Raw genomic sequence first — 57671 nt, 5'->3', positions numbered from 1 at the left:
GAGTGCGTTGAGTTCGCGCTCCTGCCGGTCGCTATGCATGATGACGCGCCGGGTTTCGCGCACCAGCCGACGAAACCGGGTAATGAGCGTACCCAGTGCATCGCGATAGCTCTTGGCATCGAGCGATTCCAGGGCATGCGTGTCTGCGGCAGCACGCAGCGCCAGTTCTTCGGCTTCAAAGAGATCGTGCTCGCCCATCACTCGGAAGTTGGCAAGTCACGGAATTCGAGCGCACTGAAATCGTCACGCAACTCACTGCCGAAGTCCGCGATGGTGTCGTCCTCCGGGTCGTAATGCCAGTTCAGCACGACATGCACGCCACGTTCGGCCGCACTGTTCAGTGCATCGAAGAAAGCGAACAGCATCTTGGTGCTGGAGCTGTTGAAGTAGATCAGCGCAACGTTCACCGAGATCGTGGTGCCTTCGTCGCAGCTGGCCAGATAGTCATGCAGCTGCTTGATGATGCTGCCATAGAACGCAGCGGCGTTCTCCGGATACGACTCGCCCTTCAGGGTGAGTTCGTTCGTATCGAAGCGAAAGTCGACCTCGGGGGAGTCCGCCGTTGCCGCAAGGTACAGATTTTCCATCGTTGCATTGCTCATGTCAGACAGTCACTTTTAGATAGAAAATCATGTCATCGTGATTTTCGAGGGGTGCGAACTCGAATTCCAGCGGCTTGCTGGCATCGCGTGCGACCGTGAGGAACCCGAGGCCCGCCCCTTTGCTCCCCTCCGGCTGCTCCGCGCGCAGCGTGTCCTGGTAGGCGCGCTTGATCTCTTCCAGCGTCATGGTCTTGAGCGGTTCGAGCTTTTCACGCAACGGTCCGATGTCATGGGCGGCCACGCGATTGGAACACATCAGGTAGAAGCGATCCTCGGTTTGGCCGATGCAGACCGAACCCTGGCGGACTTCAGCATCGTCCTGCGTCACCGGAGTGAGCGCCTCGGACGAATAGTGAATGATGTTCTGGGCCATCTCCACAAAACACGAAAAAAGCTTGCGCTTGACCGCGGCGGTGGTGTCCGCCTGCTTCATGCTCAACTTGATCGTTTCAGCCATGGCGGAAACGATGGTCTGGGAGAAGTAGCCGTAGTAGTAGAAGACGATCTTTCGCTCTTTGACAAAGTCCGAAAATATGCGGTACTCGGAATGGTTCATGTGGTTTCTCAGGGTACTCGCAGGCAGATAAGGGAAACGTCGTCACGACGTCGATGTTGCCCCTGATACTCGACATGCGCCTGCATGATCGCGGCTGCCTGTGCAGGCGCCGGCATGTCACGGCCATCGTGCAGCAGCTGGCGCAGGCGACGCTTGCCGAAGCTTATGTTTCGGGGGCCGCCGATCTGGTCGGTCAGGCCATCAGTGGCTGCATACAACAGGTCGCCCTGCTGCAGCGGCAATGTGCGGTTCATCCAACGATGGTCGATAGGCGTGGCGACGTAACCGACGCCGACCCGATCCGTTTCGTGCGTGGCGGCCGTCGCCGCCCCCGCCGAAAGCACATGCAGTGGCATGCGTGCACCCGCATAGGTCACCAGGCGGTCCCTGAGATTGACCCACATGAACAAGGCATCCAGTCCATCGTCGGATTGTTCGCCCACAGTCCGCGAGCCGATCTGTCCAAGTGATTGCTTGATCTTGTGGTTAAGCGTGCCGAGCAACTGAGCGGGATCGGCCGGCCCGTCGCGCTCCAGCGCCTGGGCCAGCCACGACGAGGAGATCAGCGTCATGAAGGCGCCGGGCACGCCATGCCCGGTGCAGTCCGCCATCGCAATGAAGACACCATGGTCGAATTTGGCACACTGGAAAAAATCCCCGCCGACCGTATCTCGCGGCTGCCACACAATCGCCGAATCCGGCAGCTCCGCCTTCAGGACTTCCTGCGAGGTCTGCAGCATCGCGCGCTGAATGACGCTCGCGTAGTCGATGCTTTGCATGATCTGGCGATTCTTGGCCTCCTGCAGGTCGGCGACCCTGCCCATGAGGTCCAGGCCGAAGCCGATGCCGAGGAATTCGTTGTCGCGTACCACGAGGAATCCGTCGGCGAGCGCATTTGTCTGGCTGTCGGCTACCAGTTTTGCCGTGCGCTCAATCGATGTATCCGCTTCGATGATCAGCGGCTGCAGGTCCATGAAGGCCACGCAGCTCTTGTGTTCATGCAGCTCCTGCCGGAATGGCTTGGCCATTTCGGACTGGAACGTGTGCCGCTTGATAAGCCCGCGCACGCGCGTGCCATCGACCACCGGGAGGCTGATCAACTCCCGATGCTGGTCGAACAGGTCGCGTACGGTCGCGTTGGTGTCCGACGAGGCGACCGTGGGTACCGGGCGGCAGAGGATTGCGGCGCACTGCATCTCAGCTGGCCCGTAACCCCGAATGATCGGAGTGATGTGTGATGAAGTCGCCATTCCGCCCCCTTGCTGCAAATAGCATCAAAAGGTTTGATGACGAATTGATGACAGGCCGCGCAGCGCGATGCTGGCTGAAAAGCGCAACACGGCAAGAAGCAGCCTGCTATAGCTGGATAATGCCGCGCCTTACTGCGGTCACCACGGCGTGGGTGCGGTCGCTGGCGTCCAGCTTGGAGAGGATGCTCTTCATGTGCGACTTGATGGTGTCTTCGCTCACACCCAGCTCGGTACCAATCTTCTTGTTGCTCAAGCCTTGAGCCACGCGAGTCAGGACCTGCAGTTCCCGTTCGGAGAGCATGTCCCCGCCCATGTACTCGACCAGGTCCGACGCCGCAGCGGGAGACATGACGCGGCGCCCTGCCCTGACTGCCCTGATGGCATCGCGCAATTCCTTTCTCAGCGAAGCCTTGAGCAGAAATCCGCTGGCACCCTGCCTGATGGCATTGGTGACCTGAACGTCGCCCCGGTAAGTCGTCAAAACAAGAATGCATGCACCCGGAAATTCCGCGCGGATCGCACACATGGCGTCGATGCCACTCATGTCAGGCAATTGCAGATCCATCAGGGTGACGTCAGGGCGATGCTCGCGAAAGGCATCAATGGCCGACCGGCCATCGGCGGCATTCGCAACAATGCGCATGTCCGTCTCCCCGGACAGCGCAAAGGCCACGCCGTCGCGCAACAGCGGGTGATCGTCGACCACGAGCACGGTGATCACGCCTGGGTTGCCGAGCGGCTTTGACACGTCATGCCTCATCGCGGTCAAGTGAACGTACCCGGCGGCCGGTGAACATCATACCCACGAGTTCGCGCCATCGACGCCATGGCCCTGGTGCATCACGAAAGGCGATGTCTGCCGGCACCAGCAGCTCAACCGCGGTGCCGATGCCCGGCCGACTGGAAAAGGTAAGGCGTGCACGGAGGGTCGTGGCGCGCTCATGCATGCCTTGCAAGCCCCAGTGCCCCACGGGGCTGCTTCCTGAAAGCATATCGACATCGAAACCCGTTCCGTCGTCGACCACGCTGAGCGTCAGGTGCCGCCGCCCGTAGGTCACGTTCACGTCGATGTGACTGGCGCGCGCATGGGCAAAGGCATTGGCGATGGCCTCCTTCGACAGACGCAGGATTTCCTCTCTCACCGCTCGGTCCAGCGGGCGACGGGCACCCTCCACGGTCAGCCGGAACGCCGTAGCGGTGTCGCGTGCCCCATCCTCGCCGGCCTGGCGGATGGCGTCTTCCAGGTTGGCGGCCTTGGGCTCTCCCATCCGCAGCGTGGTGACGCGGTCGCGGCCCTCGATGATGACTTCATCGGCGTGGTCGAGGGCCTGCTCCATCAGTTCGCGCGCCGGTTCCGTCGGCGGTATGCGCTCCATGGCGGACTGGAATCGCAACATCAGGCCCTGCACCGCCTGCAGGAAGGTGTCGTGCAATTCGCGCGCAATACGTTCGCGTTCGGCATGCCGCTCATCGAACAGGGTGCGCATCTGCGTCTTGACGTGCACGAGGCGCCAGGCGAACAGCATCCATAGCGACAGGGCCATCAGCGCCACGACCAGCAGCATGAAAAGACTGGTCTGGTAGAACGCCGGCTTCACGGTGAACGCCAGTGGCGCAGCCTCTTCCCATGCATGGCCATCGAGGCTGGCCGCCACGCGGAAACGGTAGGCGCCCGGCGGTAGATCCGTATAGAAGGCCTGGCGTCGCTGGCCGGCATCGATCCACGTTTTTTCGCGCCCATCGAGGCGATAGCGGAAGCGAACGTGCTGGGGCACGGCAAGGGCGGTTGCCGTGTAATCCAGCTGCACGTCGTGCGTGAGTGGTGGAAGCGACAGACCCTCGGCCAGCGGATAGTGATTCCTGTCCGCTACGAGACCTTCCACATGGACGGGCAGCGAGGCGCTCGTCGCGCTGGCTGCATGGGGTTCGAACGATTGCAGCGCGACGCCATTGGCAAGCCACAGCGAGCCATCGGGTGCACGGGCCATCTTCTTCTGGAACGGCGCCGCACCAGGATGCATACCATCGAGTACGTCGATCACGTTCGCACTCACCGCATGCGTCGGATGATGCAGCGCATCCCCGATATCCGCGAGCCCGACCCTGACCAGGCCGCACGGCATCGCCAGCCACAGCGCCCCATCCTCGCCGTCGACCACGCCATGGATGGCATCGCAAGGCAGGCCGTCCTTGGCCGAAAGCACGCGCAACAAGCCATCCTTGAAAACGATCAGGCCCTTTGCCGTGCCTCCCGCGACCAGGCCGTCCTTTGCCACGGCGATGTCGAACACAGTGGTGTTCAAGCCCGTCGTCACGCGAGGCCCTGTCGCACCCAGTTGTACCAGGTCGCCGTGCTGCAGGCCCAGCCAGATGTGGCCCGCTGCATCCGACGCCATCGAGCGTGCCGAGGGAAACTCAGGTGGCGCCAGGGACTGCACCGCCTGGCCATCATGGATGCGAACGACCCTGGATGGATGTCCGCGCATCACCGCCCACACGTCACCATCGCCATCTTGCGCCATCGCGAAGGCCATGCCCTTGAGCGGCTTTCCACCCCCATCGGTGACAGCAGTAAATTTTCCGTCCGCGTAAATCCAGAGCCCTTCGTCGATGCCAACCCACACGCGTTGCGCGCTGTCCTCAAAGAGCGCCGTGACTTGTGTGCCCGGCAATTCCTTGCCTGAACGAAGCGAATGAATTTCCCCATGATCGAGCACGTCCAGGCTACTGGCTGTGCCGGCCCAGATCCTGCCATCCCGGGTGGCGAGCACGGAGTCCACCTCGTCCACGCCCAGCCCCTCGCGTGTCGTGTAGGTCCAGACCTTAAAGTCGCGGAACCGATCGATGCCTGCCGACGTACTGACCCACATGTTCCCTTCCCGATCCTCGAAGAAGGAATAGATGCTGTCGCTGGTGAGGCCATCCTTGGTGGCGAAGTGATCCACGTGGCCGGAGGCGATTCGGTAGATGCCGCGATCGATGGTGCCCACCCACAATGCGCCCGAGCGATCGCGGTACATGGATTGCACGGCCAGATCGCTTCCCGACAACGCGGAAGCCTGGAACGACCGCCACTGTTCGCCCACCAGTTGTTGCAGACCCAGGCCGGGACCCGTCATGGGCAGGCCGGCCCAAATTTCTCCGGTTGGCTCACGCGCCAGGATCAGGCTGCCCGGGGTGCCCGCCTTGATCTTCGCCTCGATGGGATAGGTTTTGGACTGTGCATGTTCGCGCCATTGGACCAGCGCTGTATCGGTGCCCATCCAGAAGGTGCCCTTGCCGTCGGTGATCATGCGATCACAACAGATGCCCGCGGCATTGAGCCCATCCTGTTTGCCATGGCAGATCACGCCCGCACCGGCAACCTCGCATAGCGGCTTGGCTTCCTTGCTGAGCGTAAGCAGCCAGACCCTGCCGTCATCACCCTGCGCAAGCGACAGCACCGGGGTGTCGATGCCGGCATAGTCAGTGAGCTTTCCATCCTTCCAGCGACTCAGTCCCGCCTGCGTGCCGATCCAGAGGCTGCCATCCCTCGCGGCGAGCAGCGCCACGACGAAGGGGCTGGCCAACCGGCTCTCGGTCAACGTATCCAATGGTACGAAGCGCGCGCCGTCGTATCGCACCACGCCTGCCTGCGTGCCTATCCATAGATAGCCGTCCGCCGTCTGCGTCATGGGATAGGCGGGTGCGGGAAGTTCGCCGTCCTGCAAACGCCAGCCGGTGTGCCCGTACTGGGAAAGCAGCCGGCCGGCATCCACCGCGTGTGTGATGCTGGCAGCGCCAAGCCACGCGAATAGAACAAGCGCAACCATCCAGCACAACCCGCTGGATCGGCGGAGATGCAAGCGTGAAGTGCTTGCCTCGCGATACACCACTGTCTTCGCCTCCCATTTGCCTGTGACGTGCGATCTTCGCCGACCGCGGGCCAATTGCAACCACTCAGGTGGTTACTGCCTGATGGACGCCCGTATGTCATGCCACTAATGAGTGAGTCGCCCTCGCTCCGCTTGGGGATGTCGGACATGCGCGGCGCGTCTACGCTGATCACATGCAGCGTCTTTTTTCCATGTTTCCTGTCGGCCTGCCAGGCATCGGCCTGTTGTGCCTGCGCCTCACGGCGGCGTTCGCGTTGTGCCTGGCAACGCAGTCCGCACGCTCTCGGTTTCCGGCGATGGCCTGGTTGCTGGAGGCGCTCTGCTTCTCATTGATCATCGGATTGGCCACGCCGGTGATTGCAGCTTGCTGCGCCCTGGCGGGTGCGTATGCCTTGATCCACAGCGGTGGCGCAGCGTGGTCGTGCGCGGGCATTTCCATTCCGGTGGCCTTGGCGCTCGCCCTGCTTGGGCCGGGCGCGTACTCCGCCGACGCACGACTGTTCGGCCGCAAGAGTGTCGTGCTCAACGACCCCGAGGCATCCAGCGGACGCAGAGAGCCGCCGTAATCCCGCCAGCAGGCAGTGCCGCCGCACCCAATCAACCACCTTCAGCAAGGCAGGAGCCGCCATGAAACGCACAACCCTAGGCTTGATGGCAGGAACGGTGTTGATGACAGCCATGCTGGCCGGCGTCGCCTTCGCCGTGTCGACGCAGGACAAGTACGCCTTGAAGGTTCCGGGCGGCCTCGCCTTCTCTGAATTCAAGGGCTATGAGAGTTGGCAGGTGGTCTCCGTCAGTGAGGACGGTGGCCTGCTTGCCGTGGTGGTGGCCAACCCCACCATGATCGAAGCCTTCCGCTCGGGCATTCCCGGCAATGGCAAACCGTTCCCCGACGGCTCCAGGATGGCCAAGGTGCATTGGGACACCAAGAAGCTTGAAACCTTCCCCGCTGCCACCGTGCCCGCCACGCAGCACGACGTCGACTTCATGGTGAAGGACAGCAAGCGGTTTGCGGACAGCGGCGGCTGGGGCTACGCCGTGTTCGATCGCGACAAGGCTTCCGACACATTCTCGCCCGGCACGCAGGCCAGCAACCCGCCCCAAGGAAACGATGCGCAGTGCGGTTACGCCTGCCACACCATCGTGAAGGGACGCGACTACGTTTTTACCGAATTCGCCAAGCGGTAACCGGTGGCGTACACGCCAGCGCCGTTACGGCATGCATTGCCCTTTTCTCGCCTTCCTATCGGAGACCTGCTCATGCACGTTACATCCAAGTTCTCGGCTCGCGGCCTGTTGCGCACGGCACTGGGCGTTGCGCTGACCCTTCCGCTGGGATTGTCGGCGCTTCCGGCACCGGCAGATCCCTGGGGCTCCCTCAAGCATGTGCACGCAGGCGTGCTCGACGTGGCCTACGCGGAGATGGGCCCCGCCAATGGTCCCGTAGTGATCCTGCTGCACGGCTGGCCGTATGACATCCATAGCTACGAGAAGGTGGCTCCGGCGCTGGCAGCGAAGGGGTATCGCGTGCTCGTTCCCTATGCACGCGGCTACGGCGACACCCATTTCCTTTCGGCGAACACGATGCGCAACGCCGAACCGGCCGCACTTGCGCAGGACGTCGTCGACTTCATGGATGCACTGCATGTGCAACGTGCCGTGTTCGGAGGTTTCGACTGGGGTGCGCGTTCGGCCGACATCGTGGCGGCGTTGTGGCCTGAGCGCGTCAAGGCGCTTGTCAGCGTAAGCGGCTACCTGATCGGCACGCAGGCAGCCGGCCAGGCGCCACTGCCACCCAAGGCCGAGTACCAGTGGTGGTATCAGTTCTATTTCGCGACCGAGCGTGGCCAGCAGGGCTACGAAAAGAATCATCGTGATTTTGCCAAGCTGATCTGGCAGCTGGCATCACCCAAGTGGAATTTCGACGACGCCACGTTCGATCGCAGCGCCGCGGCCTTCGACAACCCGGACCATGTCGCCATCACCATCCACAACTATCGCTGGCGGCTTGATCTTGCCAAGGGCGAGGACCGCTACGCGCCACTGGAAGCGCGCCTTGCGCAGCTTCCGCCGATCACCGTGCCAACCATCACCATGGAAGGCGATGCCAACGGCGCACCGCATCCGGCACCGGAGGCGTATGCCAAGCAGTTCACTGGCAAGTACGAATTCCGCCTGATCAGTGGCGGCATCGGCCACAACCTGCCGCAGGAAGCACCGGAAGCGTTTACCAAGGCTGTCATCGACGCGAACCACCTTTGAACGGGTGCCCATCCATGAGCCAGGCGTGTGTCGCTCTGATTGCGGTCACGGGTGTAGCCGTGGCTATGGGCTCCATGGCATTCGCCGCACAGGCGAACAACCAGGCTCCTGTGTCACCGATCTATGGCGTCACGCTGCCGCAGGGTTATCGGGAATGGACGGTGATCGCACCGGCACAGGAAGCCGCCCCGCTCGATGAACTGCGCGTGGTGGTCGGCAATGCCGTCGCGGTGAAGGCCTATCGCGACGGCACGCTGCCGTTTCCGGACGGCGCAGTGCTGGTCAAGCTGGCCTGGAAGCGCGTGCCGTCCTCCGAGTTTGCGCCGGCATCCATTCCCGGCGCCGCCACCACGGTGCAGGTGATGGTCAAGGATTCTCACCGATACGCCAGCACCGGCGGCTGGGGTTTCGGCCGGTTTATCAACGGCACGCCAGCCGACGAAGCACAGCACCGCACCTGCCATGCCTGCCATCAGTCCGCCGTGAAAGATCACGACCTGGTTTTCACGCGCTACGCACCGTAAACCCCGCACGAGGAGATTCGGCGATGACACAACGCTGGTTGATCACCGGCTGCTCGCGCGGCCTGGGCCGTGCACTGGCCGAAGCTGTATTGCAGGCGGGGCATTGCCTGGTGGCGACCGCTCGCGATCCGTCGCAACTGGACGACCTTGTACGCCAGCACGGCGATCGAGTTCGCGCCGTACCGCTCGATGTCGTCGACGCCATGGAGGCAGCGGAAGCCATCCAAACCGCTGTGGACGCCTTCGGTGGGCTCGATGTACTCGTCAACAATGCCGGCTACGGCAACATCAATGCGATTGAAGACACCAGCATCGAGGAATTCCGGCAGCAGATCGACACCAATCTGTTCGGCACGATCATCGTCACCAAGGCCGCCATTTCGCTCATGCGAGAACAACGCAGCGGGCACATCATCCAGTTTTCGTCGGTCGGCGGGCGCGTGGGTGCACCGGGTCGCGCGCCCTATTCCGCAGCGAAATGGGCGGTGGAGGGTTTCTCCGAAGTACTGGCCCGCGAGATGGTGCTTGTTGGCGTGAAAGTCACGGTGATCGAGCCAGGTGGCTTTCGCACGGATTTTGCCGGCGCCTCGACCGTCCTTGAGGAAGGCCGCGTCGAGTACGACGCCGTCGTGGGCGCTGCAGCGCGCATGCAACGCGATTACAACGGACGCCAGCCTGGCGATCCTGAACGCGCAGCGCAAGTCGTACTGAAAGTGGCCGCCATGGAACAACCGCCACTACGTTTGGCCTTGGGCAGCGATGCGGTGGCAGCCATCGGTCACGCGGACCGTGCGCGCCTGGCCGAACTCGAACGCTGGCGCGAGCTGAGCATCTCTACAGATTTCCCCGTCTAGCGGCGCGCTGCGCATGCGCAGCGTTCCATTGTCGACAGCCCTTCCCCACCCAAAAACCAAGGAGAGATGAAATGAGGAAAGCCCTGGCCGCTTTCATGTTCGGCATGACGGCGATGCTGGCCATGAACGCATCCGCGCAGTCACCGGATGCCGTCATGTCAAAACCGTCCACCAAGCCCTTCATCGTGCTCGTGCACGGCGCCTTCGCCGATGCATCCAGCTGGAATGGCGTAGCAAAAATCCTGCAGAAGGACGGCTACTTTGTCATCGCCGCCGCCAATCCCTTGCGCGGCGCCAAGAGTGATGGCGCCTACATCGGCAGTCTGGTCGGAGACCTCAAAGGTCCGGTGGTGCTGGTGGGGCATTCGTACGGCGGCAACGTGATTACGGAGGCGGCCAATTGGCACGCCAACGTGAAGGCGCTGGTGTACGTCAGTGCGTTCGCACCCGAGACGGGCGAGACGCTGGGCGAGCTGACGGGCAAATTCCCCGGCAGCACGCTGGGCCAGGCGCTGGCGCCGCCGGCCGATCTCGCCGATGGCGGGAAGGACCTTTATATCGTCCAGAACAAGTTCCACGCGCAGTTCGCGGCTGACGTGCCCGCCGCCGATGCCGCCTTGATGGCCATCACGCAGCGACCGTTGTCGCAGTCGGCTCTCGATGAAAAGGCCGGCGCCGCCGCCTGGAAGAACCTGCCCTCCTGGTGGGTCTACGGCGACGCGGACAAGAACATCCCGCCGGCAGCCATGGCCTTCATGGCCAAGCGCGCAGCCGCCAAGGATGTTGTTGTGGTCAAGGGCGCTTCGCACGTCGTCATGGTCTCGCACCCGGACGTGGTGGCGCGCATGATCGAGAAGGCTGCCACTGCTAAATAAGTGGGCGGCTATAGCCGCCCTTTCGTTCCAACCTGCTGCCCTGGTGATACCAAGGCAGCAGGGCGCTGACGCTGTCAGCAGTGCCGATCATCCGCTCGGTACCGCCTAGTTCGCTCCGACCTGGCTATTGGCACGAATCGTTGCTTCATTGATCGCACGCACCTGCGACTCAACCACTTTCTCGACCTTGCGATCGTAGGTGTACAGGCCGTTGTGCTCCCCTTCGACGTCGGTGATCTGCGTGTACACGCTGCCCGACATGCCGACAGCGGGCCCCTTGTCGCGCAGCACGGCGGTGTTGGCCACGTAGCCGGCGTTCAGGGCGTCGCGATCCTTGACGGCGCCATACGGGTTGATGGGCGTGTTAGGCCAGACGTGACCGGGAACGCCCAGGGTCAGTCCGCCATGCTCGCCATCCATCGAAGCGCGTTCCGCATCGGGGCTGGGCAAACCCGGGCCCTGGTAGTCATGGATGTCATAGACATCGCCAGCATGCGGATCACCCTTGGTATCGCAGCAGTTGGCGCCGCTGCGTGCGTCAACGATGCGCGAGGGGTCCTGCTGCTTGATCTGCGCGGCAAGCTCGGCGGCGGCGGGAATGCTCCACTGGCCCCAGCCTTCGTTGAATGGAATCCAGCCGATGATCGAGGTCACCCCCGAAAGCTGACCGACAATGGACGTCACATCCGCGCGGAACGTGGCCTTGTCGGCATCACTGAGCTTGTCGTTGTGGCCGTTCGGCAAGGCAGGCATGTCTTGCCACACCATCAGGCCAATACGGTCTGCCCAGTAGTACCAGCGCGCCGGCTCCACCTTGATGTGCTTGCGGATGGTGTTGAAGCCCAGATCCTTGGTTTTCTGGATGTCGAACTTCAGGGCTTCATCGGTGGGTGCCGTGTAGATGCCGTCTGGCCAGTAGCCCTGGTCCAGCGTGGCCAGCAGGAAAGTTGGCTTGTTGTTCAGCACGATGCGATTGCGGCCGTTCACCTTCTTGATGGCCACGGTGCGCAAGCCGGCATAACTGGTGACCTCATCGCTCTGCTTGCCTTGCGTGAGCGTCGCCTTGAACGTGTACAGGAAGGGGTCCTGTGGACTCCACGGATGCGGATGCGCGATAGCCAGGCGCAGCGGTTTGCCGGGCGCGCCCTTGGCCTCGCCGACCGGCTTGCCGTCTGCATAGGCTGTCACTTGCAGCGTGGCGCCATCGTCCGAACCATCCGTCCTCGAGGTAACGGTGAAGGCATCCAGGCTCTGCGTCGGAGTGAAATTCAACTGCGCAAGGCTGCTCGCAGGCACAGGCTCCAGCCACACCGTCTGCCAGATGCCCGATGCCGCCGTGTAGAAACTGCCGTCCGGCTTCAATCGCTGCTTGCCGACCATCACATTGGCGCCATCCACCGGCGCATGCACGGCAACCACGATTTCCTGTGCGCCGCTCGCCCGCAACGCGGAGGTGATGTCGGTACTGAAAGACGTATAGCCGCCCGTATGATTGACCACCTGTTTGCCGTTGACGTACACGGTGGCGTCCTGGCCTACCCCGCCAAAGTTCAGCCGCACATGCTGGCCGTGCGCTGTGAAGTCAGCCGGAACGTCCACCATTCGACGGTAGAACATGAAGTCGGCGTGCTTCTGCACACCCGACAGCACCGACTCGATCGGGTAAGGCACCAACACCTGGTCCTTCAACACCTGACCGAACGGCGGCGCACCCTTCCCGTCACTCGACGCGAATTGCCACAGCCCGTTAAGGCTCATCCATCGCGGATGCTCCAGCGACGGGCGTGCCAACTGCGGGCGCGGGTATTCGGGCAACGCGTTGCCGGGTGACACCTCGCTGGTCCATGGCGTCGACAGGGGCGCCTCCTTGCCGTTCCATGTCGTCGACGGATCGGAAGCCATTGCTGCCGACGCGAAGCCCATGGTGATGAACGCACTCACCAGGGTGCTGTAACCGACCGCCCTACGCCTTGCTGTCATCACTTTTCCTTTTCGAACGAGTTGACGCTTGCTGCTTTACGGCGTTGCCAGGATTACTGCTTGACGGCCGACATCGACGGCGGCGCATCGTGCGGGCTTGCACCCCAGGCCTTGTTCGGCTCCGGCCCCATGGTGAGCACCAGCGTGGCACCGTTGGCAATGTCCGCATGACTGAACCAGGGCTTGGTCCAAGGCTTGCCGTTGAGCGTGGCGGACTGGATGTACATGTTCTGTGCGGAATTGTTGCGCGCAACAATCTCGAACGTCTTGCCGTTGTCCATGTGCAGCTGGACGCGATCAAACAGTGGGCTGCCGATGATGTAGTCGGGACTGGACGGATCGACGGGATAGAAACCCATCGCGCTCAGCGTGTACCACGACGAGGTCGAACCCTGGTCGTCCATGCCGGGGTAGCCGTAGCCCGTCGCATCGCTGCCGTACATGTCGGAAAGAATGCGGCGTGTCAGTGCCTGGGTCTTCCAGGGCTGGCCACTCCAGGCGTAGAGGTAAGCTGCCTGCTGATCGGGTTGATTGCCCTGCACGTACTGGCCGATCAAGCCGGTGCAGTCGCGACAGATGCCCTTGGCCGTATACGGCGTGGAGAAGAACGCATCGAGCTTGGCGTTGAACGCATCGCGCCCGCCAAGCAGATCGGCCAGACCCTGCACATCGTGCGGAACAAGCCATAGCGTGGACCAGCCCGATGCTTCCTTCATCATGAAGTTGTAGTACGGCTCGCCCGGATCGAAGGGTGAAATCCATTTCCCGTCTTCCGTGCGCCCGCGAACGAATCCCACGGAAGGATCGAACACGTTGCGGTAGTTCGCCGCGCGGTGCAGGAACATCTGCGCATCGTCCGTCTTGCCCAGTCGCTGAGCCACGTCGGCCAGCGCGTGGTCGTCCCACGCGTATTCCAGCGTGGTGGCGGCGCCCGCCTTTCCACCGGCATACGGCGGACTGGGATTGCCGGTCGGCACGATGTCGGAAATCCAGCCGTTCTTCATGTATTCGGCGAGATAGCCACGCGGGCCCTTCGGATCGGTCGCGTTCTTGCGCAGGTACACGTAGGCGGCGGCATAGTCGAACGGAATGCCGCGTTGCCATGCACCGTCGTAGAGAAACACGGCATGGTCGCCGTGGAACGAGGTATCCATGTAGCCGCGCTCACGTGCGCGGTCCAGCTCGGAACGCATGATGTCCTGCACCACGCGCGGCTCCAGCAGCATCAGCAAGGTGATCTGGTTGCGGCCGGTGTCCCAGAACGGCACCGGACCGTAGCGATCATAGTTGGCGACCTGCACCTTGCCGTCTTCACCGGTGTAGTGATCGCCCTTGCGCGCGACCAGTCGCGGACTGGCGAAGGAATGGTAGAGCGTGGAATAGAACAGCATGCGTTGCTTCGGCGTGCCGCCGGTGACTTGAACACGGTCGAACAGCTTCGCCCAGGCAGCGCGCGCCTGTGCGTGCACGCGGTCGAAATTGCCGTCGGGATCTTCGTCGTGAAGACGCTGTTCGGCCTCCGCGGCACTGTGGCCGTGGGCGATCTTCACCAGCACCTGGTCGCCCTGCTTCGTGTCGAACGTGACGTAAGCACCGGCGTAGCTGCCGGATATGGCGCGTCGATTGCCCTGCACGTCCGCATCGCCAATCCCGTAGCCTTCATGCTCGTGGTCCGCACGGAAGGTGCCAAAGCTGGCAAACGGACGCGAGAACTCGGCAACGAACCACGGGCCCTCTGAATCGCTATCCGGGCGGCCGCCGGTGGCGACACCACGAACAGTGCGATCGCCAACCACTTCGACATCGCCGCCAGGGCGGCGCAGGTTGATCACCACGTTCGAACGATGACTGGATGGAAAGGTGAAGCGCATCAGACTGGTGCGCTGCGTTGCCGTCAGCTCGGCGCGCGTATGGAACGTGGCGAGATCCACGGCGTAATAGCCCGGTGATGCTTTCTCGCTCGCCTTGTCGTAGTACGACTCCGTGTAGTTGGGCGGCACGGTCCAGTCGCCCACCACCGGCATGATCATGGGCGCCGCGCGCCCACCGTACGTCGAGCCGCCACCCGTGAAGCCGATCATCGTCGGATTGCTGTAGTAGTACGACATGGCAACGCCCGCGGGATAACTGAGATCCACATTGACGTTGACGGGAGTCGCCTCGGTGGCGCTCTGCGGCAGGCTCGCACCCGGCGACGTCATGCCCGAATACAGCGGCTCGCCCGGCGGAGGCGAGTTGCCGATCAGCTCCTGGCGATCCAGTGGCGCAGTGCCCACGAGCGGGTTGGCTTCATCGACGGACGATGTCGACGTTGATGCATGGTCGTCCTTGGCATAGCACGCGCCGATGCTTGCGGTGGCGCACATCGCCAGCAGGAGCAACCTGCCGGTACGTCGATTGAAAACAAACGAAGCGCGACGCTGAAGGCGTGCGAGAGGCGAATTCATGGATCGTTTCCCGTGCGGAATGAAGGCGCGGCCGCCGGATCGCGGACGCCCATCGGCCTCCTCGCCAGGAACGGCCAGGAGATGAGCAAAAGGACCTCGGTTGTGGGGCCGGGCTAGTGCCCGGCCCCAGCCTTCCTTAGCCACCGTCTCCGAACTTGTACGTCAGACCCACGTAGTACTGGCGACCGGCGTATTCCAGCTGATACAGGCGAGCCGTGGTGTCGCTGCCCAGATACTCGCGCGGCGTCGAACGGGTCAGGTTGATCACCGAAGCGGTCACCATGAAGTGCTTGGTGAACTCGTAGTCGCCGTTCAAGTCGATCTGGTTGTACGGCGACGTGTAGATCGGCAGGCCGGACGACAGGCCCTGCATGGTGCGGCCCGTCCAGTTGCTGGTCGCGCGCAGCAGCAGGCCGTTCTTTTCATAGAACAGCGAGATGTTGGCGGCGTACTTGGCGCTACCGATCAGCTCCGACTTGCCCACCTGCGTATCGCCCAGCGAGACCGGCGTTTCGTTGGTCTTGTTGAGCGTGTAGTTGGCGATGTAGCCAAAGCCCATGTCGAAGGTGTGCTGCGTGTACAGCTCCACGCCCTTGGACGTACCGGAACGGCCGTTGGCATTGGTGCTGTACTGCATGAACTCCGTCGGCGTGCCATTCACGTCTACCGTCATGTTGTTGACGGTCACCGGCACCACGAAGTTCTTCACCTTCTTCTGGAACAAGTCCACGCCCACCACGGACTCCGGCGCGTAGTACCACTCGGTGGCCAGATCGAACTGCGTGGCGGTAAACGGCTTCAGGTCCGGGTTGGCACCGCTGCCGTACCAGCCCGGCAGCGGTGCGCCGAACTGCTTGCGGTCGTCGTAGTAGGCCTGCGTGTTGTTGGTCAGGCTGCCCAGCTGCGCCAGATCGGTGTAGTTCGCACGAGCCATGGCCTGCGAACCGGCCGCACGCATCACGAAGTCGTCAGCAAACGTCCATGCGATGTTGAAGCTCGGCAGCAGCTTGTTGTAGCGCGTGGAAGTGGACGCGTTGGAGAACGTCTGGATCACCGACTGCTCGCGCGGCAGGTACTGGAAGTCGCCCGGTGCGCAGGCGCCGCCCGCCACGTTCTGACCCGATGCCGGGCAGATCAGGATGTTGCCGCCTGCATCGTGGTAGTACACCGCGTTGTTGGTGGTGATCTCGTCGGCCACCGTCAGATCCTGCTTGGTGCTGACAAAGCGGAGGCCGAAGTTGCCGCGCAGCGAATCCGTGGCGAAATTGGCCTGCGCGTAGATGGCCGAGATCTGCTCCTGGATCGACGACTTGTCTTCCGGATGGTTGAACAGCACCCGGTCGTAGGTGTTGTTGAGATAGTTGTAGTACGCCGGGAAATTGATCGCCGGGAAGACATTGTCGCTGTAGGCCGGGTTGCTCGAATCCAGATAGCCGGACTGCAGGAAGCCCGCCGGCAACTGGCCTGCATTGGGATCGCAGGTCTGGAACTGCAGCTGCGTGCCCTTGCAGTACCAGCGCAGCTCGTTGTTCTGCTGCTCGGCATGGTTGTCGCGGTACTTGGCGCCGAACTGCAGCGACTGCACCCAGCTATTGTCGAAGGCCCAGGTGAAATCCGCCTGCGCGAAGTTCTGCGAGGTGCTGGTGTTGACCATGTTCGAACCCGTCGAACCCAGGTCGACCTGGCCTTCACCGGCCAGCATGTTCTGCAGCACGCTAGGCGAAGCGTTGATGGTCGGCTTGCCGTTGAGGGTCCATGACGCGCCGTCGCTGCCATCCACCCACTGGCCGTTGACGAAGTTGCGCGGCTTGGCGGCCATGCTCAGCTCAACCGAGGGACCGCCGGTGGCCCAAGTCCGACCAACATTGAACGTGCCACTGAGGTTGCCGCCGTTATCCCATTCGCCTTCCAGGTTGATGGTCTGCGAGGTCGCCTTTTCCACCGAGTAGTTGCCGGTGACCCACGGAATTTCCGTGGAGCACACGTCGACCGGCTGACGCGCTGCGCCGGTTACCGGATTGGTCAGCGAGTTACAGCCGGTGCCCGCCGCCGGCAGCACGTAGTTCGCGCCCGTGACAACCGTGTGCGAGGGATCGAACGTCAGGCCATTGGGTGCCAGCAACCTGCCCTGCTGGTTGGCGTAGGTATCGGTAGGCAGGCCCCACTCGGGCACTTCCAGCGTGTTGGTGATCTGGGTCTGCTGGCGCTCAAAGCGGAAGTAGTTGCCCGTCATCAGGAAGTGATCGGAGGGCTTGAACTGCATGGTCAGCTGCGCAGCCTTGTTCGTCAGGTCCAGCTGATTGCGGCTGGTGGCGAACTGCTGCGGCATCCAGTAACCGGAATAGCTCTTGCCCGACTGGTCGGTGACACCACCGCCCGGCCACAGCGCGAGGTTCGGTGCGACGTCCGCACCGTACTGATGACCATGCACGTCGGTCGGCGGAGCGGTACAGGTGGAGTAGTCGGTGCAATCGTTGGACCACCAATGCCAGCTCGAGGCGTTGGACTGGTAATCCACGTCGCGGCGCTTCTGGTAAGAACCGGCCACGAGCACGCCGAAGGTTTCGTCCTTGTTCTTCCACGAATACAGACCCGAGCCCTGCGGCGTGGTCTTGCTGCTGTTGTCCGAACCTGCCGCATTGAGGGAAACGAAACCGTCGTTCGCCTTCATTTCCAGCGGACGGCGTGTGCGCAGATCCACATTGCCGCCGATGCCGCCTTCGTCCAGGCGCGCCTCAAGGCTCTTGTAGAGCTTGATGTCCGAGAACATGTTGGCGGGCATCAGCGTGTAGTTGAACGAACGCGACAGCCCGGCCGACGTATCGGCAGAGGCCACGTAGTTGCCGTTCAACTCGGTCAGCGTCAGTTCCGGCGCAAGGCCGCGGATGCTCACCGTCTTGCCTTCGCCGGATTCGCGCGTAATGACCACGCCCGGCACATGCGCCAGTGCGTCGGCGATGTTCTTCGCGGGGAACTGCGCAATGTTCTGCGCATTGATCACCTCCACGATGGAGTTGGAGTCGCGCTTGTCCTGCATGTTCTGGTCAACCGACTGGCGGAAGCTCGTGACCACCACCGCATCAAGTGTCTTGGCGTCCTCGCCCTTCTCCTTGTCGGTTTTCTTGTCGTCTTTCTTTGCCGTGCCGTCGGAAGACGGAGCCGGAGCTTGCGCCTGCGGCGATGCAGCCGGAGCGGCGGCAGGCGCAGCGGACTGCGCAAAAGCCGTTGCGGGTGTGCCCAGATAGCTGCCCAACGACAACGTCGCCATGGTGAGTGCGACGTACAACGGCTTGCGCGTAAAAAGGTATGGCCGGTAATTCATTGTCTCTCCCCGTACACAAATGCGCCCTTGAAAGGAGTCGGCGCGGTGATCCCCCGTTTGATCACTGCAAATGCGCGATTTATTGCGACATGCGTTCTCCTTCCCTCGAAATTGAATCGATCTAAAACAGCGGCGAAAAAAACGACGTCCGGCTTTTCAGCGAGAAGCTTCAAAGCCCTGTTGCGCTGATGCGAAGGCTTGGGTGTGGCGGCCTAGAGCGGCATGTCGCCGTTGGGCTCGGTGCGCCGGGCGCCGGCTGGTTCCATGGCGTCGCCATGTCGACAGCGTGGACGGAAAGACGGCAAGGCACGGAAACGCGTGGCCGATCCTCGGCCACTGGCTACTGTGCCTGCGTGCGCGCTGATGGCACGCAACGATGTCACGACGGAAATACGGGCGGTATTTGGTGCCATGTGACGGTATCTCGCTCCCTCAATCGTCTGGTGGGTAGCAAGAAACAAGGCCGCATGACATGCATGCGCCCGATCCCTCACCCTCCCGGCCAAGCCCAAGTCGCTCAGATCCTCCGCTCCCACGGAACTGCCTGAATCATTGACAACTTGGATCGATCCAATCCCCTGTGGAGCGCATTAAGACGCCGAACGCGCAAGCTGTCACGCTGCGCCGCAAAAACGCGGCGCAGGGTCGTTGGATTTCACGTTATTTCCACGAACGAACGCCGGGACCAAAGCGCCTGAACGCAGCGCCATGTCGCCATTCGCCACGCATGAAGACCTACTCAAGCGTCTGGCAAACCTTGAACAACAGTTCGCGAACCCAGCGATGCCCACGATCGCGATGCGTCCGCTCATGCCAGGCGGCTGTCTTGGTGAAACCGGGTATGTCGAGCGGTGGATCGAACACGGCCAGGCCTTTGGTGCCTCTTACCAGTCGCTCGGGAACCACGGCGACCAGATCGCTGTGGGCAAGGATGCGGGGCAGCACAAGAAAGCTGGTCACGGACAATGTCACACGACGCGCGTGCCCCAGTGCTGCCAACGCATCGTCAGTGACGCCGCGGAAGCTGCCTCCGGTGTAGGACACCAAGGCATGATCGAGTGCGCAGAAGCGCTTCATCGAAAGACGCCGTGCCCCAGCGTCGGGATGGTTGTGCCGCATGACGCACACGTATCGCTCATCGAACAGCCGACGCGCATGCAGATCCGGCGGCGTGCTTTCAGGCGTGACCAGCGCCAGATGAATGTCGCCGCGTTCGAGTTGAACATGCAGCCGAGGATCCTGCACCGGCACTACCGCCACACGAATGCCCGGGGCCAGACGCCGCAGCTCGGCAAGAAAAGGCGTTACCACTACCTGCAAGGCGTAGTCGGTCGCTGCCACGTTGAGCGCCATGTCCGCCTTCGCCGGATCGAACGCTGCGGGCTGCAACAGCGTTTCGACGTCGCCGAGAATCTGCTTGATGGGGCCAGCCAACTCCAGTGCGCGCAGCGTTGGCGCGATACCGCGCTGCGTGCGCACAAACAAGGGATCGCCAAAGGTCTCGCGCAGCCGCGTGAGCATGCCGCTCACGGCAGGCTGTGTCAGCGACAGTCGCTGCGCGGCCCGGGTGACGTTCCGCTCGTCGAGCAAGGCATCCAGCGCCTTGAGAAGATTGAGGTCGATTCCCCTGATATCAGTAGCCATGATGTCTAAGATCACAGAACGCGATTGGACTTATTTCATGGTAACGCCCATGGTGTAAGGGTTCCAGCTGGACGAACGCGCCCAGCCCTACTCTTCCTAGGTGTTCTCATGAATGACATTTTCTGGCCTGAAGGCTACGTGCCAGGCTTCGCGGACAACTTCTGTTCCAATGAAGTGATCGTTGCCGGCCTTGCCGCCGAAGACGTGTGGCCGTTGCTTAGCGTGCCCTCGGCATGGCCGAGGTACTACGCCAATGCCGCCAACGTTCGCTTCTACGACCAGGCGGGTCCGGCGCTCGCAGAGGGCGCGCGCTTCTATTTCGAAACGTTCGGCTTTCCCGTTGAATCGCAGTGCGTCGAATTCGTGCCGCCCACCGAAGATAAGCCGGGACGCGTGGCGTGGCATGGCTGGGCGGGCGACGGCGATACGCGCCTGGATGTCCATCACGCATGGCTGGTGGAAAACCTCGATCGCGGACGCGTGCGCATCCTTACCCAGGAAACGCAGAACGGAAAGCCTGCGCAGACGTTGGCGCGCACCAAGCCCAACCCGATGATCAACGGCCATCAGGACTGGCTTGACGGCCTGGTCGATGCGGCTCGCAAGGCCCGCGCATAACTTCGTCGCACCCAACCTTCCTTCGTACGCCACACCAGGTTTTCTGGCGCGGCACGCCTGTATTCATCCCGGATAGAGATTTTCGATGTCGGCTTTGTTCACTCCGTTCAAACTCAAGGATGTCACGCTCCGCAACCGCATCGCCGTGCCACCCATGTGCCAGTACAGCGCCGTGGATGGCCTCACCACGGACTGGCATCAGGTGCACTACCCATCCATTGCGCGCGGTGGTGCGGGCCTGGTCATCGTGGAGGCCACGGGCGTATCGCCCGAAGGCCGCATCACGCCAGGCTGCACCGGCCTGTGGAACGACGAACAAGCCGAAGGCATGGCGCGCATTGCATCAAGCATTGCGAAAGCGGGCGCCGTCCCCGGCATCCAGATCGGACACGCGGGCCGCAAGGCAAGCGCCAATCGCCCCTGGGAGGGCGACGACCACATCGCCGACGATGATCCGCGCGGCTGGCAGCCACTCGCTCCTTCCGCCATCGCATTCGGCGGCGGTCTGTCGCGCGTACCCAGGGCAATGACGCTGGATGACATTGCCAAGGTGAAGGCCGATTTCGTCGCGGCCACTCGACGCGCACGCGATGCCGGCTTCCAGTGGCTTGAGCTGCACTACGCGCACGGTTATCTCGCGCAGAGTTTCTTCTCGCCCTATAGCAATCATCGTGATGATCAATACGGTGGAAGCTTCGACAATCGCGGCCGCTTCCTGCTTGAGACCCTGGCGGCTGTCCGTGAAGTGTGGCCTGAGCATCTGCCGCTGACGGCGCGCTTTGGCGTGATCGAGTACGACGGCAACGACGAGTCCACGCTGGCCGAATCCATTGCACTCGTGCGTCGCATGCATGCGTCCGGCCTGGACCTGCTCAACGTCAGCATGAACTTCGTGATACCCGACGTGCGCGTGCCCTGGGGAACGCAGGCTTTTCTCGCGCCCATCGCCGAACGCGTGCGCCGCGAAGCACAGCTGCCAGTGGCTTCCGGCTGGTGCATCGATGGCGCGGAGGTGGCGGAGCGCGTGATTGCCAACAACCAGATGGACCTGGTCATGATGGGGCGCGCGCATCTGGCCGATCCCCATTATCCATACCAGCTCGCTCACGCCCTGCAGGAATCACAGCCGGCCCAGGTGCTGCCTACGCCGTACGCCTATTGGCTGTCGCGCTATCAGGGTCCAGGCAAGGCATCCGCCCAGTAAACCAATGCCCCCTGCCACGTTGCGGCGCCTAAAGCACCGCAACCGGCCGCCCGGCCAACCACAAGGCAACGTTTCTCACATATGCCCGAATCGACTCCCGCGCCTCGGGCGAGCCTGCCAACGCATGGCCAGGCGGCTCGCTGACGAAGCTGGGAGCGCCTTCAGCGGGGTCCCAGTTGTAGTCGGCAAAATGATGGAACGTGGATTGTGCAATGGCCGGTCCACGCCCTTCTCCCGGCTCGAAAGCCACGGCGAGATTGAACGATTTCCCGCTCAACTTGCTGCAGCCCTTGGCAATCACTCGCGCCGAATCGTCATGCTCAGGCTTGCCCACGTCGCCCTCGTGCGGATGCGCAGGCAGGAAACGGATGGCGCCATCGGGCGACGTCGCATCCGTCAGCACGGGATGCAGCGGCCACTGCGGCTCGACGCGCTGGAAATCGCCATTGGCGCCCGAGTGAAAATTGGGCCATTGGATATCCGTGGTGATGGTGTCGTCGTTCTGGCGATGCGAGAGATCAGGGTCGAGGTTCTTGGAGTGAAAGAAGTGCGCCGCACCCACGCCACCCAGCGTGCACACCGAGCTTCCAAGATCCATGTGGTCCCGCGCCACCAGCAGACCGCCACCACGCTGGCGGAACCGCCCGATGGCTTCGCAGTCGGCGTCCGTCAACCCATCGCCGGTGTCGACGGCGAAAAGCCAGAGCTCGTCGAACCGGGATGTGTCGAGCGTTGACAACACGTTATCCGGCTCGCCTATCGCATCGCGATTACGGGCCGTCACCTCGAACAATGGCGTGCCATCGCTACCGCTGACACTGGCCAGATATCGGTGCAACAGGCTGAAGCGACCGATGTGCCAGTCGTCATCGGCGTGCGGAATGGTGGTCTGCAAGAGAATCCGGCTGACTTGCCCCATAGTTGCAACTCCGCGTAAGGGTGAATGCCTCTCTCTCATGAAAGTGGCACGCCGTGACAAGAAGAACCGGCCTCAATCGAGGGGTGAATATAGCCGCGAAGCCGTGTTACAGAGGTCAAACCACAGCACTGCACGTGTTCGCCTGGCTACCGCAAGGCACGGCACCGACGACCCGCCAAGGCATGGCTGGAGCTGACCAGGAGCCGCCCCTGTTTCGCCGACAGCCAGCTTTACGCAGCTAACCTCGAAACACCCGACCGATCCGAGGTGACTCATGTCTGCGGATACCAAGGCACCGCTTGAACACGTGAACGACGCGCTGGCTCAGCTCAAGGAAATACGCCATTACGCGAAGAACAACGTCGAAACCCTGACGTCCCAGTGGCTTTTGTTCGATGGTGAACTGAAAAAGCTCAAGCAGGCCGATGCCATCGAGACCTTGATGGCACGCCAAAGCGAGCTGCACGATGCGCTCAACGAGCAAATCACCACGCTGGAGGAACTGGTGCTGGCACTGCAGCCACCGCCGGAAGAGACGTAAGGCCGCCTGATGGAACTCCGCCCCTTCTCGGAGTCGCCGGTTTTCCATTGATGCGCCGTGATGGCGATGGCCCGCTCGCGACCGGTCTACGTAGATTTGCGGAGTTTTGCCTCGTATTTCTGCCGTTGCCCAATGCAGCCCCAGCCCCGAATCTCACGAGGGTCTAAGGCCGTGCCGGGACTGAGTGATGAACGCCATCGCCGTGCGCTGGTTTGGGGTCCGGGGCTTATGCATTCTCATGCTGCTGACATGGGCGCTAAGCATGGCGCCCGTGGCGCGAGCGGCATGGCAGGATTCAAGTGCGCCGCCGGATACGTCGCCACCTGTCGCCAGTCGCGACGTCACGCTGCGCTACTTCAACCGTGACATCGTTACCTTCCGTTCCGACTTCCTTGGGCGCTCGCCGGAACTGCGCGCCAGGGCGGGCGTGGACAACATAGACCGGATCATCACGAAACAGGGCGATGTGCCCATCACGTTCAAGGATGTCTCCCAGGGCATGCTGATCATGCTGGGCGGCGAGTTCGTGGGCATCGTGACGCCGGATGACCTGGACAAGATCAACAACGAAACCATGGCGGATGTGCGCACGCGCGTGGCGCGCAATCTGGGCGAAGCCGTGCATGCCTCGTATACCGCCAATTCGCCACGGCGACTGACGCAAGGCATCTTGTGGTCATTGGGCGCCACCGCCATTGCGCTGGTGTTGCTGCTGGCACTGCGCTGGCTGGGACGACGCATCGACAAGGGTTTGCAGGGCTGGCTGGAGCGGCGGCTGCTCGCCATACGCAGCGAATCGGCGCGTCAGTTTGCCTTGAGTACGCGCACCATTGCGTCGTGGATTGTTCGCGTGGCGATTTGGATCGTCGCGTTGCTTGTACTCGAAGAGTGGCTTCGCTTCGTGCTTGGCCAATTTCCCTATACACAGCCGTGGTCCGACGCGATGCGCGGCTGGGTGGTTGGCAAGCTCAAGCAATGGGGTGAGGCCATTGCCGGCGCCCTGCCCGGCCTGGTCACCGCCGCCGTGATCCTGCTGGTGGCGCGCGCCGTGACGCAAGCCATCAGCATCACGTTCCGAGGCGTCCAAAGCGGCCGCTTCAAGCTGCTGGAGATCGACTCGGAACTGGCCGAACCCACGCGCAAGCTCATCGTGGCGGTGGTCTGGCTGTTTGCGGTCGCCATGGCTTATCCGTATTTGCCGGGCGCGCAAACCGAGGCCTTCAAGGGCCTGAGCGTACTGGTGGGGTTGATGGTGTCGCTGGGTGCGTCGGGCATCATCGGCCAGGCAGCAGCCAGCTTCACCATCCTCTATTCGCGCACCATGAAAGTCGGTGATCTCATCCGCAGCGGCACCACGGAAGGTGTGGTGCTGCAGATTGGCCTGTTTACCACGCGACTGCGCACTATCACCGGCGTGGAGGTGAGCATTCCCAACAGCGTGGTGCTCGGCAGCCAGTTGCAGAATTTTTCGCGTAACCCGGAAGGCCCAGGCATGTGGCTCACCACGACGGTGACCATCGGCTACGACGCGCCGTGGCGACAGGTGCAGGGCATGCTGGTGGATGCAGCCAAGGCGACGGCACTGGTATTGCCCGACCCTGCCCCCTTCGTGCTGCAGACGGCGCTCTCGGACTTCTACGTGGAATACCTGCTGCACGTGCGCATCACGGACAACAGCATGCGCCTGGATATTCTTCACGAGCTCCACTCGCGCATCCAGGACAACTTCAATACCGCGGGCGTGCAGATCATGTCGCCGCATTACGTGGGCGATCCCGCCGAAGCCAAGGTCGTGGCGCCTGGTCATTGGAATGGTTGAACGTTGTCGTCGTCGGCGCAAGGAGTCGCCACCTGACCATCCATGCGTCCGACACGCTCTTCTGCCAGAAAAATACGTATTTCTACGCAGCAGTACCGTGGGCGGATTGCCGATCTGGAAGATGGTGATGCCAGGCATTCCCCGCTCTTTTGAGGCCTCCCGTTCTCAAGGCGACTCGCGCTTACAAAAACTTTCACGCATTAACGCCTGATCGCTCTCGAAACCGTCACGCACCAACGTAGACGATTGCCCTAAAAGCCAGGAAATCCTGGTCTCTAACGGTGGCGTGCCACTTAGTTCTACTTGCAGATTGATTGAGTGATTGGACCTTCCGAAGCAACGGCGAGTCACCAACCCGCCGCCTCCCATGTCCTTCGACGCCGGCCTTGGCGCGACAGAAGCTGAACTCTCCTGGATGCGGCGCGACATTTGCGACGCCTCAGCTTGATGGAAGCTTGGTTCGCACTTCATCTCAGGGCGACTCGGACGCTTGAAAAGCCCCATGGTTTCGCACGAAAAAAACCGTCGACATGAAGTGAGGAATCCGTAGGTAATTATACGGATGTTGTTTTCCGGTCATGTCGTAGAAACTCGCCAAACTGAAGTACGAGCCACGCTATTGACATCAGGGAAATGCTGAAGACAAACCCGAGCCGTGTCGAGCAGCGCGTCTCACGTGGCAATCAGATCGCCCTGCACGAATGATTACGCTCCACGGAAAAGCAGGCCGCCTGTGTGCAATCGCGACACCCGGACAGGGCGCAGCTTCATTATTTTTGGCGTCAAGTCGTGAGTGATGCTTGCGCTCCAGTAACCGGGGAACTGCATTCGGAAAAATGCGTAGCGGGCTGACGTGATTTTTCCTGCTCATCGTGGCGCAACCCGGAGTGAGTTACCCCGGCTTTCGGAGGAAGGAAGCCCATGAACCAGATTTACCGCCTGTGCTGGAATCGAGCGCTTCGCCAGTGGATTGTCGCCTCCGAATTGGCCCATGCCGGCCACGGCGTGCCCAGGCGAAAGGTGCGAGACAAACGCGTGCCGATGCTCGCTTTGACACTACTGGCCAGCGCGGTCGCAGCAATGGTGGGTACAGCACATGCCGCCGGACCGGTCGGTGGCCAGATCATTGCGGGCAGTGGCAGCATCCAGCAAAGCGGCCTGATCACCAACATTCAACAAAACAGCCCGACGCTGCAGCTGAACTGGCAAAGCTTCAATGTCGGTGCCGATCAGACCGTCAATTTCCTGCAGCCCGGCGCGAGCTCCATCGCCGTCAATCGCGTGCTCAGCAACACGCCAAGCGATATCTACGGGCATCTCAATGCCAATGGACAGGTATGGCTGATCAACCCCACTGGCGTGCTGTTTGGCCGGAGCGCGCAGCTAAACGTAGGTGGCCTGGTCGCGTCCACGCTTGATGTCGACGCCAACAGCCTGAGTGCCAGCAACCGCACATTCAGTGGAGCCGGCAAAGGCAGCGTCATCAACCAGGGCAACATTACGGCAGCAACGGGGGGCTATGTCGCGTTGCTGGGCAACCAGGTATCCAACCAGGGTGCCATTCGCGCCACGCTTGGCACGGTTGCATTGGCGGGCGGCAGCGCAGTGACCCTGACGTTTGCCGGCACGCAGCTGCTTCACCTGCAGGTCGATGGCAGCACGCTCAACAACCTTGCCGAGAACCGCCAGTTGCTGGTCGCCGACGGCGGCCAGGTCATCATGACGGCCGGCGCCAAGGATTCCCTGCTGGCCAGCGTGGTGAACAACACCGGCCAGGTACGCGCGCAGACCGTGGAGAACCACAACGGCACCATCGAGCTCGTTGGCGGCATGACCGCCGGCAAGGTGAATGTGGGTGGCCATCTCGACGCCAGCGCCCCGACCGGCGGCGTTGGCGGCTTCATTGAAACGTCGGCAGCACAATTCGCCCTCGCACCCGACGCGCAGATCACGGCCGCCGCGCCACACGGCCGGGCGGGAACCTGGCTGGTCGATCCGACCAACCTGACCATCGATACCGCTGCCGCAAACACCATCTCCACGACGCTGAATGGCGGCACCAGCGTGGTCGAGCAAACCACGGCGACCGGCACCTCGGGCGCGGGCGTGCAGAGTCCTGGCAATGGCGACATTACCGTCGCGGCACCCATCAGCTGGACCAACAGTGCAGCCAACCTGACGCTCGACGCGTACAACGCCATCAACGTCAATGCGAGCGTTACCGGCGCCGGCGCAGTCACCATGCTGGCACGCGCCTCCAATCTGACGATCGGCGCGGGAGCGTCGATCACCGGTGGAACCGGCGTGACCCTCGCGACCGCGGGCAACTTCATCAACAACGGTGGTGCGAGCGCGGTCAGCACCGGCACGTCGTCACCGTGGCTGATCTATTCGACCAATCCCGCCAGCGACACGACCGGCGGATTGACGCCCAGCTTCGTTCAGTACAACGCCACCTATCCCGATGCACCGGCGCAAGGCGGCAACGGCTTCCTGTACAGCCTCGCGCCCGTGGTGAATCTCACGGGGCTGACCGGCACGGTAAGCAAGGTCTACGACGGCACCACGACAGCAACCCTGACCGGCGCCAACCTGATCACCACTGGCCTGGTGAACGGCGACAAGGTCACCAGCGCCATCGGCAGCTATGCCAGCGAAAACGCGGGCAGCAACATCGTGGTGAATTCGCCCACGTCGCTCGCCGCCGTGACCTTTGTCACCGCAACGGGCATTCCGGTCTATGGTTACCAGGCCGGCGGCACGGCCAGTGCGGCGATCGGCACGATTACCCAGGCACCGCTGACCGTCTCCATCGTGAACAACCCCACGAAGGTCTATGACGGCACGACGAACGCCACGCTGACCAACAGCAATTACAGCTTCAGTGGATTCATCGCGGGCGAAGGCGCCACCGTCAACCAGGCCAGTTCGTCGAGCTACGCCAGTGCTGACGCAGGCAGTGGCATTACGGTGAATGCCACGTTTTCCCCGACCAATTTTGTCGCCAATACCGGAACCCTCCTGGCCAACTATCGCCTGCCCACCACGGCCACGGGTACCGGCACCATCTCTCAGGCACCGCTGCTGGTTACGGGCCTGACGGCGTCCGACAAGGTCTACGACGGCACACGTGACGCGACGATCGACACGAGTGGCGCCACGCTATTCGGCCTGATCAGCACGGACACAGGTCAGGTAGTGCTGAATAGCTCAGGCGCGAGCGGATCGTTCGTCTCGCCGAATGTGGGCGTGAACATCGAAGTGCTGGCCAACGGCTTTGTACTCAGCGGCACCAAGGCGAACAATTACATCATCCAGCCCACGACTTATCTGCAAGCGGATATCACGCAAAAGGCGCTGACGATCACTGGCGTCACCGCCAACGACAAGGTCTACGACGGAACGACGCTGGCTACCCTGAACGTGGGCAATGCCAACCTCAGCGGACTGGTGGCATCGGACGCCGGTGATGTCACCCTGTCGACCGCCGGGTCCACTGGCAGCTTCAGCCAGTCCAATGTCGGCAACAATCTGGCGGTATCGGCCAATGGCTTCACGCTGAGTGGTTCAGCGGCAAGCAATTACAGCATTGGTGCACTGGCTGGCGTGACCGCCAACATCACGCCCGCACCGTTGACCATCGACCTTGTCGGCACCCCCACCAAGATCTACGACGGCACCACGGCCGTTGTCCTGAGCCAGTCCAACTACACCATCTCGGGGTTCGTGGCAGGCCAGAGCGCCACCATCACCCAGGTTTCCGGCGGCTATGCCACGCAGCATGCGGGCACGAACATCCCCATCACGGCGACGCTGACGGCTTCGGATTTTGCGCCCGCGGCCGGCACGTCAATGTCGAACTACAGCTTCGCAAGCAGCCTGACCAGCGCCACGGGCATCATTCAACCGCAGCCCATCCAGGTCGATATCGTCAACAACCCAAGCAAGGTCTATGACGGTAACGACACGGCCACGCTGGGAACTGGCAATTATTCGGTTATCGGCGCCATTCCGGGCGAGCAGGTCAACCTGAGCCCCGCGCCAACCAGCGGCACTTACGCCTCATCCAACGTGGGTTTCTGGAATGTGACCGCCGCGCTGTCACCGGGCAATTTTTCGGCCGGCCCGAACACGTTGCTGAGCGACTACCTGCTGCCCACCACGGCAACCGGCATGGGCACCATCTACAAGGCGCCCATCAACGGTGACTTCACGGTATCCATCACGGGCAACCCATCCAAGGTTTACGACGGCAACACGATCGCCATCATTGCGGCCGGCGACTTCACCCTGTCGGGCTTTGCCCCCGGACAGGGAGCCACGGTCAATCAAACCGTCACTGGCGACTACGCATCAAAGAATGCAGGTTCGCAGCCAGTACACGCATCGATGCTGGAATCGTATTTCACGCCCGACCCGGGAACGGATCTCAGCAACTACACATTCCCCGTCGATGCGTACGGCACCGGCACCATCATCCCTGCGCCACTCGTGGCCAACATCATCAACAATCCCACGAAGACGTACAACGGCAGCGCGCTCGCGCAACTGGTCAGCTCGCAATTCCAGCTCAGCGGCTTCGTAAGCGGTGAAGGGGCCACCATCACGCCCACCACGGTGTTCAACTATGCCAGCGCCAATGCCGGCACATGGACCATCAGTGGATCGCTGGTGCCGAGCAACTACACCGCCAACAGTGGCACATTGCTGACTAATTACACCTTGGCTACGACGGCTTCAGGACCGGGCACGATCAATCCAGCCCCACTGTTCGTCATCAATGCCTATGCGAACGACAAGGTGTACGACACCACTACCGCAGCCACGTTGAACGTCAGCAGCGCGGCACTCTCGGGGCTCGTAGCGAGTGACGAAGGCGATGTCACGCTGAACACCAGCACCACCGGCACATTCGCCCAATCCAATGTAGGCAACGGTATTGCGGTGACCGCCACCGGCTTCACCGTCACGGGCAGCGCTGCGTCCAACTACCTGCTGCAACCCATCGCGGGATTGGCCGCGAATATCACCCCCGCACCACTCATCATCAACGGGGCCATCGCCAACAACAAGGTCTACGACGGCACCACCCCGACCACGATCAATGTCAGCGGCGCATCCTTGAGCGGCGTGCTGGGCACCGATGACGTCACGCTCAACGCAGCCGGCGGCACCGGCAACTTCATCACTTCCAACGTGGGCAACAGCCTGCGTGTAACAACCAGCGGCTTCACGCTGAGTGGTGCGCAAGCTGGCAACTATGCGGTGACACAACCCTACGGACTCACCGCCAACATTACCCCTGCCCCCTTGTCGGTGAGTATTACCGGCAATCCGATCAAGAGCTACGACGGCTCCACGTCGGTGACGCTGACTGCCAACGATTACACCCTCACCGGCTTCGTCAGCGGCCAGAGCGCAACCATCAATGGCGTGACCAGCAGTGGCTACCTTTCGCCCAATGTGGGCACCAACATTGGCGTGCAGGCCACGCTGGAACCGTCGAATTATTCGTCCGCGATTGGTACCAGCCTGTCCAACTACCTGTTGCCAACGACTGCCACCGGACCACTCGGCGAAATCACCGCTGCCGTCATTTCGCTCACCGGTTCACGGGTGTATGACGCGACCACCGATGCGGACGCCAGCGTCTTTGCCGTCGATGGCCTGGTCAACGGCATCAACGGACAAACGCTGCAACTGACTGGCACGGGCACGCTGACGAGCAAGAACGTGGGCATACACGTACCTCTCGCCAGCCTGGGGACGCTGACCCTGGCTGATGGCTCGGGCCTTGCCGCCAACTACGTGCTGGGCGCCCCCGCCGGGGACTGGGTCACCATCACGCCTGCCCAGTTGACCGTACTCAACACAGCGGCCGCAACCAAGGTCTATGACGGCACCACCGCCGCGACGCTGAGTGGCGCCACATTGAGCGGCGTACTCAACAACGCCAACGGACCTGACAGTGTCACGCTGATCAACGACACCAGCGGCACGTTCAACAACAAGAACGTGGGCACCGGCAAGCCTGTCACTGCAAACATGGGAATCACGGGCGCCGACGCCGGCAACTACACGTTGATCCAGCCCACCGGCATCGTCGGCGATATCACTCCGCTCAACGTGACTGTCAGCATCACCGGCAACAACAAGGTGTATGACGGCACGAACGCAGCCACGGTGAATTACCTCTCCATCCCCAACCTGATCGCGGGCGACCAGGTCAGCTATACCGCAAGCTCGTCCACGTTCTCCCAGGCGGATGTCGGCAACAACCTGACCGTCACGGCGACCAACATCACCTTGACGGGTGCCGATGCCGGCAACTATTTCCTGACCAACAACAACAGCACCGCGACTACAACGGCCAGCATTACGCCGTACATCATCAATCTGCAGGGCACGCGCGTGTACGACGCGACCACGGACGCTGCCGCCAACTTGTTTGGCGTCGAGGGCGTGATCAGTGGCATCCCCGGCGGAAACGGTGCGCCGGCAGAAACGCTGACGCTGGCAGGCACCGGCAACCTGGCATCGAAAAACGTCGGCCAGGAGTCAATTACCAACGTGAACACCGCGTTCTCCCTGACCGGCAATAACGGCGCCAAGGCCAGCAACTACGCGTTCGGCACCAGCAACTGGGTCACCGTGACACCCGCCAGCCTGGCCGTCATAGACGCCGTGGCGGCAAACAAGGTGTATGACGGCAATGCCAACGCAACCGTCAGTGGCGCACAGCTGAGTGGCGTGCTTGGAAGCGACACGGTCACGCTCGGCAACGACACCACGGGCCTGTTCGACAACAAGAACGTGGGCGACAACAAGCCCGTAAGCACCAGCATGACCATCAGCGGTACCGATGCGGGCAACTACATACTCAACCAGCCCACCTACCTGACCGCCAACATCACGCCGCTTGTCATTACCGCCTCGGTGGAAGCCACGGCCCAGAACAAGGTCTACGACGGCAACACCCCAGCCACCGTCACCCTGTTCAGCCCGAACGTCATCACTGGCGACGCGGTGAACTTCAGCTACGGGACGGCCAACTTCGACACCAAGAATGTCGGCAACGGCAAGCTGGTCACCGTCGATGGCATTACGGAATCGGGCGCCGATGCCGGCAACTATGAATTCCTCAACACCTCGGCCACCACGACCGCCAACATCACGCCGTATGTGCTGAACCTTACCGGCACACGGGTCTATGACAGCACCACGAACGCCGACAGCAGCCTGTTCGGCTCCAATGGCGTGCTCACCGGCGTGGCCGGTGAAACGCTCACCCTAAGCGGTACCGGCACCCTGGCCAGCAAGAACGTCAACACGACGCAGCCTTTCGCCACCAACGGCTTGAATGGCTTCACCCTGACCGGCAACAGCGGCGCGGACCCCAACAACTACACGCTGGTCGGCGGCACGGACTGGGTGAACATCACCCCCGCATCGCTGACAGTCATCGGCACATCGGTGATCACCAGGGTGTACGACGCCACGACCGATGCGCAGCTCTCGGGCGCCACGCTGAGTGGCGTGTTTACGGGTGATGTGGTCAGCCTCGCCAACGACACGACCGGCACGTTCGACAACAAGAATGTCGGCAGCGGCAAGAGCGTCCCCGCCAGCACCATGACCCTGGGTGGCACCGCCGCAGGCAACTATGTTTTGACCCAACCCACCGGCCTGACCGGCACCATCACGCCGCTGAACATCACGGTCGACGTGGCCGCACAGAACAAGGTGTACGACACCACCACCACCGCTTCGGCCGCGGCCACTTCGACGGGCGTTCTCGCAGGGGACCAACTCACGTTCGCCGCCGGAGCAGCCAACTTTGTCACGCCCAATGCCGGCAATGGCATCACCGTCAACGTCACGGGCATCACGGGCAGCGGCGCCGACCTGGGCAACTACACGTTCAATACATCGGCATCCACCAGCGCCAACATCACGCCCTACATCCTGGCGCTCAACGGTACGCGTGTTTACAACGCCGCCACCGACGCGAATGCCGCCGTGTTTGGAACGGGCGGCGTCATCACCGGTCTCGATGGGCAGACCCTGAATGTCACCGGCTCGGGCACGCTCGTGTCAAAGAATGTCGGCGTTGAAGCGCTGTCCAGCATCGGAACCCTCGCCTTGACGGATGGAACCGGACTGGCGAGCAACTATCAACTGGACGTTCCGGCCCACGACTTTGTCACAGTCACACCCCTGGCCATTACGGTCGGCGCGACAGGGCAAGACAAGGTCTACGACGGCAACAGCAACGCCACCGTTACGCTCAGCAGTGCCGGCATACTTGGCTCAGACGACGAGACCTTCAGCTACACCTCGGCCCTGTTCAACAACCCGAACGTCGGCAACGGCAAACCGATCAGCGTAAGCGGCATCACGGCCAGTGGCGCGGACTCCGGCAACTACACCATCAACACAACGGCGAGCACGAGTGCCGACATCACGCCATACCTGCTGACCCTGACCGGCACCCGCGTCTACGACGGCACGACAAACGCAGCAGCCAGCCTGTTTGGCAACAACGGTGTGCTCACTGGCGTGAACGGCGAAACGCTGACACTCAGCGGCACGGGAACCCTGGCAAGCAAGAACGCCAACCCGGCCCAGCCTTTCGCCGCCGGCGGCCTTGCCGGCTTCACACTGGCGGGCGACAACGGTGCGCTGGCCAGCAACTACACATTGGGTACGGGCGTTGGCGATTGGGTAGACATCACCCGCAAGGCCCTGACAGTGACTGCCGTGGGCGAAGACAAAGTCTACGACGGCACAACCGCCGCCCAGCTGGCCAGCTTCACCGTCAACGGCGTGGTGCCTGGCGACAGTGCGTCGCTGGTCTACACCAGTGCCACGTTCGCGCAGGCCAACGTCGGCAACAATATTCCCATCGCCGTGAATGGCATTGGCGGCAGCGGTAGCGACATAGGCAACTACACGTTCCCCGGCTCGGCAACGACCAGCGCCAACATCACCGCGTATATCCTTGCCCTCACAGGAACCCGGGTCTACGACGGCACGGCCATCGCCGATGCCAACCTGTTCGGCAACCAGGGCGTACTCACGGGCGTCAATGGTGAAACACTCACGCTCAGCGGCAGCGGCGATCTGCAAGACAAGAACGTCGGCGTCGAAAAACCCTTTGCAGCCGGTGGACTGGGTGGGTTCACCCTGGTCGGCAATGGCACTGCATTGGCCAGCAACTACACGCTGGCTGGCGGAAACGACTGGGTCACCATCACGCCGCTGGCCATCACCGTGGCCGCCACCGGCCAGGACAAGGTCTACGACGGCACGACAAGCGCACAGGTCACACTGGCGGCCACCGGGGTACTTCCGGGAGACACCATCAGCTTCAGCGATGGCGCCGCCAACTTCGCCAGCAAGGATGTCGGCAACAACAAACTCATCACGGTGACCGGTATCACGGGCACCGGAACCGACGCCGGCAACTACAGCTACAACAGTGGCGCGACGACGTCCGCCAACATTACGCCGTTCATCCTCGATCTCACGGGCCTGCGCATTTACGACGGCACCGACACGGCGGCAGCGACCTTGTTCGGCAGCAATGGCGTGCTCACCGGCGCTGACGGCGAAACGCTCACGCTCAGTGGCAGCGGCACGCTGGTGGACAAGAATGTCGGCCTGCGAAAATCGTTCACGCCAACCGGCCTGGGTGGCTTCAGTCTCACGGGCAACAACGGCGCATTGGCCAGCAACTACACCCTTACGGGCGGCACTGACTGGGTGACCATCCTGCCCAAGCCGATCCTGGTGACGGCCAACGTCGCCGACAAGACCTACGATGGCACGACGGCAGCGACCCTGCTCAGCCTGAACAATGGCGGCATCATTGCCGGTGACAACGTAACGGTCAGCTATTCATCGGTGGCGTTCCTGTCGCCCAATGCCGGCAACCGCGTGCCGATCGTGGTGCAGGGAGTCAGCCTTACCGGTGCCGATGCAGGCAACTACATCTATCCGTCCACGGTTCCAACGAGCGCGGCCATTTTTCCGTACGTGCTGAATCTGACAGGCCGGCGCATCTACGACGGCACCGCCACGGCGGCGGCCAGCCTGTTTGGCAACGACGGCGTGTTGACGGGCGTCAACGGCGAAACCCTTACGCTCGGCGGCGCCGGCACGCTGGTCGACAAGAACGTGGGCATCCAGAAGATGTTCGCGTCGAACGGCCTGGCGGGCTTCACCCTTACCGGAAACGGCGGCGCCCTGGCCAGCAATTACACGTTCACCGGTGGCACCGACTGGGTCACCATCGTTCCGCTGGTCATCAACGTCACCGCCAGCGCAAACGACAAAACCTATGACGGCAACACGACCGCGATCGTAAACCTCGGCAGCAGTGGCGTACTGGCGGGTGACAACGTGAGCTTCACCGATGCCTCGGCGAACTTCGCCAGTAAGGACGCAGGTATCGGCAAGCTGGTTACCGTGAACGGCATCGCTGCCGGCGGCGCCGACGCGGGCAATTACCTGTTCAACAACACGGCCACCACGCAAGCGAACATCGATCCGGCGATCCTCAACCTCACAGGCACCCGTGTCTACGACGCGAACACCGATGCAGACGCCAGCCTGTTCGGTAACAACGGCATCCTCGCCGGCGTTGACGGCGAGACACTTACCCTCAGTGGCAGCGGCACGCTCGGCGACAAGAATGTCGGCAATCAGAAGCCGTTCGCGCCCAATGGCCTGGCCGGCTTTACGCTGACGGGCAACAACGGCGCACTGGCCAGCAACTACACGTTTGCAGGCGGCATGGATTGGGTCACGGTGACACCGGCCACCTTGACCGTTATCGACACGCAAACCACCAACCGCCCCTACGACGGCACGACGACTGACAAGCTCTCCGGAGCCACTCTCGCCGGCGTACTGGGCAACGATAACGTGCTGCTCGGGAATGACAGCATCGGCATGTTCAACGACCCCAATATCGGCAACAACAAGCCGGTGAACACCAGCATGGTCATCAGCGGCGATGACGCCGGCAACTACGTCCTGGTGCAACCGACGGGGCTGACTGCTGACATTACGCAGCCACTCACCCCTCCCTCGCCGCCCCCGGACATCGTCCCACCAGGACTGCTTGCCGCCCTTCAGGCACCGCTTGCGCACAATGACATCGAAACGCCGTACGGCACCGCCCGGGCGAACGCTACGGGAGCGTTCACCGGGAACCAGAAGCAGGAGGCCGATCACCCGCTGGAACGCAACCGCATTCGTTCGGACTTCCATGCCGGATTGCCGCTCCAGGTTGTCGATGGCGGCGTGCGCCTGCCTGCAGACAAGTCGCCATGACCCGCATCGCGCCTCTTCGCCTGCACACCCTCAACGTCACGCACAGGTTTGCCCTTATGCCCTCGATGCGCCTTGCGACTACACGCGGCATCCAGCTTGGCGTGGCAACCCTCCTCGCCGTCACCGCCCATGCCGTGCAGGCACAAAGCCAGCCTGTAGTGCCGCAGACCAATAGCGGCCAGATCCTGCAACAGGTCGCACCGCCACCTGCTGCAGCGCCGCCCTCCAAGCTGGGCTTGTCCATCCAGCCGCAGGAAAAGAACACATCCCAGAGCACGACCCGTTTCCTGGTGCGCAGCATCCAGATCACGGGCAATACCGAGCTGCCGACCGAGCTGCTCCACGCGGTCGTGGCATCCAGCGAAGGCCGGGAACTGACGCTGGGCGATCTTGATGCATTGGCGCTGCGCATCGGCGACGTTTACCACCAGCACGGCTATCCGTTGGCCACGGCCTATGTGCCGGCACAAACGCTCAAGGATGGCGTGGTGCGCATCGATGTGGCCGAGGCGCGCTATGGCGCTGTGTCGCTGAACAATCAAAGCTACGTATCCAATCGCGTGCTCAACGCCACCCTGTCTCCTCTGCAATCGGGCCAGCCGGTGACGGAATACTCGCTCGAACGCAGCCTGCTGCTTCTGTCGGACATTCCCGGCGCCACGGGCAATTCCACCATGCGTCCGGGCCAGGACGTCGGCACGTCGGACCTGCAGGTCGATGTCACGCCACAGCCGCGTTACACCGGCGAGGTGGGCCTGGACAATTTCGCTGCCCAATACACGGGCAATGTGCGCGCTACTGGCAACTTCACCGTCAACAGTCCGTTCGGGCAAGGCGACCTGTTCGATGTCGACGCCGTGACCAGCGGCAGCGGCATGAAATACGGCCGCGCCGAGTACCGCTACCGCCTCAATGGGTATGGCACGACCATCGGTATCGCGTACTCCGGCCTCGACTATCGCCTCGGTGGCGCCGCCCGTGACCTCGACGCCCATGGCACCGCCACCGTCGGCAGCGTCTTCCTGTCGCAACCGATCATCCGCAACACGGCGGGCAATCTTTACGTCCTGGTCGAGTACGACCACCGTCGACTCGACGATCGCGTGGATGTCATCGGCCTCGACAACGACCGTCACATCGACAGGTGGAGCGCCACGCTCGCGGGCGACCAGGTCGATGCCAGCGGCGTCACCAATGTGCGCGTCTCGGCGGACTACGGGCGTCTCTTCACCGACAACTTCCAGACCGCCTTTTTTGACTACTTCGGCGCGCAAACCGCGGGAAGCTATACGAAGTTCGAGTTTTCCATATCGCGACTGCAACAGCTTGACCAGACGAACGCGTTGTATCTCGGCTTCTCGGCGCAAAACGCCAACAAGAACCTCGACAGCTCCGAGCAGTTCTTCCTTGGAGGTCCCGACAGCGTGCGCGGTTATGACGTTGGCGTCATCGCCGGCACCATCGGCAGCCTGGCGACCGTCGAGTACCGCCACGACCAAGTGTTCTCGTTCGCACCCGGTGTCTGGCAGTTCACGGCGTTCTTTGACAGTGGCCGCGTGCAGATCTACAACACGCCCATCGTCCCCGGCACCAACAGCGCCCGCCTGGATAGCGTGGGGCTAGGCGCAAACTGGACAGCGACCCACGGCTGGCATCTGGCGGCGAGCGTCGCCAAACCCGTCAGCGGCACACCCGATCTGCTCGCCGGGCGCGTGGATACTTCCGTTCGATTCTGGGCGCAGATACGCAAGGCGTTCTATTGATGGTGCGCAACTAAGCGCGCGCGGCACGGCATGTGGTGACGCCGACGAGAAGCACGTTGCTTCCACAAGGTATCCGCAACGGGTGATAACGTTCGACTAGCAGCATGGAATGGCCCACCACTACCGTGCCGCCGCACGACTCCTATCACCGACAGCCGCATTGGGCACCCACAGCTCGATGGTCGAAGAGCTGCCTTTCAGAGCGCCCGGCATGGGAATGAGATCGATGCTCGGCCAGCGAGCAGCGAAATACGTCTTCAGCGCGCTCGCGCAGGCATCGCCACCCGGCGAATAGATCAACGTTACCTGCCCCCACGGCGATGGCTTGCGACGACCCGCCCGCGTAGCCGTGGCCGCGACATTCTCGACACCTGGCACGGCGACACCCAGCGCGCGCAGTGGCGTAACGATATCGCTCACCGGATCACGTGCCGACTCGTCATAGACCTGCGTGTAGAGCGTGAATGGGCGCCCTTCGCTCATCGCGCAGCTGGCAGCCACCTGCCCCGACGCATCGACGCGAGATTCCGGCACCACCGCTTTCTCGGGCGTGTTCGCCACCGGCCCACTGGGTGGGCGCGCGCCGGCTGTCGCGAGCGACTCGGATGACGGCGGTACCGGCGAGGCCTGCGGTGGTGGCGCTGGGACGGGCGCCGGTGCCGCTCCAGGCGCCGATGGCGACGCCCCTCCTGTCATCACCGCGGGACTCAGATCTGAAACAACCGCCGCTCTTGCCACGACGGGCGCGGAATCCGACGGTGCCGGCGCGCTGACTGCCACTGCCTGCGCAGGCATGGTCGTATTGATCGATGTTGACTGCAGCGTGTTTCGCACTGGCCAATTGGTGTAGACGGCCAACGCCTCGGTTGATGAACGGTCGCTATCGTCGCCCGTGTAGTCGAGTCGCGCCGCCTGGTTCTGGCAATCCTGGCGATCCTTGTCATCCACGTGCGGACCACCACAAAGCTGTTCCAATCGCGCGATGACATCCCCAAGCTGACTTTCCTGATCACTGTTGACGCCGTAAGTGCGCACGTACTGCTGGAGCTTGCTGAAGCCGGCGGTTGTGGCGGACGAGAAGTCCACGATGCCCGCCGGCATGACGCCCCATGCTGCGGACACGGCATCGTTGAACGCATCGCGTTGATGTTCCAGCTCGGTGCGGTAGCCCTGCCACGCCTGCCATGCAGCAACGGCCGTGGTCAGCAGCACGCCGGCGCCCAGCGATGTGCCGACTGCCTTGACCACCTTGCGTCGCCCTTGCGCCTTGATCGCTGCGGGACCGGCTTCCGGCGTCAGGGTAGAGGCGCTCGCCGGCGCCGACGCCATGGTCCAGCCTGGTGCGTGCGCAAGCATGGCTGCATCGATGCGGCGCCCGATGCTCAGGCCAAGCGTACAGTAGCTTTCCCATTCTTCTTCGCTGAAGAACTGATTGACGGTGCTTTGCTGAGGAAAGGATGGATTGCGGTCGCTGTAGCTCACCACGTCCAGATCCAGATCCTCACTCACGCGCGGCTTGACGACCAACAAGGTTCCGCACTGTTGGCTGCCTGGATACAGGATGCGCGCGAGCACAAGGCAGGCGCTGCCCGGGTGTGCCTGGATACTGGTTGGTGTTCCAAAGCAATGGCCCTTCGGCAGGATGCCGGATGGCAATGACTCCGGATCGATGAACTCGATGATGACGTCGTAATCGATGCGCGCCTTGCGCACCAGATTCTGCAAATCGCCAAAACGATAATCCGGGTCAGCTCCGCAATCGGCCAGCACAATCACCGACACGCGCCGTTTCAGCAACGCATACACACCTGTGTTGTCGAAATGCCCGCCGTCCGACACATACCAATATCGCGCACCGAGCCCGGGAAACTGGGCAAACATTTCCCGCAGCAGCGAACGGTACTTGGCCAGACCAAGGCGACTCGCCTTCCACGACTGGATCAGGCTCTGCGTCCAGTAACCCAGCCGAAAGCCGCTGAGAAACGTCATCACGGCAATGCCCGGCTTGGTATTGGAACCCATGCCCGAGGCAACGGCAGCACCGGAAATGGCTATCCATTGCGCCAGGGTGTCTTTCGCCAACACGCCATCGGCCGGCGACTCAGGCTGCTGTGCACCGGTTTCCACGCCCAGTGCGCTCAGCGTGAGATTGACGCCCTTGCGATCGGCATTGAACAGACCGGTGCGGTCGTCACGTGTCTGGTTGATGCAGCAGTTGATCAGGTGAATGGGCCCACCAAAACGATGCGGCACATAGGAGAGAAACGGCGTGTCATCGCTGGGAAGTTGTTCCGTCACGCGAAGGGTGCGTTCGGTGAAAGTACGCGTGTTGGCGACAAGCGGCGACACGGGGAAACGGGCACCCTCCGCCTGGCCGGATTGCCCATGATTTCCCACGGAAACATAGGCCCTCGCGATGCGTGAGCGATAGAAGAAATGCAGCGATGACAGATTGAGCTGCTGCAATTTGTTACCGGTAATGAACACCACCACCAGTCCCAGAAAAAGCAGCACGGGCGCATAGAGATAGGCTTGCGGATGACCTGCCATGACGGCCGCATCATTGGGCAGCAACAGCGCCTGGTACACACCCAGCCACGCAATGCCCACCGCCAGGATCAACGCAAGACCAACGCTGTTCCCCAGCGTTTCCACGGGAAGCCCGGCGGCCATTGTCTTGTCTCTTGACGAAAGCACCGGCGCTATCGCGCGCGCCACGATCACCAGGAGCGACGTCCAGCCGATGCCCCACGACAGTCGAACGGGGTTGTGGCCACCCAGCCCGCCGAGCAGCTCATAGCGGAGAAACCAGCTGACCATGTCCAGGCCGCCAAGAATCACGGCACCGACCGTCAAGGTCAGGCACATCGACAAGACGTTGGTGAAACGCAGGCGGCTCACATCCACCGCCTTGTCCCTGCTCCTACAAATCAGCGACCAGGGCCAACCGACGATGGCGGGCAACAGCAATCCGCTGGCGAAGAACAACGCCACTGCCGTCTGCGTGGACTTTGCGTGGAAAGCCTGCCAACCCAGGCTGCCGAGCCAGCCGCCGATCAGCGCGCAGAGCACCGCCAGCAACAAGCCGGTCGACAGCCCCACTTCCAGCAACCAGTAGCCATAGCACGCCGCCACTGCAACCAGTCCGAACACCGCAGCCAGCACAAACCATGGGCTGAAATTCACAGGCAGCACGCCGTTGGGCGGCGTCGCCCAGGCGAGAAAAATATGCGGCGCCACCACAAGCAATGCACCGAAGAGGCACACCACCATGAACTCGAATTGCGTCGCAACGAAACTGCGGAGCTGTCCGGAACACGCCTGAAAAAGATCCTTGATGCCCGACGGCAACAGATACCGCCCGTTGTTTCGCATCCACCAGAGCAGCAGCGAACCGTCGTTCGCGAGGCCGGCCTCGACATCCAGCGCGTTGCCGGCGTTCGCGTCCGGCTTGCGTTGATAGAGCCGCCCCAGCATGGCCCCGATATAGCCACCACCCGACACGGTGGAAAGATAGTCAAACCGATGGAGCACGCCGTTCTTGGCCAATGCCCGGAGCAGCCCGAGGCAAAACGTGGCGCTGCGAATGCCACCGCCCGAAAGCGCCAGCCCCATGGTGGGCGCGGCAGACGCCACAACGGGATGTCCATGACTGTCGAGCAGCGCTTCACGGCGCAGTTTTACGGCGTCGACGTCTGCCTTTGAAGCGCCATCGCAACGTACATGCCCGTTCATCGCGAACTCCCTCTATGGCTGAATGCGCAACGTCGCGGAGTGCAGCCACCAGCGTGGCTGCACGACGGGCGAAATCACCCGCGCGAAATGGCACCCGTTGCCCCACCGGGCATCCCCATGCCCGGCCACAAGACAGCCGCACTGCGCGGCCTCGACCCCAGACCTGACGACGATGCGCCCGCTTGCCCGGTGTCGCCATAGCACTTCGGTACTAAGCGGCATGTCTGGCGCCCTATGGCATGCGGAGAAGTGCGGCTCGGGGCTTCGTTTTGCGCCCAAACATCCCCATATCCAGGGCAGATATCTGCCATTGCCACCTTCCGACGTGTCCCAGCTCTCCCTGTTCAAGCAAGGCCCACTGGTTCTGCTGGACGACGCCAGCGGCAGGATCGTGCTCGAGGAAAACGTGATTGATGACGCGGAGGGCGCCGAATGGCACGCCCTGCTTCTCGACAGCCCCATCTGGCATCAGCAGCGTCGCGTGATGTATGAGCGCGAACTGGATGTGCCAAGACTTACTTCGCACTTTGCGGCGGACCAGCCCGACCTTCCATGGCCGCTGGAGGCCGCCCTGGGACGCGTGCGTCTACGCACAGGCGAACACTTCAACAGCATCGGCCTGAATCTGTACCGCGACCAGCACGACAGCGTGGCGATGCACAACGATCGATTGGGCGATCTGGTCGAAGGAAGGCCTATCGCCCTGCTCTCGCTGGGTGCTACACGGCGCATGCACATCCGCAACAAGAAGCACGCTCCTGCGCGCCGCATGGACGTGGACCTGACCGCGGGCAGCCTTTTGATCATGAGCTGGGAAACACAGCTGCATTACGACCACGGCATTCCCAAGCAGACGCACGCCGCAGGTCCACGCATCAGCCTGGCATTTCGGACGCGTAAATCGCATAGCGTGCATGCCTGAACGCAGTGCGTAACGATCACGCCATTTCCACGCCGCATGCATCCGCCCGGCGACAGCCTGCAAGCGCATGTTGCAGAGGTCGTCACCATGAACACCGAAAAGACTGAAAACCACAAACCCCGCCAACCGCATGGCACGTCTGGCTTTCCGGAACCCCAGCCGACGCCGGCGAAAGGCAAGTCACAGCCAAACGAGCGCACGCCACACGAGCCGCAGAACAACCCACGGCAAAAGCCGGGGCATCACTGAGAAGCAACGGATTTCAGGGCTCGGGCAAGGCTCTGTCGCAGCTCATTCATCGCTTTCCATGGATCGCCGCGCAGGCGTTTCAGCCGAGCCACCGTTCGCGCGAGATCGAATGCAGCTCCACTCTCCAGCTTGCCCAGCTCCTCCCAGCGCAACGGCACCGCAACAGGTGCGCCGGGGCGGGCACGCAAGGAATAGGACGCCACGCTGGTAGCGCCGCGCCCATTGCGCAAATAGTCGAAAAATATCTTGCCACGCCGTTTCGCCTTGCTGGCAACGGCAACGAACTCATCGGGATACGCACCCGCCAACGACATGGCGAACGCTTTTGCAAACACCTCTACTTCGGCCCATGCCGCCGAAGGACGCAAGGGCACGACCACATGCAGACCCTTGCCGCCGGTTGTACGCACGAAGGACTCAAGGCCCAGTTGACTCAACAAACGTCGCGTCGTGCGTGCCGCGGATACAACACGCTCCCAACTGACATCGTCAGCCGGATCAAGATCGAATACCACACGATCGGCCTTGTCGGGCGTAGCGGCCAGCCCGCCCCAGGGGTGAAACTCGATGACGCCGAACTGCACCAGTTCGATGATGGATGTCTCGTCCGTGGGACACAGATAGACGCCCTTCGCGCCTGAACTCTCCTTGATCGAAACCTGTTTCACATGCTTCATGCCGGGCATCGGGTGCTTCTGGAAGAAACACGTACCTTCCGTACCGTCCGGACAACGCAGAATGGAAAGCGGGCGGCCTTGCACGCCAGGCAGAAACCAGTCCATCACCGTGTCGTAGTAGCGCGCCACATCCAGCTTGGTGATCCCCGGATATACCTCGCGCTCCGGATGCGTGATGGTGATACCGCGAATGACCGGCGCATCTTTCAACGCACTGCCCGGTGCGCTTTTGCGCGACGCGGCCGTGCCACGCGCAGGGCGATCCGGCTGATGGAGACTGGCCACGGTTTTGTCCTCACGCAGAGCCTTCAGGCTGGGCTGGCGAAGCAGGCCATTGCCGCCCATGCCGCGATAGTAGACCTCGACGACAGCCTGCGGCCTGATCCAGCGCGCCTGCCGCAACAAGGGATCGATAGTGTTTTCGTGCACGGTGGGTCGCGAACCGCCCTTCAGGCCGGCCAGCGCATGACCCAGTTGCTTGAGCTGTGCATCGCTGAAACCGGAACCCACGCGACCGGCATAGTCCCAGCCACCCTTCGATCCCGGCCTGCCCAGCAATAGCGAGCCAAAGCCCTCACGACTGCCCTTGCCCGGCGTATAGCCCACCACGGCAAATTCATCGCTTTCCAGCCGCTTGATCTTCAACCAGTCGCCACTGCGACCCGCGTGATACGCGGATAACGTGCGCTTGGAGACCACACCTTCCAGGCCCTCTTTCATCACCATGGCGAGCATGTCCTCGCCGTGGCCGACCACATGGTCGCTGTAACCAAGCACGCTGTTTCGGCCGCGTTTCGGCAAACCGATGATCTTCTTGAGCAAGGCCTTTCGTTCGATCAAAGGAGCCTGGCTCACGTCCTGCCCATTCACGTGGAGGACGTCAAACACCATATAGACCAGATGCCCGCGTCGCTCGCCGGAAAGCGTCTTCTGAAGCGCTGCAAAATCGCTGCGCCCGCCATCCATCACGACGAGCTCGCCATCCAGGCGAAGCGACTTCAATCCCAATGCGCGTACGGCATCGGCAATGTCAGCGATGCGGTCGGTCCATTCCAGGGCATTGCGGGACCAGCAACGCACGTCGCCATCGGCTACCGCCGTGAGAATGCGATAGCCATCCCACTTGATCTCGTGCAGCCAGTCATCGCCTTCGGGCAACGCATGGCGAAGCTGGGTGAGCGCTGGTGGAAAGAAACCCGCATCAATGGTTTCTGCGTGACGTTTTTTGATGCCTTTCAGTGAGACTGATTTTCGGCCAGCAGCGGCCTTTGTCGCAGTCTTTCCCGTCATTTTGACTGCCTTTTTCGTCGCCGCCTTCTTCGCTGTCGCCGCCCTGGAAGCTACCTTCCCTGCCGCCGACCTTCTGGAAGCCGGCATGGCCGTATCAAGCAAGTCATCAGCCTCCACATCACCGGCGTATTCATCTTGCGACTTGATCAGGAACCACGCAGGCTGCCGCTCCTTTCGATGGCTTCGCACCAGATGCCAACGCCCGTGCAATCGCTTGCCGTACAGCGTGAACTCCAGGTGCCCCTTGCGTAGCTGTGCAGATACGTCGCCATCACTGGCCCACAAACCACGATCGAACTGATCGACGTGCCCTGCGCCATAGTTGCCCTCGGGAATGTCGCCCTCGAAATCGGCATACGACAACGGGTGATCTTCCACCTCGACAGCCAGCCGTTTCACCGCCGGATCAAAACTGGGGCCTTTGGGAACGGCCCAGCTCTTGAGCACCTTGCCTACCTGCAGGCGGAAATCAAAATGGCGGCGCCGCGCGTGATGCAGTTGCACGACGAAGATGGGGCGCTTTCCACCGGCACCAGGCGAACCGGAAGGTTCGTCAGTCCGGGAGAAATTCCGCTTGCGACGATATTCGCGCAATGACATGGGGCGAGACGTCCGACGTCGTCAGGCCGTACGACGTGAGGCGCGCTTCTTGGTCGCTGCCTTTGCGGTCTTCTTCGCTGCCGCACGCTTGCGCGTGGCGCCACCTGCTGATTTGGCGCGCGAAGTCGATTTCTTGGCCGGCGTGCGCCTTTTGCTTGCCAGGCTTTTCTGCAGCAGCGCCATGAAATCCACCACGTTGGTGCTGGCGTCTTCGGGCGACTCGGGCTCATCGACCACGGGCGTCACCAGGCCCTTGGACTTCATGCGTTTTTCGATCACCTTGTGCAGGCGGTCGCGGAATTCGTCGCGGTAGTCACCCGGCGCCCATTCGCCAGCCATCGATTCGACCAGCTGCTCAGCCATCTGCAATTCCTTGGTGCTGATGCGATAGCTCGCAGGCTTGCCGCTGGGTAGCGTGTAATCGTCCACAGGCACCAGTTCTTGTGGATAGCGCAGCAACACCAGCAGCAGGCTGTCGTCCTTGGGCATCACGGCGGACAGGTATTCACGCGTACGGATCACCACGCGCGCAATGCCGATCTTCCCCGTACGTCGCAGCGTTTCGCGCAGCAGCACATAACCCTTCTCGGCTTTCTTGCCGGGCACCAGCACATAAGGTTTCTCGAAGTATTCGGGACCCACGGACGCCGCATCGACGAAGGCTTCCACCTCAACCGCCTCCCGGCCCTCCGGCGACGCGGATTTGATGTCCTCCGGCTTCAGCACCACGTAGCTGCCTTTCTTGTACTCGTAGGCCTTGACGATGTCTTTCCATGGCACCTCCTCGCCCGTGTCGGCGTTGACGCGCTCGTAGCGGATCGGCGTATTGCTGCGACTGTCGAGCATGCGGAAATGCAGGTCGACGCGACGCTCTCCCGGCATCACCGACACAGGCACATTCAACAGGCCAAATGACAGCGTTCCAGTCCAGATGGGGCGAGCCATGACAGGGCTCCTGAAAGGACGAAACACGAGCAAAAGCCCTCGCGCGTGAGCCCGTAGTGAGTCACGCGTGAAGGCAACTGCAAATAGCTGGCTAAACGCGTTCGCCCGTTCCTTCGCGAATCGCCGTGGCCAGTTCACGGCCCAGCTCGGACAGGGTGAACGGCTTGCTGATCAGGCGAACACCAGGGTCCAGGATGCCGTTGTGCACGATGGCGTTGCGCGTGTAGCCGGTCATGTACACCACGACGAGGTCGGGCCGCATCTCTCGCGCCCGGGCCGCCAACTGGCGTCCGTTCATGCCGGGCATCACTACATCGGTCAGCATCAACTTGATATCGGGGTGTTCGTCCATCGCATGCAACGCCGCCTCGGCGCCGGGAACGTCAACGGTGGTGTAGCCGATTTCGCGCAAGGCGTTGACCACAAAAACCCGGACATCGTGATCGTCTTCCACCACCAGCACCTTGTGACGCGCAGGTTGCTCGTCCTCACGACGGTCAAACGATTCCTCGTCCAACGTTTCGGAGAAGTCACGCGGCAGATACAGCTTTACCGTCGTGCCGACACCGATCTCGCTGTAGATCTTGATATGGCCGTGCGATTGCTTGATGAATCCGTGCACCTGGCTCAGGCCCAGGCCGGTGCCCTTGCCCAGCTCCTTGGTCGTGAAGAACGGATCAAACGCCTTCTGCATCACATCTGCCGTCATGCCACCACCGGTGTCGGTCACTGCCACCATCACGTATTGACCGGCAGTGACTTCCACGTGCTGCTGCGCATAGATGCGATCGAGCACCGTATTGGCCGTTTCGATGGTCAGCTTGCCGCTGCCATTCATGGCATCGCGACTGTTCACGGCAAGGTTGATCAGCGCGCTCTCCAGCTGCGCCCGGTCGACAAATGCCGGCCACAAGCCACCGGCCTGTACCGTTTCGATACGGATACTTTCGCCCAGCGAGCGACGCAAGAGTGCCGACATGTCGCGAATGGACTGATTGATATCGGTCGGCTTGGGTTGCAATGCCTGTTGTCGCGCAAAGGCCAGCAGCTGACGGGTGAGCTCGCCGGCTTTCACGGCGCCATTCAATGCGTTGTTGGCAGGCCCCTGAAGGCGCGCATCACCTTCAGGCAGGCGGCGCAACAACAGCTCCAGATTGCCAATGATGATGGCGAGCATATTGTTGAAATCGTGCGCCACGCCACCGGTGAGATGCCCAATGGCTTCCATCTTCTGTGCCTGGCGCAGTTGCGCTTCAACGTCTTCGCGCTGGCCAATCTCCTGCTCCAGTGCATGAACGGAGTGCCGCAAGGCCGTGGCGTGCTGCTGACCCTCGCGTATCACCATATAGGTCAGCGCGCTGGCCATGCCGATGGCCAGGATCACGGCAATCATCAGCAGGAAACGTTGCTGATCCATGGCAGCCGTGCGTTGGCGCAACATCTGCTGCTCGGCTCGATCCATGTTGGTGACGATGCTGCGGATCTGCACCATCCATTGCCGGCCGGCATCACCCTTCACCACGGCGAACGCAGCATCCATCTCACCCGCATCACGCAGGTGCACCGTGCGCTCGAGTTCGTCCATCTTGGAAGCAATGAGATTGAACAGCTGGGTTTGCTGAGCTTCCCGCTCCGGGCTCAGCGCCACCATGCTGCGCAGCCTGGCTTCACGCTCCGGAAGCTGCGTTTTCGCATCGAGAAACGGCGTCAGATACGTGCGATCGCCTGTGAGCAGATAACCACGCTGACCAGTCTCAGCATCCTGCACAAGACTGAAGAGCTCCCAGGTGCTCTGCTGCAATTCCAGCGAATGCTCGACCCAGCGCTCGGCGCGAAAGCTTGACGCCACGGCCAGCACGATCAGCACGCACGCCACGCCAAGCAGCGCAAAGCCACCCACAATGCCGCGCCGCATGCGCGAAGGTCCCATTACCGATGCCATTGAGTCCCCTGGTGCCACCCAGCCCATCATTGAAGCCGTACCGCCTTGCCCTCCGGCACCGGCCTCACTTTTTCATAACGCCAACGACGAGATTCTCTCCGCCCCGGAATCGCTGTCAATCATGAAAACAGCCTGTTTTCCTTGCTGAATCTCGTACACACGATTCCTTGATCCCGTCATCACCTTTGCTGCCGGTAACATGCCTTCACGCGCCGCACAGGCGCCAAGCTGGGGGAAGGCACATGGGCACGCTGGCCACACGGGAACGCAGCATCACGTCGGCCGTGGAACGAGCAGCGTTCGACGAAGCCATGGCCATTTATCTGCGGAAAGTCGCCGACTGCAAAAAGCGCCGGTTGCGCGCCGACCTGTTGTTGGTGCTGGCTGGCATTTTGCTGGCCAGCAGCGGGTTGCTTGCTCCCCCGCTGCGCTTTGCCGTGCTACCCCTGGCTTTTGCGGTGGCCTGGGCGGGTGTCCATGTCGGCGAGTGCGCGGCACGTGCAAGGGCACGTCTGCGCTGGTAAAGCATGAAACTGGAAACACTGTTTGGATACGTCATCCGTAGAACGTTACCGCACGCCGGATTCCATCTCCCCCGTCACCGATCCGGGTGACTGCAGGCAAGCCATGAGCGTCCCGCCGTCGAGCTTCACCAGTGCCATCCCCGGATGGATGAGCGAAGCCTACGGCCACCCTTCGGCCGCCGAAGCCATGCAATGGCTGCTGGCCATGATTTGCCAGCAACTGGGCGCCGAAGCATGCATTGTGTTGCGCATCAACGACACTGGCACGCACGGCGCTGCAGCATGGACGCATGGAACCTCGATGCAATCGGTCTCCCGCGAGCTTTTCCCGCTGCACGGCAGCGCCAGCGAGCACGCGCTTTCGGCACCCTCACCCGTCGCGCTTGAACTTGCGTTACTGGGTGCCGACCCGTGGCTGGCCAATCGCGGCATTACAGGCGGGGCGATGGTCGCCCTGCAACAAGGACCTGTCCGGTTTGGCTCGCTGGGCGTCTACTTCACACACGACAACGTTGACGTGGCGGAAACGCTTTCCGTGCTCGCCGAAGTGCGACTCATGCTATGGCCCCTGCTGTGCTGGCTGATCCTGGGCATGGAGCGCGGCACCACGGAGCATGGCCACACCGGCGACGCCCCAGGCACCGTGCATCGCGCCAACAACATTCTGAGCAATATCGTGCTGCTCACCGACCTGGCGCTCGACATGCCCTGCGCGAAGCAGGACGAATCGATGCATGTACTATTGGAGCGGATAGCCGCTGAAAGCGTGCGCTGCGCAAGCGTGCTTCGCGAGCTGGGTCCGGGCTGATTCAAGGAGGGAAGCGGCGCCCTGCCGTGCGCCGCCATCCCTAATGATTTGCGATTAGTGGTGCTTGTCGTAATCGCGCTGACGATCGTGTTCCTTGCCGATTTCCTTCTGAACCTTGCCGGCGTTCTTTTCGAGATTGCCCGCCGCTTCCTTGACCGGATTATTCGTTACCTTGCCGACGCCCTCTTTGATGGCGCCCTTGATCTCGTGCTTCGTACCCTCTACGCGATTCTTATCCATAACGTTCTCCAGCGTCGCCGGATTGCGACGTGACGTTTTTAGGAATCGCGAGGTGCCCGCACTGTGAAATTAGAAGAAAGGCCGAAGGCAGCTGTACATCCTGCTTTTTAACGTGCGCTAGATGTTAGCCCGACGGCAAAAACGCATGCGGGCGACGTGCGCAACGCATACTGATTCGGGATGCGGTCAGTCGAGCATCCCGCGCACTTTGGTAAGCAGCTGATCAATCTCAAACGGCTTGATAAGGATATCCATCCCCTCGTCGAGCAACTCATCGCCGGCCAACGCACTCTCTGCATAGCCCGTCATGAACAGGATCGGCAACGAGGGGCGCCAAGCACGCGCCGCCTCCGCCAACTGCCGGCCATTCATGCCCGGCAGGCCCACATCGGTCAGGAGCAAATGAATGGCGACATCGCCGCGCAGCACGCGTAGCGCCGCATCGACGTCCTCGGCTTCAATGCAGCGATAACCAGCATCGGAAAGCAGCTCACGCGCGAGTGCGCGCAGCGACGTGTTGTCCTCCACGATGAGCACGCTCTCGCCCTGGCCCTGCGCCCAGTCAGCGGACTCCTCCAGCTCTTCTTCGTGCTCGGGCTCGCCTTGCGGCAACGTCAGCCGCACTTCCGTGCCCACGCCCTTCTGGCTGCAAATGGTGACGCGCCCACCGGATTGCCGGGAGAAACCGTAAATCATCGAAAGGCCCAAACCCGTGCCCTTGCCCATGGGTTTGGTCGAGAAGAACGGTTCGAACACGCGCTCAAGCACATCCGGCTCGATGCCCGAGCCGTTGTCGATCACGGCAACCTGGACATAGCGGCCGTCCGGCAGCTCGCCATCGCCATGAAGACGCGTCGTGGAGGTAAGCACACGAATCTCGCCACCGTTGGGCATGGCGTCGCGCGCATTGATCACCAGGTTGATGATGGCGTTTTCCAGCTGATTGGCGTCGACCTTGGCGATACCGATGTCGTCCATCAACTCGAAACGCAGTGCAATGTGCTCCCCAATGGTCCGGCGCAGCAGATCATTGAGCGAACGCAACAGCTGGTTGATGTCCACCGGCTTGGGATCAAGCGGCTGCTGACGCGCGAATGCAAGCAGGCGATGCGTCAGCGACACGGCACGACGCGCCGAACCCAACGCCATGTCGGCAAAGCGCTGCACGCCTTCGATACGCCCTTCGGACACGTGGCGGCTCATCAGGTCGATGCCGGTGATGATGGTCGTCAGCAGGTTATTGAAGTCATGCGCGATGCCGCCGGTAAGCTTGCCCAGCGCGTCCATCTTCATCGCCTGGTGCAGCTGCGATTCGGTGCGCTCGCGCTCGGCGATTTCCTGGGCCAACTGCGTATTCACCGAGGCCAGTGCAGCCTCGTGACGCTGCTCGCGCCTCCATTGCTCGGTAACGTCTTCCACGAAGACCAGGCCGAGGTCGGGCGCGCGATAAGGCGCGACACGCCACTCGATACGCCGCACCGCATCCCGAACCCGCATGGAGACCGTGCCGCGCCAGCGCTTGCGCTCGGCCAGGTGCGTACGCAGCTGCTCCAGCGCATCCTCCTGCCCCGACTCAAAGGACGCCAGCAACGAGCCCTCGTTCTCGGCGCCATACAGCAGGCGAGCGAAGGCTGCATTGGCCTCATGAATGGCGAGCCGCTGGTCCACCACGGCAATCGGCGCCACGGTGCTGGAAAAGATTTCGCGGAAACGCGCCTCGCTCTCTGTCAGCGCATCTTCCGCGCTGCGCACGCGCAGCAGGGTTCGCAGCGTGGCGAGCAACACATCCGGGTCCACGGGATGGATGAGGTACGCATCCGCACCCGCGTCCAGGCCCGTGATGAGATCGCCCGTTTCGATCGACGCAGCCGACACGTGAATCACCGGCAGCAACCGAGTGCCCGCCTCGCTGCGCAAGTGGCGCACGATGTCGAAGCCGCTCATGTCGGGCAGGTTCACGTCGAGTATCAGCGCTGCAAACGCCTCGCTGGCGAGCAATGCCAAGCCTTCCGCGCCCGTGCCGGCCTCCTTGACAGGATAGCCGTGACGTTCCAGCACGCGACGCATGGAGTAAAGCGTGGCGGCATTGTCGTCGACGATCAGCAACGGACTATGACTCGGCATGGGCAACCGCCTCCGGAAGCGTGTGCGGAAGAATGACGAAGAACACCGAACCCTCGCCCGGCTTGCTTTCCATGCCCACGTGCCCGCCTAGCAATTCCGCGTAGCGCTTGCACAGCGACAAGCCCAGGCCGGTGCCACGCAGCCGCTTCTGCAAGGGCGAGTCCAGCTGGCTGAAGTCCTTGAACAGGTCTTGCTGCAGGTCTTCGGGAATGCCGATGCCGGTGTCGCGCACGGCGAAGCACACTTCATGTTCGCCATGGATGTGGGCCGACACGCGCACCGTGCCACGCGGGGTGAACTTCAGTGCATTGGAAATGTAGTTGCGCAGGATCTGGGACAGCTTGCGGTCGTCCGTGTAGAGACGCGGCATGTCTTCAGGATCTTCAAAGACAAGATCAGCCTCGGTCGCCTCCACGATCGGCCGGAAGGTGCCGCGAAGCGCCGCAAACAGGTCCACCATGTCGAACCACGCCGGCGAGATGGTGATGCGGCCCGCCTCGATCTTCGCCAGATCCAGCAAGTCGTCCACCATGTCGCTCAGTTCACGCGCGCCCGAGGAAATGTACTTGATCTGCCGGTGCTGCTCGGGCGTCAGCGGCCCGTCCATTTCGTCGGACAGAAGGCGCGCAATACTGAGAATGGAACCCAACGGCGTACGGAACTCGTGGCTCATGTAGGAAAGGAAGCGACTCTTGAGCTCCGAGGCTTCCTTCAGCTGCTCGGCCTGCTTGTCCAGCTCGGCGTAAAGCGCGACGACGCCTTGATTGGTTTCATCCAGTTCCGCGCGCAGCGACTCCGCCTCGACGCGCAAGCGCTCCAGTTCTTCCTGCATCTTGGCCATGGGCTCCATGGGATCAGACATGCTTGCGCTCCAGGGCTAGCACCATCACGGTGGCGTCGTCGCGGCCCCGGTTGAAGTCCCGGTGCAGCACGGCAGCAATCACCGCCGGGTGGCGCATGAGCAATCCGGGGTAATCACTCAGCCGCCAGCGCGACTGCAAACCGTCCGAATGCATGATCAGCAACTGCCCGATGATATCGCTGAAATCAAAGGCCTGGGCGCGCCGGAATTGCGCGCCGACGATGCCGGGGTGCGATGCGAGCCCACGCATCGATGCAGCCCCCACCAGGTTGGCTGAAATGTTGCCGATGCCGGAAAACCGCAGTGTTCCGCGCGCCATGTCCACTCTGGCAAGCGCCACGGCGCCGCCCCGCGAGCCCATCATGGACTGGTGAAGCTCAGCCATGAGCGATGAGGGCTCGGCCATGGGATTTTCGACAAAGGCGGCAACGCCTGCCTCGGCGGCGCGCGACGCAGCCTCGCCGTGGCCCAGCCCGTCGACCACCATCGCGGACAGGATGTCGCCATGGATGGCGAACGCCCAGCCATCGCCGCAAAACGTTTCGCTGTGCATGGCCGTTTGGGACACGCCAAAACGAATGTCGTTGTCGGCATGCTGGCGAGGGAAAAGTCGGGCCAGCACCACGGAGCCACGCGCATCCGAGTAGACGTCCATCACCTGCGCCTGGCGCACCACGGCCCCCAGCCCAATACCCTGTGAGCCGTGCGTGGAAAATCCATCCGGCAGGCAGGACGCGAGATTAAAGCCCGGCCCGCGATCGACCGCTACCACCTCCACGCCTTTCGACTGCCGTCCGGGCACGCTGCGCAAGTAGAGAAACCCGCCGTGGCCATGCTTGATCACATTGGTGGCAAGCTCGGTCGCCACCAATGCCGCACGCCCACCATCGCTCTCGTCGAAACCTAGATCCGCGGCAATATGCAGAGCCCGGCGACGCGCCTGTCCGACCTGCGTTGCTTCGTCCATCGCAATGGCGCAGCCCAGATCACCTTGCAGCGTCAGTTCCATTTGGTGATGGTGACGCGCGTACCTTCCCCTGGCGCGCTCTGGATGTCGAATTGATCGACCAGGCGCTTGGCACCCGTCAGCCCAAGCCCCAGCCCATTGCCGGACGTCCAGCCATCGGTCATCGCCTGCTTGATATCGGGAATGCCGGGGCCTTCGTCGCGAAATACCAGCCGCACGCCCTTGCGGCCGCCGTCTTCCACGAGCTCCCAATCCATGTCGCCACCACCGCCGTAGATCACGGTGTTGCGGGCCAGCTCGCTCACGGCGGTGACCAGCTTGGTCTGGTCCACCAGGCGCAGGCCGCACTCGATCGCCAGCTTGCGCACGGCCTGGCGACTCAGCACCACATCCTGCTCGGATCGGATGGCATGTGTTCCGCTGCGCGTGGTCATAGGCTCCGCACGCGTTCGCGCAACAGCTTCATGCCGCGCTCCACATCCAGCGCCGTGCTCACGCCCGACAGCGTAAGCCCCAACTCGACCAGCGTAATGGCCACGGCGGGCTGCATGCCGACCACCACCGTCTCCGCATCGAGGATGCGCGACAGGCCCGAGATCATGCTGATCATGCGACCGATGAATGAATCGACGATATCCAGCGCGGAGATGTCGATGAGCACGCCTTTGGCCGAGATCTCGTTGATCTTGGTCGAAAGATCGTCCTGCAAGGTCAGAGCGAGCTGGTCATGCATGTCCACCTGGATGGTGACCAGCAGAAACTCACCCATGCGCAGAATGGGAATGCGGTCCATGGCGTTAACCGGCCGCCTTCGTCACGGTGAGGCCGGAACGCTTGAGCGCCAGGGCCAGCGCATCGGCCAGGTTGGCCTTGGTGACAATGCCACCCAGATCCAGACCCAGATGCACGATGGTCTGCGCAATTTGCGGACGAATGCCGCTGATGATGCAATCCGCACCCATCAGGCGAATGGCGGTCACCGTCTTGAGCAGATGCTGGGCCACCAAGGTGTCCACCGTGGGCACGCCGGTGATGTCGATGATGGCGATTTCCGAGCCGGTTTCGACGATGCGCTGCAGCAGCGACTCCATCACCACCTGCGTGCGCTGCGAATCCAGCGTACCGATCATCGGCAAGGCCAGCACGCCTTCCCACAGCTTGACCACCGGCGTGGAGAGCTCCAGCAACTCCTCCTGCTGGCGCAGGATCACTTCTTCGCGCGACTTCTGGAAGGAGCGAATGGTGTGCATGCCCAACGTGTCGAGCAGTTCGGAGATCATCCACAGCTCGCTGGAAAGCGCGCGCGGATCGGCGGCGTAAGCCTTCTGCAGCAAATCAAACAACGGCCGCTTCAACGAAAAGATGAAATGCGCAGTGTGCTGTGAATCAAAGCCCTGCATGGCGCGGCTGCGCGACAGCGCTTCCAGAAACTGGCGCGAATCCAGCCACTCCGAGCGAGTCAGGTCCGCGGCATCGCCGTTGGCCGAAGCCGTCACGAGCAGACTCAGGAACTCCCTGGCCTGGCGACTGACGTCCTCACGACTGATGCGGCTGTCGTTTAGAGAGCCGCCATCGCCGAGATTCTCGATCCAGCTGGCCAGCAAGGCCGACTCGTTTTGCTTGATGGCGTCGATGGTCGCCTGCTGAAGAATGGCCATGTGCGTCTCCACGAAGATTCCATTCATCATCAGGGAACGCGGCTTGCTTGGGAATAGCTGGTGAAAAAATCGTGCAGACGCTGCGGAATTTGACACGTCCTTGACACTCGACCACTTAAACGGATCGGTTACCAAGGGCGTCAACATAGAAAGATCATCATGGGCCTCGACCGAACACTGAGCATCCTTCTCGTCGAGGACGACGACGGCATCCGCACCATTGCCAGCCTTCTGCTTGAAACGGAGGGGCACCGCGTGCACGTGGCGTCAAGTGGTGAAGAAGCCAGTGAGTGGCTGAAGCAGAACCACCCCGACCTGCTGTTTACCGACATCAACATGCCCGGCGGCATGAAAGGCACGGAACTGGTACGCATCGCACGCCTCGCCAATCCTGGCCTGCGCGTACTGCTGACGTCAGGCGAAGCCTTTCCCGATCCTTCGTGGCTGGCCTCCGGCGGGCATTACCTCAACAAGCCATATGACCGCCGGGCGCTGCTCGCCGCCATTGAAGCTACGGCGACGCCTGCGGCCGCCTGATCAGGACATCATCGGCGGCGGGCCACCCATGCCCACCGCAGCCACCATGTGGCGAATGCGCTGCAACACCCAGTCGTGATCCTCGCGCGCCGCATTGCGCAGCACCTCTTCCGCAAGCCCCGAGAATTCCTGCCAGAACGCGGGGGGCTCGGGATACTTGCGCGCCAATGCCTGTGCATATCCGTTCAAGCGCTCAAGGTCGCTGTCGAGGTTTTCGCGATTCTTCGTCATGGGCGATCCATGCTGTCCTGGCGTGCACCACTCGCGCCTGTGTAACGACAACGTGCGAACGAACGCGTCACGGTCGTGTCGCCACGACGTGATGCAGCGTGGCAAGCACTCATCAGCCACAACGCCAGCCAAATGCAACGCGCGACTCATGACGCGAAAGCCGCCTCTTTACATTTGCGCGGCAGCCCGATCACGCATGCGCATTGATGGTGAAGCCTCATTTCAAAAGCGAGGTTGCCGCCATGAGCCAACACACTCACGAAATTCATGTACTCAATGGACTCATCGAGACAACCATCGACAGCGTCGACGGCTACACCGAAGCCGCAAAAGACGCAGAAAGCGTGGAGTTCCGCGACCTGTTCCTTGCGCGCGCCATGGAGCGTCGCCAGGTGGCCGCCCGCTTGCGTGAGGCCGTTCGCCGCGAAGGTGGCGAACCCGCAGACGACGGCACCGTGCTCGCCTCCGCGCATCGCGTGTTCGTGGGTTTGCGCAACACCCTGAGCCGCGGCGACAAGGCCGTGATCGATGAAGTGGAACGTGGCGAAGATCACATCAAGTCGAAGTACGATGATGCCTTGAAGGACGACAAGCTGTCCCTGTCGGCGCGCGAATCCATCCAGCAGGCCTATACCTCGGTACGCCAAGGCCATGACCAGATGAGCGCCATCAAGCACGCCATTCGACCGGGAACCCATTGATGGTGCTGCCGCTGCACAACGACGCAGCGGATGACGACCCGGCCGGATGCATGGTCATCCAGCCGGGTCGTGTTCCCGATGCGCTGCCGCAGCTGTTTTCACAGCATATGTGGCTGCTGGTCCGGCGGCGGGACCGGGTCCTGTATGGGCGCCGGGGGCGGCTCGGGATCGGTGAGCGGCGGGCGTTCCCGCGCGGTCTCTGATACCCATCGGACGCTGCCGACGATCTCACGCGTGTAGATCACGGTGGGCGGCGCATCAGTA

The 57671-nt window shown here is 62.2% G+C and carries 41 protein-coding genes (1 of these 41 running past the window's edge); 18 read left to right on the top strand and 23 right to left on the bottom strand.

Annotated features, from left to right (window positions below; translation table 11 throughout):
• The 6 genes from DK366_RS13225 to DK366_RS13200 form a co-directional block, all read right to left on the bottom strand.
• On the bottom strand, positions 1-198 hold the start of the coding sequence (locus tag DK366_RS13225) for a GGDEF domain-containing protein (RefSeq protein ID WP_109126028.1). Its footprint begins 507 nt before the window's first position; only the first 198 of its 705 coding nucleotides appear in the window; its start codon is at positions 196-198; its stop codon lies beyond the left edge, outside the window.
• On the bottom strand, positions 198-602 hold the full coding sequence (locus tag DK366_RS13220) for a DUF1987 domain-containing protein (RefSeq protein ID WP_198651547.1): 405 nt from the start codon (positions 600-602) through the stop codon (positions 198-200). Before DK366_RS13220 ends, DK366_RS13225 begins: the two co-directional genes overlap by 1 nt.
• A 1-nt stretch (position 603) precedes the next feature.
• Positions 604-1158, bottom strand: a complete 555-nt coding sequence (locus DK366_RS13215; protein ID WP_109126027.1) for a SiaB family protein kinase — start codon at positions 1156-1158, stop codon at positions 604-606.
• Between the two features lie 8 nt (positions 1159-1166).
• Complete coding sequence (locus DK366_RS13210; protein WP_198651546.1) at positions 1167-2426, bottom strand: SpoIIE family protein phosphatase; 1260 nt, start codon at positions 2424-2426, stop codon at positions 1167-1169.
• Positions 2427-2514: 88 nt separating this feature from the next.
• On the bottom strand, positions 2515-3156 hold the full coding sequence (locus DK366_RS13205) for a response regulator transcription factor (RefSeq protein WP_232821035.1): 642 nt from the start codon (positions 3154-3156) through the stop codon (positions 2515-2517).
• A 1-nt stretch (position 3157) separates the two neighbouring features.
• On the bottom strand, positions 3158-6220 hold the full coding sequence (locus DK366_RS13200; protein WP_109126024.1) for a sensor histidine kinase: 3063 nt from the start codon (positions 6218-6220) through the stop codon (positions 3158-3160).
• Between the two features lie 236 nt (positions 6221-6456).
• Between DK366_RS13200 and DK366_RS13195 the strand changes: the two genes are divergently transcribed.
• The 6 genes from DK366_RS13195 to DK366_RS13170 all read left to right on the top strand — a co-directional run bounded on the left by DK366_RS13195 (position 6457) and on the right by DK366_RS13170 (position 10798).
• Complete coding sequence (locus DK366_RS13195; RefSeq protein ID WP_109126023.1) at positions 6457-6849, top strand: hypothetical protein; 393 nt, start codon at positions 6457-6459, stop codon at positions 6847-6849.
• Between the two features lie 61 nt (positions 6850-6910).
• Positions 6911-7471 carry a cytochrome P460 family protein gene (locus DK366_RS13190; protein ID WP_109126022.1) on the top strand — a complete coding sequence of 187 codons (561 nt, stop codon included), beginning with the start codon at positions 6911-6913 and terminating at the stop codon, positions 7469-7471.
• 72 nt (positions 7472-7543) lie between these two features.
• Complete coding sequence (locus DK366_RS13185) at positions 7544-8545, top strand: alpha/beta hydrolase (protein ID WP_109126021.1); 1002 nt, start codon at positions 7544-7546, stop codon at positions 8543-8545.
• A 14-nt stretch (positions 8546-8559) separates the two neighbouring features.
• The gene (locus DK366_RS13180) at positions 8560-9069 is read left to right on the top strand and encodes a cytochrome P460 family protein (protein WP_109126020.1); all 510 of its coding nucleotides are present in this window, start codon (positions 8560-8562) and stop codon (positions 9067-9069) included.
• 23 nt (positions 9070-9092) lie between these two features.
• Positions 9093-9923: an oxidoreductase gene (locus DK366_RS13175; RefSeq protein ID WP_109126019.1), complete on the top strand. Its 831-nt coding sequence runs from the start codon at positions 9093-9095 to the stop codon at positions 9921-9923.
• A 71-nt stretch (positions 9924-9994) separates the two neighbouring features.
• A complete protein-coding gene (locus tag DK366_RS13170; protein ID WP_109126018.1) occupies positions 9995-10798 on the top strand; it encodes an alpha/beta hydrolase in 804 nt (267 codons plus the stop codon).
• 105 nt (positions 10799-10903) lie between these two features.
• On the opposite strand, the gene DK366_RS13165 is transcribed toward DK366_RS13170, so the two are convergent.
• The 4 genes from DK366_RS13165 to DK366_RS13150 all read right to left on the bottom strand — a co-directional run bounded on the left by DK366_RS13165 (position 10904) and on the right by DK366_RS13150 (position 20191).
• Entirely contained in the window at positions 10904-12778 is a 1875-nt protein-coding gene (locus DK366_RS13165) for a sugar-binding domain-containing protein (RefSeq protein WP_198651545.1), read from the bottom strand.
• Positions 12779-12831: 53 nt separating this feature from the next.
• Entirely contained in the window at positions 12832-15225 is a 2394-nt protein-coding gene (locus DK366_RS13160; RefSeq protein WP_109126017.1) for a GH92 family glycosyl hydrolase, read from the bottom strand.
• Between the two features lie 136 nt (positions 15226-15361).
• Positions 15362-18547, bottom strand: coding sequence for a TonB-dependent receptor (locus DK366_RS13155; RefSeq protein ID WP_109126016.1), 3186 nt, complete (start codon positions 18545-18547; stop codon positions 15362-15364).
• Between the two features lie 735 nt (positions 18548-19282).
• Positions 19283-20191 (bottom strand): LysR family transcriptional regulator, encoded by a 909-nt coding sequence (locus DK366_RS13150; protein WP_109126015.1) that lies wholly within the window; start codon positions 20189-20191, stop codon positions 19283-19285.
• A gap of 108 nt (positions 20192-20299) precedes the next feature.
• Between DK366_RS13150 and DK366_RS13145 the strand changes: the two genes are divergently transcribed.
• Positions 20300-20809 (top strand): polyketide cyclase, encoded by a 510-nt coding sequence (locus tag DK366_RS13145; protein WP_109126014.1) that lies wholly within the window; start codon positions 20300-20302, stop codon positions 20807-20809.
• Between the two features lie 85 nt (positions 20810-20894).
• Complete coding sequence (locus DK366_RS13140; RefSeq protein WP_109126013.1) at positions 20895-22013, top strand: NADH:flavin oxidoreductase/NADH oxidase; 1119 nt, start codon at positions 20895-20897, stop codon at positions 22011-22013.
• 28 nt (positions 22014-22041) lie between these two features.
• Here DK366_RS13140 and DK366_RS13135 read toward each other — a convergent pair whose 3' ends face one another.
• A complete protein-coding gene (locus DK366_RS13135) occupies positions 22042-22932 on the bottom strand; it encodes a hypothetical protein (protein WP_109126012.1) in 891 nt (296 codons plus the stop codon).
• Between the two features lie 274 nt (positions 22933-23206).
• Here DK366_RS13135 and DK366_RS13130 point away from each other — a divergent pair, with 274 nt between their 5' ends.
• The 4 genes from DK366_RS13130 to DK366_RS13115 all read left to right on the top strand — a co-directional run bounded on the left by DK366_RS13130 (position 23207) and on the right by DK366_RS13115 (position 38395).
• Positions 23207-23473 (top strand): hypothetical protein, encoded by a 267-nt coding sequence (locus DK366_RS13130; protein ID WP_109126011.1) that lies wholly within the window; start codon positions 23207-23209, stop codon positions 23471-23473.
• A gap of 238 nt (positions 23474-23711) precedes the next feature.
• Entirely contained in the window at positions 23712-25292 is a 1581-nt protein-coding gene (locus DK366_RS13125; RefSeq protein WP_157956524.1) for a mechanosensitive ion channel family protein, read from the top strand.
• Positions 25293-26213: 921 nt separating this feature from the next.
• Entirely contained in the window at positions 26214-36632 is a 10419-nt protein-coding gene (locus DK366_RS13120) for a YDG domain-containing protein (protein ID WP_109126009.1), read from the top strand.
• Entirely contained in the window at positions 36629-38395 is a 1767-nt protein-coding gene (locus DK366_RS13115; RefSeq protein WP_232821034.1) for a ShlB/FhaC/HecB family hemolysin secretion/activation protein, read from the top strand. The genes DK366_RS13120 and DK366_RS13115 overlap by 4 nt, the downstream gene beginning before the upstream one ends.
• Positions 38396-38515: 120 nt before the next feature.
• Here the strand turns inward: DK366_RS13115 and DK366_RS13110 are convergent, their stop codons facing one another.
• Positions 38516-42130, bottom strand: coding sequence for a patatin-like phospholipase family protein (locus DK366_RS13110; RefSeq protein ID WP_109126008.1), 3615 nt, complete (start codon positions 42128-42130; stop codon positions 38516-38518).
• Between the two features lie 325 nt (positions 42131-42455).
• Here DK366_RS13110 and DK366_RS13105 point away from each other — a divergent pair, with 325 nt between their 5' ends.
• Positions 42456-43052: an alpha-ketoglutarate-dependent dioxygenase AlkB gene (locus DK366_RS13105; protein ID WP_232821033.1), complete on the top strand. Its 597-nt coding sequence runs from the start codon at positions 42456-42458 to the stop codon at positions 43050-43052.
• A gap of 242 nt (positions 43053-43294) precedes the next feature.
• Here the strand turns inward: DK366_RS13105 and ligD are convergent, their stop codons facing one another.
• The 3 genes from ligD to DK366_RS13090 form a co-directional block, all read right to left on the bottom strand.
• Complete coding sequence (ligD, locus tag DK366_RS13100; RefSeq protein WP_109126006.1) at positions 43295-45868, bottom strand: DNA ligase D; 2574 nt, start codon at positions 45866-45868, stop codon at positions 43295-43297.
• A 21-nt stretch (positions 45869-45889) separates the two neighbouring features.
• The gene (locus tag DK366_RS13095) at positions 45890-46813 is read right to left on the bottom strand and encodes a Ku protein (RefSeq protein WP_109126005.1); all 924 of its coding nucleotides are present in this window, start codon (positions 46811-46813) and stop codon (positions 45890-45892) included.
• Between the two features lie 91 nt (positions 46814-46904).
• Positions 46905-48728 carry a CHASE3 domain-containing protein gene (locus DK366_RS13090; RefSeq protein ID WP_198651544.1) on the bottom strand — a complete coding sequence of 608 codons (1824 nt, stop codon included), beginning with the start codon at positions 48726-48728 and terminating at the stop codon, positions 46905-46907.
• Positions 48729-48997: 269 nt separating this feature from the next.
• Between DK366_RS13090 and DK366_RS13085 the strand changes: the two genes are divergently transcribed.
• Complete coding sequence (locus DK366_RS13085) at positions 48998-49279, top strand: hypothetical protein (protein WP_109126003.1); 282 nt, start codon at positions 48998-49000, stop codon at positions 49277-49279.
• Positions 49280-49301: 22 nt separating this feature from the next.
• Positions 49302-50087 carry a hypothetical protein gene (locus tag DK366_RS13080; protein ID WP_198651543.1) on the top strand — a complete coding sequence of 262 codons (786 nt, stop codon included), beginning with the start codon at positions 49302-49304 and terminating at the stop codon, positions 50085-50087.
• 54 nt (positions 50088-50141) lie between these two features.
• On the opposite strand, the gene DK366_RS13075 is transcribed toward DK366_RS13080, so the two are convergent.
• From DK366_RS13075 to DK366_RS13045, 7 genes are all read right to left on the bottom strand, one after another.
• Entirely contained in the window at positions 50142-50327 is a 186-nt protein-coding gene (locus DK366_RS13075; protein WP_109126001.1) for a CsbD family protein, read from the bottom strand.
• A 186-nt stretch (positions 50328-50513) separates the two neighbouring features.
• Entirely contained in the window at positions 50514-52451 is a 1938-nt protein-coding gene (locus DK366_RS13070) for a response regulator (protein WP_109126000.1), read from the bottom strand.
• Positions 52438-53313 carry an ATP-binding protein gene (locus tag DK366_RS13065; RefSeq protein ID WP_109125999.1) on the bottom strand — a complete coding sequence of 292 codons (876 nt, stop codon included), beginning with the start codon at positions 53311-53313 and terminating at the stop codon, positions 52438-52440. Before DK366_RS13065 ends, DK366_RS13070 begins: the two co-directional genes overlap by 14 nt.
• Positions 53306-54322 (bottom strand): ATP-binding protein, encoded by a 1017-nt coding sequence (locus DK366_RS13060; protein WP_109125998.1) that lies wholly within the window; start codon positions 54320-54322, stop codon positions 53306-53308. The genes DK366_RS13065 and DK366_RS13060 overlap by 8 nt, the downstream gene beginning before the upstream one ends.
• Positions 54313-54714, bottom strand: a complete 402-nt coding sequence (locus tag DK366_RS13055; RefSeq protein WP_109125997.1) for an anti-sigma regulatory factor — start codon at positions 54712-54714, stop codon at positions 54313-54315. Before DK366_RS13055 ends, DK366_RS13060 begins: the two co-directional genes overlap by 10 nt.
• Complete coding sequence (locus tag DK366_RS13050; protein ID WP_109125996.1) at positions 54711-55073, bottom strand: STAS domain-containing protein; 363 nt, start codon at positions 55071-55073, stop codon at positions 54711-54713. Before DK366_RS13050 ends, DK366_RS13055 begins: the two co-directional genes overlap by 4 nt.
• 4 nt (positions 55074-55077) lie before the next feature.
• Positions 55078-55938 carry an STAS domain-containing protein gene (locus tag DK366_RS13045; RefSeq protein ID WP_109125995.1) on the bottom strand — a complete coding sequence of 287 codons (861 nt, stop codon included), beginning with the start codon at positions 55936-55938 and terminating at the stop codon, positions 55078-55080.
• Between the two features lie 159 nt (positions 55939-56097).
• Between DK366_RS13045 and DK366_RS13040 the strand changes: the two genes are divergently transcribed.
• Positions 56098-56475, top strand: a complete 378-nt coding sequence (locus tag DK366_RS13040; protein WP_109125994.1) for a response regulator — start codon at positions 56098-56100, stop codon at positions 56473-56475.
• Here the strand turns inward: DK366_RS13040 and DK366_RS13035 are convergent, their stop codons facing one another.
• Positions 56476-56706, bottom strand: a complete 231-nt coding sequence (locus tag DK366_RS13035; RefSeq protein ID WP_109125993.1) for a hypothetical protein — start codon at positions 56704-56706, stop codon at positions 56476-56478. It lies immediately after the preceding gene.
• 242 nt (positions 56707-56948) lie between these two features.
• Between DK366_RS13035 and DK366_RS13030 the strand changes: the two genes are divergently transcribed.
• Together DK366_RS13030 and DK366_RS13025 are read left to right on the top strand one after the other, a co-directional pair.
• Entirely contained in the window at positions 56949-57407 is a 459-nt protein-coding gene (locus tag DK366_RS13030) for a PA2169 family four-helix-bundle protein (RefSeq protein WP_109126089.1), read from the top strand.
• Positions 57407-57610 (top strand): hypothetical protein, encoded by a 204-nt coding sequence (locus DK366_RS13025; protein ID WP_109125992.1) that lies wholly within the window; start codon positions 57407-57409, stop codon positions 57608-57610. The genes DK366_RS13030 and DK366_RS13025 overlap by 1 nt, the downstream gene beginning before the upstream one ends.
• Positions 57611-57671: the final 61 nt, after the last annotated feature.

Origin of the sequence: Dyella sp. C11 (assembly GCF_003121485.1) — a bacterium.
Taxonomy (GTDB): Bacteria; Pseudomonadota; Gammaproteobacteria; order Xanthomonadales; family Rhodanobacteraceae; genus Dyella.
This window is presented reverse-complemented; position numbering and strand designations above follow the sequence as displayed.

Coding starts and splice junctions, on each gene's coding strand:
- DK366_RS13150 (WP_109126015.1), bottom strand. CDS start 20,191: ATGGCTACTGATATCAGGGGAATCGACCTCAATCTTCTCAAGGCGCTG.
- DK366_RS13095 (WP_109126005.1), bottom strand. CDS start 46,813: ATGGCTCGCCCCATCTGGACTGGAACGCTGTCATTTGGCCTGTTGAAT.
- DK366_RS13175 (WP_109126019.1), top strand. CDS start 9,093: ATGACACAACGCTGGTTGATCACCGGCTGCTCGCGCGGCCTGGGCCGT.
- DK366_RS13120 (WP_109126009.1), top strand. CDS start 26,214: ATGAACCAGATTTACCGCCTGTGCTGGAATCGAGCGCTTCGCCAGTGG.
- DK366_RS13215 (WP_109126027.1), bottom strand. CDS start 1,158: ATGAACCATTCCGAGTACCGCATATTTTCGGACTTTGTCAAAGAGCGA.
- DK366_RS13085 (WP_109126003.1), top strand. CDS start 48,998: ATGGGCACGCTGGCCACACGGGAACGCAGCATCACGTCGGCCGTGGAA.
- DK366_RS13035 (WP_109125993.1), bottom strand. CDS start 56,706: ATGACGAAGAATCGCGAAAACCTCGACAGCGACCTTGAGCGCTTGAAC.
- DK366_RS13040 (WP_109125994.1), top strand. CDS start 56,098: ATGGGCCTCGACCGAACACTGAGCATCCTTCTCGTCGAGGACGACGAC.
- DK366_RS13185 (WP_109126021.1), top strand. CDS start 7,544: ATGCACGTTACATCCAAGTTCTCGGCTCGCGGCCTGTTGCGCACGGCA.
- DK366_RS13060 (WP_109125998.1), bottom strand. CDS start 54,322: ATGGAACTGACGCTGCAAGGTGATCTGGGCTGCGCCATTGCGATGGAC.
- DK366_RS13145 (WP_109126014.1), top strand. CDS start 20,300: ATGAATGACATTTTCTGGCCTGAAGGCTACGTGCCAGGCTTCGCGGAC.
- DK366_RS13030 (WP_109126089.1), top strand. CDS start 56,949: ATGAGCCAACACACTCACGAAATTCATGTACTCAATGGACTCATCGAG.
- DK366_RS13130 (WP_109126011.1), top strand. CDS start 23,207: ATGTCTGCGGATACCAAGGCACCGCTTGAACACGTGAACGACGCGCTG.
- DK366_RS13070 (WP_109126000.1), bottom strand. CDS start 52,451: ATGCCGAGTCATAGTCCGTTGCTGATCGTCGACGACAATGCCGCCACG.
- DK366_RS13050 (WP_109125996.1), bottom strand. CDS start 55,073: ATGGACCGCATTCCCATTCTGCGCATGGGTGAGTTTCTGCTGGTCACC.
- DK366_RS13025 (WP_109125992.1), top strand. CDS start 57,407: ATGGTGCTGCCGCTGCACAACGACGCAGCGGATGACGACCCGGCCGGA.
- DK366_RS13140 (WP_109126013.1), top strand. CDS start 20,895: ATGTCGGCTTTGTTCACTCCGTTCAAACTCAAGGATGTCACGCTCCGC.
- DK366_RS13065 (WP_109125999.1), bottom strand. CDS start 53,313: ATGTCTGATCCCATGGAGCCCATGGCCAAGATGCAGGAAGAACTGGAG.
- DK366_RS13195 (WP_109126023.1), top strand. CDS start 6,457: ATGCAGCGTCTTTTTTCCATGTTTCCTGTCGGCCTGCCAGGCATCGGC.
- ligD (WP_109126006.1), bottom strand. CDS start 45,868: ATGTCATTGCGCGAATATCGTCGCAAGCGGAATTTCTCCCGGACTGAC.
- DK366_RS13220 (WP_198651547.1), bottom strand. CDS start 602: ATGAGCAATGCAACGATGGAAAATCTGTACCTTGCGGCAACGGCGGAC.
- DK366_RS13135 (WP_109126012.1), bottom strand. CDS start 22,932: ATGGGGCAAGTCAGCCGGATTCTCTTGCAGACCACCATTCCGCACGCC.
- DK366_RS13115 (WP_232821034.1), top strand. CDS start 36,629: ATGACCCGCATCGCGCCTCTTCGCCTGCACACCCTCAACGTCACGCAC.
- DK366_RS13055 (WP_109125997.1), bottom strand. CDS start 54,714: ATGACCACGCGCAGCGGAACACATGCCATCCGATCCGAGCAGGATGTG.
- DK366_RS13045 (WP_109125995.1), bottom strand. CDS start 55,938: ATGGCCATTCTTCAGCAGGCGACCATCGACGCCATCAAGCAAAACGAG.
- DK366_RS13190 (WP_109126022.1), top strand. CDS start 6,911: ATGAAACGCACAACCCTAGGCTTGATGGCAGGAACGGTGTTGATGACA.
- DK366_RS13125 (WP_157956524.1), top strand. CDS start 23,712: ATGCTGCTGACATGGGCGCTAAGCATGGCGCCCGTGGCGCGAGCGGCA.
- DK366_RS13090 (WP_198651544.1), bottom strand. CDS start 48,728: ATGCGGCGCGGCATTGTGGGTGGCTTTGCGCTGCTTGGCGTGGCGTGC.
- DK366_RS13075 (WP_109126001.1), bottom strand. CDS start 50,327: ATGGATAAGAATCGCGTAGAGGGTACGAAGCACGAGATCAAGGGCGCC.
- DK366_RS13170 (WP_109126018.1), top strand. CDS start 9,995: ATGAGGAAAGCCCTGGCCGCTTTCATGTTCGGCATGACGGCGATGCTG.
- DK366_RS13180 (WP_109126020.1), top strand. CDS start 8,560: ATGAGCCAGGCGTGTGTCGCTCTGATTGCGGTCACGGGTGTAGCCGTG.
- DK366_RS13110 (WP_109126008.1), bottom strand. CDS start 42,130: ATGAACGGGCATGTACGTTGCGATGGCGCTTCAAAGGCAGACGTCGAC.
- DK366_RS13165 (WP_198651545.1), bottom strand. CDS start 12,778: ATGACAGCAAGGCGTAGGGCGGTCGGTTACAGCACCCTGGTGAGTGCG.
- DK366_RS13160 (WP_109126017.1), bottom strand. CDS start 15,225: ATGAATTCGCCTCTCGCACGCCTTCAGCGTCGCGCTTCGTTTGTTTTC.
- DK366_RS13200 (WP_109126024.1), bottom strand. CDS start 6,220: ATGGTTGCGCTTGTTCTATTCGCGTGGCTTGGCGCTGCCAGCATCACA.
- DK366_RS13155 (WP_109126016.1), bottom strand. CDS start 18,547: ATGAATTACCGGCCATACCTTTTTACGCGCAAGCCGTTGTACGTCGCA.